This window comes from Pseudomonas sp. UBA6323 (assembly GCF_002439135.1).
In the GTDB taxonomy this organism is placed as follows: domain Bacteria; phylum Pseudomonadota; class Gammaproteobacteria; order Pseudomonadales; family Pseudomonadaceae; genus Aquipseudomonas.
The window spans coordinates 374-58,044 of the sequence record NZ_DJSX01000011.1; the positions used below are offsets into that span (position 1 = coordinate 374).

47 protein-coding genes (1 of these 47 cut by a window edge) are annotated in these 57,671 nt (G+C 63.3%); 28 read left to right on the top strand and 19 right to left on the bottom strand.

The genetic code is table 11. From position 1 onward, the window contains the following. Positions 1–360: 360 nt before the first annotated feature. The gene (locus B3P22_RS03190; RefSeq protein WP_296269832.1) at positions 361–1,221 is read right to left on the bottom strand and encodes a TIGR03915 family putative DNA repair protein; all 861 of its coding nucleotides are present in this window, start codon (positions 1,219–1,221) and stop codon (positions 361–363) included. Next, positions 1,221–2,432 (bottom strand): putative DNA modification/repair radical SAM protein, encoded by a 1,212-nt coding sequence (locus B3P22_RS03195; protein ID WP_275546882.1) that lies wholly within the window; start codon positions 2,430–2,432, stop codon positions 1,221–1,223. The genes B3P22_RS03190 and B3P22_RS03195 overlap by 1 nt, the downstream gene beginning before the upstream one ends. 148 nt (positions 2,433–2,580) lie before the next feature. Between B3P22_RS03195 and B3P22_RS03200 the strand changes: the two genes are divergently transcribed. Then, positions 2,581–2,979, top strand: coding sequence for a TM2 domain-containing protein (locus B3P22_RS03200; RefSeq protein WP_197856823.1), 399 nt, complete (start codon positions 2,581–2,583; stop codon positions 2,977–2,979). A 295-nt stretch (positions 2,980–3,274) separates the two neighbouring features. Here the strand turns inward: B3P22_RS03200 and ntrC are convergent, their stop codons facing one another. The 5 genes from ntrC to glnA all read right to left on the bottom strand — a co-directional run bounded on the left by ntrC (position 3,275) and on the right by glnA (position 8,843). Then, the gene (gene ntrC, locus B3P22_RS03205; protein WP_197856824.1) at positions 3,275–4,708 is read right to left on the bottom strand and encodes a nitrogen regulation protein NR(I); all 1,434 of its coding nucleotides are present in this window, start codon (positions 4,706–4,708) and stop codon (positions 3,275–3,277) included. Then, a complete protein-coding gene (gene glnL / locus B3P22_RS03210) occupies positions 4,705–5,793 on the bottom strand; it encodes a nitrogen regulation protein NR(II) (protein ID WP_275547515.1) in 1,089 nt (362 codons plus the stop codon). The genes ntrC and glnL overlap by 4 nt, the downstream gene beginning before the upstream one ends. Positions 5,794–5,982: 189 nt before the next feature. Beyond that, positions 5,983–6,597, bottom strand: a complete 615-nt coding sequence (locus B3P22_RS03215; protein WP_296269836.1) for a DUF4124 domain-containing protein — start codon at positions 6,595–6,597, stop codon at positions 5,983–5,985. A gap of 2 nt (positions 6,598–6,599) precedes the next feature. Beyond that, positions 6,600–7,160 (bottom strand): DUF4124 domain-containing protein, encoded by a 561-nt coding sequence (locus tag B3P22_RS03220; protein ID WP_296269838.1) that lies wholly within the window; start codon positions 7,158–7,160, stop codon positions 6,600–6,602. A 276-nt stretch (positions 7,161–7,436) separates the two neighbouring features. Beyond that, positions 7,437–8,843, bottom strand: coding sequence for a glutamate--ammonia ligase (gene glnA, locus B3P22_RS03225; RefSeq protein WP_013717510.1), 1,407 nt, complete (start codon positions 8,841–8,843; stop codon positions 7,437–7,439). A gap of 329 nt (positions 8,844–9,172) precedes the next feature. On the opposite strand from glnA, the gene thiI reads away from it, so the two are divergent. Then, entirely contained in the window at positions 9,173–10,627 is a 1,455-nt protein-coding gene (gene thiI, locus B3P22_RS03230; RefSeq protein ID WP_296269841.1) for a tRNA uracil 4-sulfurtransferase ThiI, read from the top strand. Between the two features lie 272 nt (positions 10,628–10,899). Next, on the top strand, positions 10,900–12,720 hold the full coding sequence (typA, locus tag B3P22_RS03235; RefSeq protein WP_197856829.1) for a translational GTPase TypA: 1,821 nt from the start codon (positions 10,900–10,902) through the stop codon (positions 12,718–12,720). A gap of 305 nt (positions 12,721–13,025) precedes the next feature. Here typA and gbcA read toward each other — a convergent pair whose 3' ends face one another. Beyond that, positions 13,026–14,318 carry a glycine-betaine demethylase subunit GbcA gene (gene gbcA / locus B3P22_RS03240; RefSeq protein ID WP_296269843.1) on the bottom strand — a complete coding sequence of 431 codons (1,293 nt, stop codon included), beginning with the start codon at positions 14,316–14,318 and terminating at the stop codon, positions 13,026–13,028. A gap of 313 nt (positions 14,319–14,631) precedes the next feature. Between gbcA and gbcB the strand changes: the two genes are divergently transcribed. Next, positions 14,632–15,735 carry a glycine-betaine demethylase subunit GbcB gene (gene gbcB, locus B3P22_RS03245; RefSeq protein WP_275547511.1) on the top strand — a complete coding sequence of 368 codons (1,104 nt, stop codon included), beginning with the start codon at positions 14,632–14,634 and terminating at the stop codon, positions 15,733–15,735. Positions 15,736–15,840: 105 nt separating this feature from the next. Here gbcB and B3P22_RS03250 read toward each other — a convergent pair whose 3' ends face one another. After that, entirely contained in the window at positions 15,841–16,881 is a 1,041-nt protein-coding gene (locus B3P22_RS03250) for a low specificity L-threonine aldolase (protein ID WP_296269845.1), read from the bottom strand. A 238-nt stretch (positions 16,882–17,119) separates the two neighbouring features. On the opposite strand from B3P22_RS03250, the gene B3P22_RS03255 reads away from it, so the two are divergent. The 8 genes from B3P22_RS03255 (at position 17,120) to fdhA (ending at position 27,257) form a co-directional block, all read left to right on the top strand. Beyond that, positions 17,120–17,419 (top strand): hypothetical protein, encoded by a 300-nt coding sequence (locus B3P22_RS03255; RefSeq protein WP_197856833.1) that lies wholly within the window; start codon positions 17,120–17,122, stop codon positions 17,417–17,419. A 695-nt stretch (positions 17,420–18,114) separates the two neighbouring features. After that, on the top strand, positions 18,115–19,368 hold the full coding sequence (glyA, locus tag B3P22_RS03260) for a serine hydroxymethyltransferase (protein WP_296269847.1): 1,254 nt from the start codon (positions 18,115–18,117) through the stop codon (positions 19,366–19,368). A 66-nt stretch (positions 19,369–19,434) separates the two neighbouring features. After that, the gene (locus B3P22_RS03265) at positions 19,435–20,685 is read left to right on the top strand and encodes a sarcosine oxidase subunit beta family protein (protein WP_061240240.1); all 1,251 of its coding nucleotides are present in this window, start codon (positions 19,435–19,437) and stop codon (positions 20,683–20,685) included. Between the two features lie 186 nt (positions 20,686–20,871). Beyond that, positions 20,872–21,198 carry a sarcosine oxidase subunit delta gene (locus B3P22_RS03270; RefSeq protein WP_013717494.1) on the top strand — a complete coding sequence of 109 codons (327 nt, stop codon included), beginning with the start codon at positions 20,872–20,874 and terminating at the stop codon, positions 21,196–21,198. Continuing rightward, on the top strand, positions 21,195–24,212 hold the full coding sequence (locus tag B3P22_RS03275) for a sarcosine oxidase subunit alpha (RefSeq protein ID WP_296269851.1): 3,018 nt from the start codon (positions 21,195–21,197) through the stop codon (positions 24,210–24,212). Before B3P22_RS03270 ends, B3P22_RS03275 begins: the two co-directional genes overlap by 4 nt. Then, positions 24,205–24,834: a sarcosine oxidase subunit gamma gene (locus B3P22_RS03280; protein WP_296269852.1), complete on the top strand. Its 630-nt coding sequence runs from the start codon at positions 24,205–24,207 to the stop codon at positions 24,832–24,834. The genes B3P22_RS03275 and B3P22_RS03280 overlap by 8 nt, the downstream gene beginning before the upstream one ends. A 163-nt stretch (positions 24,835–24,997) precedes the next feature. Beyond that, positions 24,998–25,855 carry a formyltetrahydrofolate deformylase gene (gene purU / locus B3P22_RS03285; RefSeq protein ID WP_197856837.1) on the top strand — a complete coding sequence of 286 codons (858 nt, stop codon included), beginning with the start codon at positions 24,998–25,000 and terminating at the stop codon, positions 25,853–25,855. Positions 25,856–26,057: 202 nt separating this feature from the next. Beyond that, complete coding sequence (gene fdhA, locus B3P22_RS03290; protein ID WP_197856838.1) at positions 26,058–27,257, top strand: formaldehyde dehydrogenase, glutathione-independent; 1,200 nt, start codon at positions 26,058–26,060, stop codon at positions 27,255–27,257. 231 nt (positions 27,258–27,488) lie between these two features. Here the strand turns inward: fdhA and B3P22_RS03295 are convergent, their stop codons facing one another. Then, the gene (locus B3P22_RS03295) at positions 27,489–28,382 is read right to left on the bottom strand and encodes an acyltransferase (RefSeq protein WP_296269853.1); all 894 of its coding nucleotides are present in this window, start codon (positions 28,380–28,382) and stop codon (positions 27,489–27,491) included. 192 nt (positions 28,383–28,574) lie between these two features. On the opposite strand from B3P22_RS03295, the gene B3P22_RS03300 reads away from it, so the two are divergent. The 5 genes from B3P22_RS03300 (at position 28,575) to creC (ending at position 33,360) form a co-directional block, all read left to right on the top strand. Continuing rightward, the gene (locus tag B3P22_RS03300; protein ID WP_296269854.1) at positions 28,575–29,816 is read left to right on the top strand and encodes an HD-GYP domain-containing protein; all 1,242 of its coding nucleotides are present in this window, start codon (positions 28,575–28,577) and stop codon (positions 29,814–29,816) included. An 81-nt stretch (positions 29,817–29,897) separates the two neighbouring features. Continuing rightward, a complete protein-coding gene (locus B3P22_RS03305) occupies positions 29,898–30,407 on the top strand; it encodes an ATP-dependent zinc protease (protein WP_296269855.1) in 510 nt (169 codons plus the stop codon). A gap of 141 nt (positions 30,408–30,548) precedes the next feature. Continuing rightward, positions 30,549–30,989, top strand: a complete 441-nt coding sequence (locus B3P22_RS03310; RefSeq protein ID WP_296269856.1) for a CBS domain-containing protein — start codon at positions 30,549–30,551, stop codon at positions 30,987–30,989. A gap of 265 nt (positions 30,990–31,254) precedes the next feature. Continuing rightward, positions 31,255–31,935 carry a two-component system response regulator CreB gene (gene creB, locus B3P22_RS03315; RefSeq protein WP_296269857.1) on the top strand — a complete coding sequence of 227 codons (681 nt, stop codon included), beginning with the start codon at positions 31,255–31,257 and terminating at the stop codon, positions 31,933–31,935. A 3-nt stretch (positions 31,936–31,938) separates the two neighbouring features. Beyond that, a complete protein-coding gene (gene creC, locus B3P22_RS03320; RefSeq protein WP_296269858.1) occupies positions 31,939–33,360 on the top strand; it encodes a two-component system sensor histidine kinase CreC in 1,422 nt (473 codons plus the stop codon). Between the two features lie 232 nt (positions 33,361–33,592). On the opposite strand, the gene B3P22_RS03325 is transcribed toward creC, so the two are convergent. Further along, a complete protein-coding gene (locus B3P22_RS03325) occupies positions 33,593–34,081 on the bottom strand; it encodes a DUF2569 domain-containing protein (protein ID WP_197856845.1) in 489 nt (162 codons plus the stop codon). Between the two features lie 111 nt (positions 34,082–34,192). Here B3P22_RS03325 and B3P22_RS03330 point away from each other — a divergent pair, with 111 nt between their 5' ends. Continuing rightward, the gene (locus tag B3P22_RS03330) at positions 34,193–34,495 is read left to right on the top strand and encodes a YciI family protein (protein WP_275547496.1); all 303 of its coding nucleotides are present in this window, start codon (positions 34,193–34,195) and stop codon (positions 34,493–34,495) included. Positions 34,496–34,548: 53 nt separating this feature from the next. On the opposite strand, the gene B3P22_RS03335 is transcribed toward B3P22_RS03330, so the two are convergent. Both B3P22_RS03335 and B3P22_RS03340 read right to left on the bottom strand, forming a co-directional pair. Further along, positions 34,549–36,849 (bottom strand): ATP-dependent DNA helicase, encoded by a 2,301-nt coding sequence (locus tag B3P22_RS03335; RefSeq protein WP_296269859.1) that lies wholly within the window; start codon positions 36,847–36,849, stop codon positions 34,549–34,551. Beyond that, positions 36,846–38,477, bottom strand: a complete 1,632-nt coding sequence (locus tag B3P22_RS03340) for a VRR-NUC domain-containing protein (RefSeq protein WP_296269954.1) — start codon at positions 38,475–38,477, stop codon at positions 36,846–36,848. The genes B3P22_RS03335 and B3P22_RS03340 overlap by 4 nt, the downstream gene beginning before the upstream one ends. 250 nt (positions 38,478–38,727) lie before the next feature. On the opposite strand from B3P22_RS03340, the gene B3P22_RS23790 reads away from it, so the two are divergent. The 4 genes from B3P22_RS23790 (at position 38,728) to B3P22_RS03360 (ending at position 41,949) form a co-directional block, all read left to right on the top strand. Beyond that, the gene (locus B3P22_RS23790) at positions 38,728–39,150 is read left to right on the top strand and encodes a phage infection protein (RefSeq protein ID WP_296269860.1); all 423 of its coding nucleotides are present in this window, start codon (positions 38,728–38,730) and stop codon (positions 39,148–39,150) included. A 179-nt stretch (positions 39,151–39,329) separates the two neighbouring features. Beyond that, complete coding sequence (creD, locus tag B3P22_RS03350) at positions 39,330–40,673, top strand: cell envelope integrity protein CreD (RefSeq protein WP_296269861.1); 1,344 nt, start codon at positions 39,330–39,332, stop codon at positions 40,671–40,673. A 52-nt stretch (positions 40,674–40,725) separates the two neighbouring features. After that, positions 40,726–41,028: a hypothetical protein gene (locus B3P22_RS03355; protein ID WP_296269862.1), complete on the top strand. Its 303-nt coding sequence runs from the start codon at positions 40,726–40,728 to the stop codon at positions 41,026–41,028. A 144-nt stretch (positions 41,029–41,172) separates the two neighbouring features. After that, the gene (locus B3P22_RS03360; protein ID WP_296269863.1) at positions 41,173–41,949 is read left to right on the top strand and encodes a hypothetical protein; all 777 of its coding nucleotides are present in this window, start codon (positions 41,173–41,175) and stop codon (positions 41,947–41,949) included. A gap of 199 nt (positions 41,950–42,148) precedes the next feature. On the opposite strand, the gene B3P22_RS03365 is transcribed toward B3P22_RS03360, so the two are convergent. Beyond that, the gene (locus B3P22_RS03365; protein WP_296269864.1) at positions 42,149–44,284 is read right to left on the bottom strand and encodes a TonB-dependent siderophore receptor; all 2,136 of its coding nucleotides are present in this window, start codon (positions 44,282–44,284) and stop codon (positions 42,149–42,151) included. Positions 44,285–44,531: 247 nt separating this feature from the next. On the opposite strand from B3P22_RS03365, the gene B3P22_RS03370 reads away from it, so the two are divergent. From B3P22_RS03370 to yegQ, 4 genes are all read left to right on the top strand, one after another. Continuing rightward, complete coding sequence (locus tag B3P22_RS03370; RefSeq protein WP_037003603.1) at positions 44,532–44,792, top strand: DUF4212 domain-containing protein; 261 nt, start codon at positions 44,532–44,534, stop codon at positions 44,790–44,792. Positions 44,793–44,798: 6 nt separating this feature from the next. Next, positions 44,799–46,568 (top strand): sodium:solute symporter family protein, encoded by a 1,770-nt coding sequence (locus B3P22_RS03375; RefSeq protein WP_197856852.1) that lies wholly within the window; start codon positions 44,799–44,801, stop codon positions 46,566–46,568. 91 nt (positions 46,569–46,659) lie between these two features. Further along, on the top strand, positions 46,660–47,166 hold the full coding sequence (locus tag B3P22_RS03380) for a hypothetical protein (protein ID WP_296269865.1): 507 nt from the start codon (positions 46,660–46,662) through the stop codon (positions 47,164–47,166). Positions 47,167–47,339: 173 nt separating this feature from the next. Continuing rightward, a complete protein-coding gene (gene yegQ, locus B3P22_RS03385) occupies positions 47,340–48,647 on the top strand; it encodes a tRNA 5-hydroxyuridine modification protein YegQ (protein WP_296269866.1) in 1,308 nt (435 codons plus the stop codon). 92 nt (positions 48,648–48,739) lie between these two features. Here yegQ and B3P22_RS03390 read toward each other — a convergent pair whose 3' ends face one another. The 3 genes from B3P22_RS03390 to B3P22_RS03400 form a co-directional block, all read right to left on the bottom strand. Further along, a complete protein-coding gene (locus tag B3P22_RS03390; RefSeq protein WP_296269867.1) occupies positions 48,740–49,441 on the bottom strand; it encodes a 3'-5' exonuclease in 702 nt (233 codons plus the stop codon). Beyond that, positions 49,438–51,369 (bottom strand): putative nucleotidyltransferase substrate binding domain-containing protein, encoded by a 1,932-nt coding sequence (locus B3P22_RS03395; protein ID WP_296269868.1) that lies wholly within the window; start codon positions 51,367–51,369, stop codon positions 49,438–49,440. The genes B3P22_RS03390 and B3P22_RS03395 overlap by 4 nt, the downstream gene beginning before the upstream one ends. A gap of 238 nt (positions 51,370–51,607) precedes the next feature. After that, on the bottom strand, positions 51,608–53,785 hold the full coding sequence (locus B3P22_RS03400) for a malate synthase G (RefSeq protein ID WP_296269869.1): 2,178 nt from the start codon (positions 53,783–53,785) through the stop codon (positions 51,608–51,610). 358 nt (positions 53,786–54,143) lie between these two features. Between B3P22_RS03400 and B3P22_RS03405 the strand changes: the two genes are divergently transcribed. Further along, entirely contained in the window at positions 54,144–54,593 is a 450-nt protein-coding gene (locus tag B3P22_RS03405; RefSeq protein ID WP_296269870.1) for a GNAT family N-acetyltransferase, read from the top strand. Between the two features lie 32 nt (positions 54,594–54,625). Continuing rightward, complete coding sequence (locus B3P22_RS03410; RefSeq protein ID WP_296269871.1) at positions 54,626–55,144, top strand: glycine cleavage system protein R; 519 nt, start codon at positions 54,626–54,628, stop codon at positions 55,142–55,144. Positions 55,145–55,414: 270 nt separating this feature from the next. Here B3P22_RS03410 and rarD read toward each other — a convergent pair whose 3' ends face one another. Next, entirely contained in the window at positions 55,415–56,314 is a 900-nt protein-coding gene (gene rarD, locus B3P22_RS03415) for an EamA family transporter RarD (protein ID WP_296269872.1), read from the bottom strand. Positions 56,315–56,752: 438 nt separating this feature from the next. Beyond that, positions 56,753–57,671, bottom strand: the 3' portion of a protein-coding gene (locus B3P22_RS03420) for a serine/threonine protein kinase (RefSeq protein ID WP_296269873.1). The gene runs 56 nt beyond the window's last position; the window shows 919 of its 975 coding nt (coding positions 57–975); its start codon lies off the right edge, out of view; it ends in the stop codon at positions 56,753–56,755.

The following is a 57,671-nucleotide window of genomic DNA, read 5'->3' on the forward strand; positions in this document are numbered from 1 at the left end:
TCCTACAAAAGCAGAGCAGCGAGCCTCCTTGTGGGAGCGGACTTGTCCGCGAGCTTTTCCTTGAGCCATCCATAACTTTCCCGCTGACCGAGCGGCGCTGAGGTTGCCAGCTAGGCGCTGCGTTGAAGCGGAAGCCCGTTTGCGGGTGATCCGCTAATCCACTTCGTGTCATGACATTCGCGGACAAGTCCGCTCCCACAAAGCAGAGCAGCGAGCCTCCTTGTGGGAGCGGACTTGTCCGCGAGCTGTTCCTTGCCATCACACTACCTTTCCCGGCTGACGAACCCTGCGCGCTGGAGCGGGCCGCTGCCGAGCCGCATGCTGGAAGACCTGTCGGCGCTCGTGAAGGGTGGCCACTGACTACGCCTGCTCTCCTGCCCCAATCCGCCCTGCGGTCGCCTCAGCCCCCATGGCGATGCGTTTGCCTTTCCTGCCGGCCAGCACCAGCGCCTGGCCATCTCGTTGTGCGCCTGCGCGCGCCTCGCTCATCAATTGCGGAATCAGAGGGCCTTCCGGCAGGTTCTTCCAGAATCTCAGCGGCAGATGCTGCTGCATCACCGTGCGGTTGAGACGCGCCGGGTTGAAGGTGCTGCCGTAATAAGCGCGCCACAGGGCCTGGCCGTCATCCTCGGGCTGCTGCGCCCAGGCTTGCCATTGCGCTGGGCAACGGCGTTCGTGCAGCAGGTGCTGGCCATCCCAGAACACACCGTCGCGCGGCGTTGCGATCAGCCAGCTGTGCTTGCCCAGGCGCTCGGCGAAATGGCCGCTGGCCGAGGCGAGGATGTCATGAGCCGGTTCGAACCAGGCGACGAAATCCGGCGCGCCGGCAGCCTTGCTCGGTTGAAAGCGCGCGAAGGCGTGCAGATGATGGGCTTCGCGGCGCACTGTCTTGAGTCGCCGATGCAGTTCGCTGCCGTCCGCGTCGCCGGCCAGCACGGCGCTGCGCTCGCCCTGCACGAAGCGCCAAAGCACGCGGTAGAGCAGACTCCAGCGTTCCTCGCCACGGTACTGCGCAGCGCTTTCCAGTAGCTCCAGCAGTTCGGGGGATACCCGCAGGCGACCGTTCGGCTCAGGTGCAGGTTCGGCGGGCTGATCGAACAGGCCGGGCGCCGCTTCTTCGTCGAGCCACTGCAGCTGATGCGGCGCCAGGCCCTGGAGCAAGGCGCGGCGTGCGGCCTGACGCCAGGTGGTGAAGGTGCCGTCGAAGCGCAGGCTGTGCATCACCACAACGCCATCTGCGCCGGGGTATCGCGCAGTTGCTGGCGCAGCACCACGGACTCGTGTTCGGCCCGCGGTGGCCGGTAATCCTGAGTGACGATGAAGGGCTTGGCCTTCTCCAGCACGCAGCGCAGGCGGGTCAGATCTTCATAGCGGATGCGCCGTTCACGCCGAAGTGCGCCCAGGCGCCGAGCGCTGAGCACGCCGATACCGGGCACGCGGGCGATCAGCGCTTCGTCGGCACGGTTCAGATCGACCGGGAACTGCTCGCGGTTGGCCAGTGCCCAGGCCAGCTTGGGGTCGATATCCAGCGCCAGGTTGCCGGGACCAGCGAGCAGTTCCGTGGCGCTGAAGCCATAGCCGCGCATGAGGAAATCTGCCTGGTACAGGCGATGCTCTCGCAGCAGTGGCGGCGCCTCGAAGGGCACGCTTTTCGGGCTTTGCGGAATCGGGCTGAAGGCCGAGTAGTAGACGCGGCGCAGGCGATAGTCGTGGTACAGGCTTTGGGCGTTATGCAGGATGGTGCTGTCGTCGGTGGCGTCGGCGCCGACGATCATCTGCGTGCTCTGCCCGGCCGGAGCGAAGCGCGGCGCGCGGCGTTCTTCCTGAGCCTCGCGCTCGCCCTGGTGGATGCTGTGCATGGCCTGGTGGATGCTGCCGACGTTCTTTTCCGGTGCCAGGCGTACCAGGCTTGTCTCGGTAGGCAGTTCGATATTGACGCTGAGGCGGTCGGCATACAGGCCGGCTTCGGCGATCAGCTCAGGGGCGGCATCGGGGATCGTCTTCAGGTGAATATAGCCGCGGAACTGATGCTCCTCGCGCAGCAGCTTGGCGACGCGGATCAACTGTTCCATGGTGTAGTCGGCCGAACGGATGATGCCGGAGCTGAGGAACAGTCCACTGATGCAGTTGCGTTTGTAGAAATCGAGGGTCAGGGTCACCACTTCCTCGGGTGAAAAACGCGCACGCGGCACGTCGCTGGAACGGCGGTTGATGCAGTACTGGCAGTCGTACAGGCAGAAGTTGGTCAGCAGGATCTTCAGCAGCGCCACGCAGCGTCCGTCCGGCGTGTAGCTGTGGCAGATGCCCATGCCGTTGGTCGAGCCGATGCCGTCCTTGCCCTTGGAGCTGCGCTTCGGCGCGCCGCTGCTGGCGCAGGAGGCGTCGTATTTGGCGGCATCGGCGAGGATGGTGAGTTTTTCGATCAGTTGCATGGCATGCCGTAGCTATACTGTTTTTATATACAGTATATGGGCATCGTACAGCTATCAAGCAGTTCGTGAAGTCGCACCGCCCAACGGCGCGTGAAACCTTATGTCGGCGCGCTGCGTCTTACCCGGTACCTCGTTCAAGGAGTACGTCATGCAACGACAGGACACACACAGCAAGCTGATCGGTTACCTGCTGTGGATCTTTGGTTTTCTCGGTTCGCACCGCTTCTATTACGGCAAGCCGGTGACCGGCACCATCTGGTTCTTCACCCTCGGTCTGCTGTTCATTGGCTGGATCATCGACCTGTTTCTGATCCCCTCGATGGATCGCGAGGCGGACCTGCGCTTCACCGCCGGCGATACCGACTACAACGTCGCCTGGATCCTGCTGACCTTCCTCGGCGTGTTCGGCGTGCACCGCATGTATCAGGGCAAGTGGATCACCGGGATCATCTACCTGTTCACTGGCGGCCTGTTCCTGATCGGCGTGCTCTACGACTTCTTGACGCTCAACACACAGATCTCGATCCGGAATGCGCAGCGCGGTTGAGTCAGAGGCAAGTGATTTGCACGATCTGCCCCCTCTTCCATTTATTGGGGGCACGCCTAGTGGAGAGGGCTGGGGAGAGGGTGGCTCAGGCGGTTCGGTGTTGCCGAATAGACCCTCTCCCCCGGCCCCTCGCAGAGCTCAGGGCGCTTGAGCGGGCGAAGCGATGCTTCGCTGTTTCCGCTCAAGCCCCGCAAGCGGGAGAGGGGAGACAGTCCCGTAGCCCGGATGCAATCCGGGGGCACCGAGAAATGAAAAGGGCATCCCGCGGGCTGCCCTTTTTTCGTAACGCTGAAGATCAGTCGTCGCTGTCGTCGTCGTCCGCGCCGTCGACTTTCATGCCCAGCTCCTTGATCTTGCGCGTCAGGGTGTTGCGGCCCCAGCCCAGCAGCAGCGCGGCGTCGCGGCGGCGGCCGGCGGTGTGCTTGAGCGCGGTCTCGATCATGATTCGTTCGAAAGCGGGCACGGCGGTGTCGAGCAGGCTGGACTGGCCGCGTGCCAGGGCCTGATCGGCCCATAGGCGCAAGGCCTGCTCCCAGTTGGTCACTGGCGCGGCGTCCTGCGGCTGGGTCAGCAACTCCGGCGGCAGGTCGTCGACATGCACTTCACGACCCGAGGCCATGACGGTGATCCAGCGGCAGGTGTTCTCCAGCTGGCGCACGTTGCCCGGCCAGGGTAGGTGCTTGAGGTAATCCTCGGTTTCGCTCTTCAGCAGTTTCGGCTCCACCGCCAGCTCCTGTGCCGCGCGGGCAAGGAAATGGTGGGCCAGGGTCGGGATGTCCTCGCGGCGGTCGGCCAGGCGCGGAATGTGGATGCGGATGACGTTGAGGCGGTGGAACAGGTCTTCACGGAATTTGCCGGCCTGCACCAGGGTTTCCAGGTTCTGGTGGGTGGCGGCGATGATGCGCACGTCCACCTTCACCGGGGTGTGACCACCGACGCGATAGAACTCGCCATCGGCCAGCACGCGCAGCAGGCGGGTCTGGGTGTCGGCCGGCATGTCGCCGATCTCGTCGAGAAACAGGGTGCCGCCGTCGGCCTGCTCGAAGCGCCCGCGACGCTGGTTGGCCGCGCCGGTGAAGGCGCCTTTCTCGTGGCCGAACAGCTCGGACTCCATCAGGTCCTTGGGAATTGCCGCCATGTTCAGGGCGATGAACGGAGCGGCGGCGCGCGGGCTGTGGCGGTGCAGGGCGTGTGCCACCAGCTCCTTGCCGGTGCCGGATTCGCCGTTGATCAGCACGGTGATATTGGAGTGGGACAGGCGGCCGATGGCGCGGAACACCTCCTGCATCGCCGGCGCCTCGCCGATGATTTCCGGGGTGCGTGCCTGCGCGGCGGGGGCGGCCAGGCTCTGCTGTTCCTGCGCATGCTGAAAGGCGCGCTTGACCAGCGAGACCGCCTCGTCGACGTCGAACGGCTTGGGCAGGTACTCGAACGCGCCGCCCTGGTAGCTGGCCACCGCGCTGTCCAGGTCCGAATGCGCGGTCATGATGATGACCGGCAGGCGCGGATACAGCTCGCGGATCCGTGCCAGCAGGTCGAGGCCGCTGGCGCCGGGCATACGAATATCGGAGATGATCACGTCCGGCTGCTGGCGGGTCAGGCGGGCGAGTACACCGTCGGCACTGTCGAAACTCTGAGTGGTCATGCCTTCCTGCTGCAGGGCCTTTTCCAGGACCCAGCGGATGGAACGATCGTCGTCGACAATCCAGACGGTTTCACTGCGGCTCATGGCGTGGGCGCTCCTTGTTCCAGCGGCAGGAAGATCGAGAATACGGTGTGGCCAGGGTGGCTCTCGCACTCGATCAGACCTTGGTGCTGACTGATGATGTTCTGGGTAATGGCCAGGCCCAGGCCGGTGCCGTCGGCACGCCCGCTGACCATGGGATAGAAGATGGTTTCCTGCAGTTCGGCCGGGATGCCGGGGCCGTTGTCGATGATCTCGACCTTGACCACCAGGCGGTGGCGTGTGTGGCCGATGGTGAACTGGCGCAGGGTGCGGGTGCGCAGGCTGATGCGGCCCAGGCCCATGTCGTGCTTCTGCCCGGCGATGGCCTGCATGGCGTTGCGCACGATGTTGAGCACGGCCTGGATCATCTGCTCGCGGTCGATCATCAGGTCCGGAATGCTCGGGTCGTAATCGCGCACCAGGGTGATGCCGCCCTGGCTTTCCGCCTCGATCAGGTTGGCGACGCGCTCGAGCACCTCGTGCACGTTGGTCATCGCCAGCGACGGCAGCTTGTTCGAGCCGAGCATGCGGTCGACCAGATTGCGCAGGCGGTCGGCCTCTTCGATGATGACGTTGGTGTAGTCCTTGAGGTCTTCGTTGGGCAGCTCGCGCGAGAGCAGTTGCGCGGCGCCGCGGATGCCGCCGAGCGGGTTCTTGATCTCGTGGGCCAGGCCGCGCACCAGCAGTTTGGTGGTCTCCTGCTTGGACAGCTGCGCCTCTTCCTTGGTGATGCGCAGCAAGCGATCGCGCGGATGCACCTCCAGCAGCAGTAGAGTTTCGCCCTTGCTGAACAGTGGCGTCACCGCATAGTCCACGGTCAGCGTCTGGCCGGTGACCGAGGTCAGCACGGCTTCACGCTTGTTGAACGGATGCGCCTGCTCCACCGCTTGGCGCAGCGACGAAAGCGCCTCGGGCGATTCGGTGAACAGGTCACTGATGAACTGTCCATGGCTGCGCTGGCCGCTGACGGCCAGGAGCATTTCCGCCGCCGGGTTCATGTACTCAAGGCACAGTTGGCTGTCGAGCAGCAGGGTGGCGGTGGTCAGGTTGTCGAGTAGCAGTCGGTGCAGCGCGTCGTTGATGGTCATAGGCAGTGCGTTCCGGCGATGGGCAGGAAAATGCAAGAAGCAAACCAAGGCCCCGAAAAGACGCATGATGTGTGCGGTCTGGCAGGTTTTAGGGGCGTAGCGGCGCAGTTGGGTAGGGAAAAGCGACCCAAAACAGGGAGAGCTTAGGAGATGGTGCGCCAGATTGCACCATTAAGGTGCAATCTGCTTTCAGAAGAAAGGAAGGATGCTGACTTCTTCCTTGGGTTTGTCTTTCAGCGGGCATTCGGGCCGCACGCCGTATTCATCCTTCTTGCACGGGTTGACCTTGCGCTTCTGCGCCAGGCTCATGCGGTGCATGTGGAAGGGCTGCGCCGGGGTGCGCTCGACGATGAGGCCCGCAGAGTCGATGATCTCTGCCACCAGTTGGTGCGTGCCGCGGTCGACGTGCCGCAGGGAAAACACCGGGCTGCGGCTGATTTCGCCCTGTGGCTCGCCGTCCAGCAGCACGCGGTAACTATGGCTGGACAGCAGACCCGGCTCGCTATTGAGGGTGACGATCATGTCCCCAGAACCGTTGTGGATCGAGGCGTCCGGCTCCGGCAGGAGGATGCGCAGCAACTGATAGTGCACGGTCGGCTTGGTGACGGCAGGCGGGGTCGCGCGCACCATGGGCGTGGGCTGGCTCAACTCCACGCGGTTGGAGGGCGCGAGCATCACCCGCTCGGCATTGCTGCTGCGCGGCTTGTCGGTGAATACGCGGTTACCTTCGGCGTCGATGTAGGTGTAGACCTGGCCAAACGCGAACGGCGCGACGAGCGCAAGCAGGATGAGCGGAAATCGCATGGTCAATTGACAGGCTTCGGTGTCGGACGGGATGGTGGTGTCTGGCGCGCCGGACTGTTCAGGCTGATGCGCTGCACGGTAAAGGTTTCGGTGGCGCTCTGCTGGACGATGCGCTCGCCATCCATCACGGCCACGGCCAGTGCGTGCTCGCCGCGGTCCAGGTTGGTCAATTGCAGGCTCGGCACGTTGCTGGCCTGACCATAGGGTTCGCCATCGAGGATCAGGCGCAGGCGGTGACCGGGTTGCAGGCGCGGCTGAATGTTCACCCCGACGATGAAGGTACCGTTGTTGGCGCGCATGGCCTCATCATCCGGAATGCCAGTCAGGCTCAGCTCGGCGTAGGGCGCTTCGCTCTGCGTCGGGGCGTCGTCTTCGGGCGCTGGCAGGCTGGGCGTGTGCATCTCCACCGTGTTGGTCGGCGGCAGTTCGACGCTCTCGGCGGCCGTGCCATCCGGCGGCTGATTGGTGAAGACCGTGTTGCCGTTGGCGTCGGTGTATTTGTAAATCTGCGCACTGACCGGCAGGGCCAGGGCAAGCAACAGGCAGGCGAGTAATGGGCGCATGGGCCGATCCCTCCTCGGGTGATGCGCTAAGCCTTGCACTGCAATCGGTTCCTGGCAAGCGCAGGGCGCCTTGGCTGTGATGTTCGGCTACAAAAAGTGGACTCGGATCTGCCGTAGGAGCGAGCTCTGCTCGCGAACCTGGCGACCTGGAGAGCTTCGCGAGCAGAGCTCGCTCCTACAGGGCATGGTGTTGCTGCGTGCCCATAAAAAAGCCCCGCCAGGCAGGGCCGGGCAGGGCTCTTGAAGCGCGCCGCACGAGGGCGGCGCGAGTCTGGCTTAGACGCTGTAGTACAGGTCGTATTCCAGCGGGTGTACGAAAGTACGTACCTTGATTTCTTCTTCCGATTTCAGCTCGATGTAGGCATCGATGAAATCGTCGGAGAACACGCCGCCCTTGGTCAGGAACGCGCGGCCCTTGTCCAGCTCTTCCAGGGCTTCTTTCAGGCTGCCGCAGACCTGCGGGATCAGCTTGCCTTCTTCCGGCGGCAGATCGTACAGGTTCTTGTCGGCGGCATCGCCCGGGTGGATCTTGTTCTGGATACCGTCCAGACCGGCCATCAGCAGTGCAGCGAAGCACAGGTACGGGTTGGCAGCCGGGTCCGGGAAGCGCGCTTCGATACGGCGGGCTTTCGGGCTGGAAACGTACGGGATACGGATCGAGGCGCTGCGGTTGCGAGCCGAGTAGGCCAGCATGACCGGAGCTTCGAAGCCCGGAACCAGACGCTTGTAGGAGTTGGTCGACGGGTTGGTGAAGCCGTTCAGGGCCTTACCATGCTTGATGATGCCGCCGATGAAGTACAGCGCGGTCTCGGATAGACCGGCATAGCCTTCGCCTGCGAAGGTATTCTTGCCGTCTTTGGAGATCGACATGTGCACGTGCATGCCCGAACCGTTGTCGCCGTACAGCGGCTTCGGCATGAAGGTAGCGGTCTTGCCATAGGCGTCGGCCACGTTGTGCACGCAGTACTTGAGGGTCTGAACTTCGTCAGCCTTGGCGACCAGGGTGTTGAACTTCACGCCGATTTCGTTCTGACCGGCAGTGGCCACTTCGTGGTGGTGCACTTCGACGACCAGGCCCATTTCTTCCATGGCGTTACACATGGCAGTACGGATTTCGTGGTCGTGGTCGCACGGCGGAACAGGGAAGTAACCGCCCTTGACGGCCGGACGGTGGCCCTTGTTGCCGCCTTCCACGTCCTGATCGGTCATCCAGGAGCCTTGCTCGGAGTAGATCTTGAACATCGAGCCGGAGATGTCGGACTTGAACTTCACTTCGTCGAAGATGAAGAACTCGGGCTCCGGGCCGACGAATACGGTGTCACCGATGCCGGTGGTTTTCAGGAACTCTTCGGCACGCTTGGCGATGGAGCGCGGGTCGCGATCGTAGCCCTGCATAGTGCTCGGCTCGATGATGTCGCAAACGATGATCAGGGTCGGCTCTTCGGTGAACGGGTCCAGCACGGAGGTTTCGTCGACCGGCATCAGGATCATGTCGGAGGCTTCGATGCCTTTCCAGCCATGGATGGACGAGCCATCGAACATCTTGCCGTGCTCGAAGAAGTCTTCGTCCAGGGCGTCACGGGCCGGCATGGTCACGTGGTGCTGCTTGCCCTTGGTGTCGGTGAAGCGCAGGTCTACCCACTTCACGTCATGTTCTTTGATCAGTTGAACAGCCTTAGACATGTTGTCCTCCAGATGGAAAAGGCTCGCTTAGTGGAGCCCCGATATGTGCGGTGAAGCCCGGCGGGATAGTCCTTCAGGGCAACCTGCCTCACAAGGGAGCAAATTGCATGCCAGTGCCCTTTATTGGGCAGAGGCCGCGAAACTCAGGCGCTGCGCCGCCTGCGCAGCAATTTCGCTTTGAGTTTTGCACCATTTGAGGGCTGCGATTTATTCAAAAGACCTATTTTGGTGCGCCATCTTGGTGCTGCAGTATTTTTGGTCAAAGCTTGAACAATTTCCGCTATAATCCGCGCCCCTGTTTTTTCGTCCCCCAAGTGGGCGGCCTATTCATGAAGCTGATCGTTAAAGTTTTCCCTGAAATCACCATCAAGAGTCGTCCGGTGCGCAAGCAGTTCATCCGCCAGTTGGGGAAGAACATCCGCGCCGTGCTGCGCGATCTTGACCCCGATCTGCGGGTCACCGGTGTGTGGGACAACCTGGAGGTCGAGACCGACCTGGACGACGCCAAGCTTCTGGCCGAGATGACCGAGCGCCTGCGCAACACGCCGGGTATCGGCCTGTTCCTCGAAGTTAATGAATACCCGCTGGGCGATCTGGATGAGATCACCGAGCACTGCAAGCGCCACTATGCCGACCAGCTGCCGGGCAAGATATTCGCCGTGCGTTGTAAGCGTGGCGGCAAGCACGCGTTCAGCTCCATCGACGTCGAGCGCCACGTCGGTTCGCGTCTGCGTCAGGAGTGCGGTGCAGCCGGCATCGATCTGAAGAAGCCGGAAGTCGAAGTGCGCATGGAGATTCGCGACCAGCGCCTGTTCGTGGTGCACAACCGTCACGAAGGCCTCGGCGGCTACCCGCTGGGTTCGCTGGAGCAGACTCTGGTGCTGATGAGCGGCGGCTTCGACTCCACCGTCGCGGCCTACCAGATGATGCGCCGCGGCCTGGTCAGCCACTTCTGCTTCTTCAATCTGGGGGGGCGTGCCCATGAACTGGGCGTGATGGAAGTGGCACACTACATCTGGCAAAAGTTCGGCCGCTCGCAGCGCGTGCTGTTCGTCAGCGTGCCGTTCGAGGCAGTGGTCGGCGAGATTCTCGGCAAGGTCGACAACAGCCAGATGGGCGTGATCCTCAAGCGCATGATGCTGCGCGCTGCCACCCGTGTTGCCGAAAAGTTGCAGATTGAGGCGCTGGTTACTGGCGAGGCGATCAGCCAGGTGTCGAGCCAGACCCTGACCAACCTGGCGGTGATCGATTCGGCCACCGACATGCTGGTGATGCGCCCGCTGATCGCCAGCCACAAGCAGGACATCATCGACACCGCCACGCAGATCGGCACCGCCGAGTTCGCCAAGAACATGCCCGAGTACTGTGGCGTGATCTCGGTCAACCCGACTACCAAGGCCCGTGGTTATCGCGTGGAGAAGGAGGAGGCGCAGTTCGACATGGCCATCCTCGACCGTGCCCTGGAGCGCGCGACCCAACTGCCCATCGACCGCGTGATCGACGAACTGGGCAAGGACGTGCAGGTCGAGGAGGTGCGTGAGGCGCTGGCCGGGCAAATCGTCATCGACATCCGCCATCCCGATGCTGCCGAAGACGAGCCGCTGGACGTGCCGGGCGTCGAGGTGCAGGCGCTGCCGTTTTATGCGCTGAACAACAAATTCAAGGAACTGGATGAGAACCGCCAGTACCTGCTGTACTGCGACAAGGGCGTCATGAGCCGCCTGCATGCCCATCATCTGCTGAGCGAGGGACACGCCAATGTGCGCGTTTATCGTCCGGCATAGGACGCCGGGGTTGAATGGCGGGAGTATCCGCCATCGCCCTCCCGACCTGGGGCACCTCTAAAAACTACCTGCGTTGTCATTGCTGCGTTAAAAACAAGCTCAAAATGCTCATTTACAACTTGTAAACTCCGCCTTTTCGCTTGTTTTTGCCTTGCACTGACTGCCTCGCCTACGTTTTTAGAGGTCCCCCGATCAGCTCGCTGATCCCCTTTTCTTCATATTCGTCGTCCAGGCTGGGCGACACACCGAATCCTCTGATCGAGATACACACAGTGATCGAAAATCTGCGCAACATCGCCATCATCGCCCACGTCGACCATGGCAAGACCACCCTCGTCGACAAACTGCTGCGTCTGTCCGGCACCCTCGACCGCAAAGAAGCGGAAAACGAGCGCGTCATGGACTCCAATGACCAGGAAAAAGAGCGCGGCATCACCATTCTGGCCAAGAACACTGCGCTGAAGTGGGGCGACTACAACATCAACATCGTCGACACCCCCGGGCACGCCGACTTCGGTGGTGAAGTAGAGCGCGTAATGTCGATGGTCGACTCCGTACTGCTGGTGGTCGACGCCCAGGACGGCCCGATGCCGCAAACCCGTTTCGTGACCCAGAAGGCGTTCAAGGCCGGCCTGCGTCCGATCGTCGTGGTCAACAAGATCGACCGTCCGGGCGCGCGTCCTGACTGGGTCATCGACCAGATCTTCGACCTGTTCGACAACCTCGGCGCCACCGACGAGCAGCTGGACTTCCCGATCGTCTACGCCTCGGCCCTGAACGGCATCGCCGGCATGGACCACGAGAAGATGGACGACAACATGGACGCGCTGTTCCAGGCCATCGTCGACCACGTCCCGGCTCCGGTCGTCGACGTTAACGGCCCGTTCCAGATGCAGATTTCGCAGCTGGACTACAACAGCTTCCTCGGCGTCATCGGTATCGGCCGCATCGCTCGCGGCACCGTCAAGGCCAACAGCCCGGTAACCGCCATCGGTGCCGACGGCAAGCGCCGCAACGGCCGTATCCTCAAGATCATGGGCCACTCCGGCCTGCAGCGCGTCGAAGTTCAGGAAGCCCAGGCTGGCGACATCGTCTGCGTATCGGGCATGGATGAGCTGTTCATCTCCGACACCCTGTGCGACCAGAACAACGTCGAAGCGCTGCCGCCGCTGACCGTCGACCAGCCGACCGTGAGCATGACCTTCCAGGTCAACGACTCGCCGTTCGCCGGCAAGGAAGGCAAGTTCGTCACCAGCCGCAACATCAAGGATCGTCTGGAGAAGGAACTGCTGCACAACGTCGCCCTGCGCGTCGAGCCGGGCGAGACCCCGGAGAAGTTCAAGGTCTCCGGTCGTGGTGAGCTGCACCTGTCGGTACTGATCGAAACCATGCGCCGCGAAGGCTTCGAACTGGCCGTAGGCCGTCCGGAAGTGGTGATCATCGAGAACGAGGCCGGCGAGAAGCAGGAGCCGTACGAGAACGTCACCATCGACATCGAAGAACAGCACCAGGGTTCGGTGATGGAGCAGATGGGCCTGCGCAAGGGCGATCTGACCAACATGGTTCCTGATGGCAAGGGTCGTATCCGCCTGGAGTACACCATCCCGGCGCGCGGCCTGATCGGCTTCCGTAACAACTTCCTGACCCTGACCTCGGGCAGCGGCATCCTGACCTCGACCTTCAGCCACTACGGCGCGATCAAGGCCGGCGAAGTGAGCAACCGTCAGAACGGCGTACTGGTCTCCATGGCCACCGGCACCGCGCTGACCTACTCGCTGGAAACCCTGCAGGCGCGCGGCAAGCTGTTCCTCGAGCCGGGCCAGGAAATCTACGAAGGTCAGCTGGCCGGTATCAACAGCCGTGACAACGACCTGGTGATCAACCCGACCAAGGGCAAGAAGCTCGACAACATGCGCGCCTCCGGCAAGGACGAAGTCATCGCCCTGGTACCGCCGATCAAGTTCACCCTCGAGCAGGCGCTGGAATTCATCGCCGACGACGAGCTGGTGGAAGTGACGCCGAAGTCGATCCGTCTGCGCAAGAAGTACCTGAACGAGAACGACCGCAAGCGCTTCGAGCGCGCCAAGGTCTAAGAGCGGCCGCAAGCCGCAAGCTTCAAGCTGCAGGTAAAAGCAAAGCCCCGCCAGAGCGATCTGGCGGGGCTTTTTTCATGGTCTGTCATACCTTGCGTGGAGCTCTTGGGTGTCGCACGGTGACGTCAGACATCGCTCCCAAGCATTTTCGGCTCCATGCCGCCTGAGCGGAGCAGGGCGGCAAAAGAAAACCCCGGCATCCTTGCGGAGTCGGGGTTTTCTTGATTTGCCTTAACCTGCGTTCGGTCGACAGGCCAGCAGCCCGTAGGCTGTGAGCCCGATCAACAGTAGCAGGCTGAGCGTCATCACTCGCCCGCAACCTGGCGCAGGGTTTGCGCCGGGGTGTCGTCGAGGTTGTTGAGCATGCGCTCGCTGTACCAGTCGAGGAAGTTGATCACGCCGAACTCGTAGGTCTTCGAGTACGGGCCAGGCTGGTAGGCGGTGGAGTTGATGCCGCGCTGGTTTTCTTCGCCCAGACGGCGGTCCTGATCGTTGGTGGCATCCCAGACTTCGCGCAGGCGCGCCACGTCGTAGTCGACGCCCTCGACCGCATCCTTGTGCACCAGCCACTTGGTGACGACGATCGATTCCTGGGCGCTGATCGGCCACACGGTGAAGTTGATCAGGTGATCGCCCATGCAGTGGTTCCACGAGTGCGGCAGGTGCAGGATGCGCATCGAGCCCAGATCCGGATCGGTAATGCGGCCCATCAGCTTCTTGCTGCCCTGCTTGCCGTCCATGGTCATGGACACGGTGCCCTTGAGCAGCGGCATGCGCACGATGCGGTTACGCAGGCCGAAGCTGGCGTGCGCGTAGGGAATGTTGTCCCTGTCCCAGCGGGTGGTGCACTCGGCAACCTGGTCCTTGAACGCCTGGCTGGCGCGCGGGTCGGTGACGTCGTCCCATTCCAGCAGGGTATTGAGCAACTCTGGGTGCGAACCGTTGCAGTGGTAGCACTCGCGGTTGTTCTCCAGCACCAGTTTCCAGTTGGCCTGCTCACGCATGGTGCTCTGCACCGCGACCTTGGTGTTCTCCATGTCGTAAGGCTCCATGTAGTGAGCCAGGGTCGTAAGGAATTCGTCGATGGCCGGCGGATTTTCCGCCAGGCTGATGAAGATGAAGCCGCCAGCGGTCTTGCACTGCACGGGTTTGAGGCTGTAGTCCTTGAGATCGAAGTCGGCGCCCATTTCGGTGCCGGCGAACAGCAGGCGGCCGTCCAGCTCGTAGGTCCACTGGTGGTACGGGCACACCAGCTTGGCGACCTTGCCCTTGTCGGAGACGCACAGACGCGAGCCGCGGTGACGGCAGACGTTGTGAAAGGCGTGGATCTGACCTTCGGCGCCGCGGATGACCAGGATCGGGTTGTCGCCGATCTGCACGGTGAGGAAGTTGCCCTTGGCAGGGATCTCGCAGGTCATGCCGGCGATCAGCCATTCCTTGTGGAAGATCTCCTGCATGTCGACCTGGAACAGGCGCTCGTCGTTATAGAAGGGCTGCGGCAGCGAGAAAGTGTGGTCGCGCTCGTGCAGCATCTGGGCGGTGGCCTTGCGGACGGGCTCCAGTGGGTCGCCCAGGCTCAGGTTTTGGGTGCAGTCCATGTTGGCTCCTCGGTGGCGGGCGCGGCGCGCCTGCCGAAAAAAGTGGCTGATACGGTATGTGCCGCAAGGTGTCGATCAATCGCTGCCGCCTGCAACGGGCGCGCATGCTTGGTGAGGCGGAGTGTGGATCCGGCCGATGGGCAATCCTTATCCATGGGCGACATGCCTGGATTTGTTTCCGACGCGTCAGGCCCCGTGCTATCAGGCAGGTCGCGATAAGCATGCGGATGTCGCTGGCAGATAAATGACGGTCGGCGGGCTTTCGCACAATCCGCGCCATATAGGCCGATATCCGGCCGCGTGGAGAGCTGTCATGACCACCAACTCCTTCCTTAACCCGGTTACCACCCAAACCTGGACCAACGGCCGCCATCTGGTGCGTTGCGTCAAGGTGATCCAGGAAACCTGGGATGTCCGTACCTTCTGCTTCATGGCCGACTTGCCGGTGCTGTTCTTCTTCAAGCCGGGTCAATTCGTCACCCTGGAGCTGGAGATCGACGGTCAGCCGATCATGCGCTCTTACACCATTTCCAGCTCGCCCTCGGTGCCCTACAGCTTCTCCATCACCATCAAACGGGTGCCGGGCGGCAAGGTGTCGAACTGGTTGCACGACAATCTCAAGGAAGGCGACGAGGTGCCGGTGCACGGCCCGGTCGGGCTGTTCAATGCGATAGATTTCCCCTCCGAAAAAGTGCTGTATCTATCCGGTGGCGTTGGCATCACCCCGGTGATGTCGATGGCGCGCTGGTTCTACGACACCAACGCCAACGTCGATATGGTGTTCGTGCACAGCGCCCGTTCGCCGAAGGACATCATCTACCAGCGCGAGCTGGAGCACATGGCCGCGCGCATCAATAACTTCAGCCTGCACGTGATCTGCGAGAAGCACGGCCTGGGCGAAGCCTGGGCTGGCTATCGGGGTTATCTGAACAAGACGATGCTGGAGCTGATCGCGCCGGATTACCTCGAGCGCGAGATTTTCTGCTGCGGCCCGACGCCCTACATGAGTGCGGTCAAGCGCCTGCTCGAAGCGTCCGGCTATGACATGAGTCGGTATCATGAAGAAGCCTTCGGCCCGACGCCGCCGGAGATTCGTGCCGAGGTCAAGGAGCTGGCAGCCGAAGCTGCCGACGCGCCGGAATTGCCGGTCGGCGAGCTTAATCAGGTGGAGTTCACCAGCACCGGCAAAAGCATTCGCGTCGCGCCCGGCGAGACCGTGCATGCCGCTGCCGCCAAGCTCGGCCTGCATATTCCCAAGGCCTGCGGCATGGGCATCTGCGGTACCTGCAAGGTCATGAAGACGGCGGGCGAAGTGGACATGGAGCACAACGGCGGCATTACCGACGAGGACGTGGCCGAAGGCTACATTCTGTCGTGCTGCAGCGTGCCGAAAGGGGACGTGGCGATCGATTATTGATCGCCATGAAGGTTTGTAGCCCGGATGAAATCCGGGGTGATTGACCTCCCCGGATTGCATCCGGACTACTTAGCGATAAGCCCCACTCGTGGGGCTTATCGCGTTTCAGGCGCTCATCACTTCACGAATATCCGCAGCCAGCTGACGCACTCGCGCTTCGTCGGTATCCCACGAGCACATGAAGCGCGCGCCGCCAGCACCGATGAAGGTATAGAAACGCCAGCCGCGTGCGGTCAGGGCGGCGATGGCCGGCTCGGACAGTTGCAGAAACACGCCGTTGGCTTCGACCGGGAACATCAGGCTGACGCCGGGCACGTCTTCGACCAGCGAGGCGAGCAGCTGAGCGCAGTGGTTGGCGTGGTTGGCGTAACGCAGCCAGGCGTCCTCCTGCAGGATGCCGACCCAGGGCGCCGACAGGTAGCGCATCTTCGAAGCCAGCTGGCCGGCCTGCTTGCAGCGATAGTCGAAGTCCTCGGCCAGCGCCTTGTTGAAGAAGATGATCGCCTCGCCCACTGCCATGCCGTTTTTGGTGCCGCCGAAGCACAGCACGTCGACGCCGGCCTTCCAGGTCAGCTCCGCCGGGCTGCAGCCCAGGAATGCGCAGGCATTGGAGAAGCGCGCGCCGTCCATGTGCAGGTTGAGGTTCAGCTCCTTGCAGACCTGGCTGATGGCGCGGACTTCTTCCGGGCGGTACACGGTGCCGACTTCGGTGGCCTGGGTGAGGGTGACCACACGTGGTTTCGGGTAGTGGATGTCCTGGCGCTTGAGGGCGATCTCACGGATCGCCTGTGGCGTCAGCTTGCCGTTATCAGTCTTGGCCAGCAGCAGTTTGGAGCCGTTGGAAAAGAACTCCGGCGCGCCGCATTCGTCGGTCTCGACGTGAGCGGTCTCCGAGCAGATCACGCTATGGAAGCTCTGGCACAGCGAGGCCAGGGCCAGCGAATTGGCGGCGGTGCCGTTGAAGGCGAAGAACACCTCGCAGTCGGTCTCGAACAGGCGGCGGAAGTGGTCGGCGGCGCGGGCGGTCCACTCGTCATCGCCGTAGGCGCGCTGGTGGCCCTGGTTGGCCTCGGCCATGGCGGCCCAGGCTTCGGGACAGATGCCGGAGTAGTTGTCGCTGGCGAATTGCTGGGCATTGTCGGGCATGGATGCGTTCCTTCTGAAAAGCCTGCCGGCAGGTCATCCGGCAAAGCGTGCACTTTACTCCAAGGGCCTGTGACCGAGGGTCCGTGGCGGCGACGAGTTGTTGCACTGATGCGTACTGCCTGGTCCGTTGGTGAACCGCCGTTCGGCTCCGCAATGGAACTTGAGGCTTTCTGCGGTGTTCACACCTACCAGAGGGCGGCACTCGACCCGCCCTTCGCAATCAGAGAAGGAGTTTCATATGACTTATCGTCACCTGCTCGCCCTTGCCCTGCCGCTGGCTGTGGCGCTGCCCGTTTCCGCTGCCGAGTGGTCGGATAGCGCGAAGAACGAGTTCGTTCAGCAGTGCATCGCTGGCGCGCCGGCGGGATATGAGGAGCCACAATTGCGAGCTTATTGCGACTGCGCCGCGACCAAGGTCAGTGAAGAGTTCAGTGAGGCCGAGCTGCACGAGATGACCCGTCAGTCCCCTCCCGACACTGCCATGCAGCAGCGCCTGGTGAATGCGTCCAGTAGCTGCAGCAGCAAGCTCAAGCCGTAATCATCCATCTGAGTAGTTAGTGCGCGGTCAGGCCAGGGCCTTGTGGGCTCTGGCCTGGCGACGCATTTCCACAGCCAGTGCACAACACAGTCCACAGTATTTGTGCACAAGCTAAACCTATCTTGTTGATCCTGCTCGATTTTTAGGCGATTTCCGGAAGGCCGCGGCGGCCCTGGCTTGGCGCCTGTGTCGAACAGACTATGCACACTTTCATCCACATCTTCTGTGCATATCCCCAACCGTCTTTCTTCTTTTCAGCGGTCGCTGGTGGATAAGCCATGCGGCCTGCTGCGCTGTGCAGATATCGACCTCACGCGCGGGGCTCAGAGCTGGTGAGCCCTGCACTCATCGATCGACAGCTTTTCCACAGGCTAATCCACGGCTTCTGTGCATGGCTCGCCTTGCTAACTAACTGATATCGATCAGGAAATGATCGTTCCTCGGCAGCCCTCGCAGGCGCTGGCGCAGCGCGCTGTATGCACGGTTTATCCACAGCTTGATCCCCGCCATTTGTGCGCAAAACAGCAGCCTCGTATCGACGCGCCTGATTGCGACACGCGGCATGTCGCAAACAAATGCTCTCGTGGCGTTGGCAGGCATCTGAGGGGGCAGGGCCGGCCCTACCATCGCTGCACAGGGCCTTGCCGGCCCGTCAGTCCAAGACCGCCGTATACAGGCGCTGCAGGAGAGTCGAGATGTTCAGCAAACAAGATCAGATTCAGGGTTACGACGACGAGTTGCTCGCGGCGATCAATCAGGAAGAACGCCGTCAGGAAGAGCACATCGAGCTGATCGCCTCGGAAAACTACTGCAGCCAGCGTGTGATGGAAGCGCAGGGCAGCGGCCTGACCAACAAGTACGCCGAAGGCTATCCGGGCAAGCGCTATTACGGTGGCTGCGAGTACGTCGACAAGGTCGAACAGCTCGCCATCGACCGCGCCAAGCAGCTGTTCGGTGCCGACTTCGCCAACGTCCAGCCGCACTCCGGCTCGTCCGCCAACGCCGCTGTCTACCTGGCGCTGCTCAATGCGGGTGATACCATTCTCGGCATGAGCCTGGCCCACGGCGGCCACCTGACCCACGGCGCCAAGGTGTCGTCCTCGGGCAAGCTGTACAACGCCGTGCAGTATGGTCTGAACCCGGCCACCGGCCTGATCGACTACGACGAGGTCGAGCGCCTGGCCGTGGAGCACAAGCCGAAGATGATCGTCGCCGGCTTCTCCGCCTATTCCAAGACCCTCGATTTCCCGCGCTTCCGTGCCATCGCCGACAAGGTCGGGGCGCTGCTGTTCGTCGACATGGCGCACGTGGCGGGTCTGGTCGCTGCCGGCCTGTACCCGAACCCGATCCCCTTCGCCGACGTGGTCACCACCACCACTCACAAGACCCTGCGCGGCCCGCGCGGCGGCCTGATCCTGGCCAAGGCCAACGAAGAGATCGAGAAGAAGCTCAACTCCGCCGTGTTCCCGGGTGCCCAGGGCGGCCCGCTGATGCACGTGATCGCGGCCAAGGCGGTGTGCTTCAAGGAAGCCATGGAGCCTGACTTCAAGGCTTACCAGCAGCAGGTCATCGACAACGCCCAGGCCATGGCCAAGGTCTTCGTCGAGCGCGGCTACGAGGTGGTTTCCGGCGGTACCGACAACCACCTGTTCCTGCTCAGCCTGATCAAGCAGGGCCTGACCGGTAAGGAAGCCGACGCCGCCCTGGGCCGTGCCGGCATCACCGTGAACAAGAACGCCGTGCCGAACGACCCGCAGTCGCCGTTCGTGACCTCCGGTATCCGCATCGGCACCCCGGCCGTGACCACCCGTGGTTTCAAGGTCGCCCAGTGCGAGGCGCTGGCTGGCTGGATCTGCGACATCCTCGACCACCTCGGCGATGCCGATGTCGAGGCGCAGGTGGCCAAGCTGGTGGCCGGGTTGTGCGCGGATTACCCGGTCTATCGCTAAGCCAACCCTCTCTCTCGGTCCCTCTCGCGCAGTCGCGAGAGGGCAGTAGAACCCTGGAGCATGCCCATGCAACGTTATTCCGGCTTCGGCCTGTTCAAGCACTCGTTCAGCCATCATGAGAACTGGCAGCGCATGTGGCGTAATCCAACGCCCAAGCCGGTTTACGACGTGGTCATCGTCGGCGGTGGCGGCCACGGCCTGGCCACGGCCTATTACCTGGCCAAGGAATTCGGCGTGAAGAACGTCGCCGTGGTGGAGAAGGGCTGGCTGGGCGGTGGCAACACCGCGCGCAACACCACCATCGTGCGTTCCAACTACCTGTGGGACGAGTCCGCGCACCTCTACGAGCACGCGATGAAGCTGTGGGAAGGCCTGTCCCAGGACCTGAACTACAACGTCATGTTCTCCCAGCGTGGCGTGTTCAACCTCGGCCACACTCTGCAGGACATGCGCGACATCGAGCGCCGCGTCAGCGCCAACCGCCTCAACGGTATCGATGGCGAGGTGGTGGACGCCAAGCAGGTAGCGGAGATGATCCCTTACCTGGATTGCTCGAAGAACACCCGTTACCCGATTCTCGGCGCCTCGCTGCAGCGCCGTGGCGGCGTGGCCCGTCACGATGCCGTGGCCTGGGGCTTCGCCCGCGCCGCCGACGCCCTGGGCGTCGACCTGATCCAGCAGACCGAAGTGATCGGTTTCCGCAAGGAAAACGGCGCGGTGATCGGTGTGGAAACCAGCAAGGGCTTCATCGGCGCCAAGCGCGTCGGCGTGGTCGCCGCCGGTAACTCCGGGCATCTGGCCAAGCTCGCCGGCTTCCGCCTGCCGCTGGAATCGCACCCGCTGCAGGCGCTGGTCTCCGAGCCGATCAAGCCGATCATCGACACCGTGATCATGTCCAACGCCGTACACGGCTACATCAGCCAGTCGGACAAGGGCGACCTGGTCATCGGTGCCGGCATCGACGGCTACAACGGCTACGGTCAGCGCGGTTCCTACCCGACCATCGAGCACACCCTGCAGGCCATCGTCGAGATGTTCCCGGTGCTCTCGCGTGTGCGCATGAACCGCCAGTGGGGTGGCATCGTCGACACCACCCCGGACGCCTGCCCGATCATCGCCAAGACGCCGGTGAAGAATCTGTTCTTCAACTGCGGTTGGGGCACCGGCGGCTTCAAGGCCACCCCGGGCTCGGGCAACGTGTTCGCGGCCAGCCTGGCCAAGGGCGAGATGCATCCGCTGGCCAAGGCCTTCTCCATCGAGCGCTTCCACAACGGTGCGCTGATCGACGAGCACGGCGCAGCCGGGGTTGCTCACTAAAAGGTCGCGCGTAGCGCGACGGCTGATGCCCCTCTCCTTCCGGGAGAGGGTGCCCGAAGGGCGGGAGAGGGTAGAGCGGGCGACACCGCACCCCTCACCCCCGCCCCTCTCCCAGGGGAGAGGGGAGACAAGCTTGCCCCGCGCGGTTTTCCGAGCGGGTCTGAAGATTTACCGGAGGTAGCGACCATGCTGCACATCTTCTGCCCTCACTGTGGCGAACTGCGTTCCGAAGAAGAATTCCACGCCGGCGGCCAGGCGCATATCGCCCGCCCGCTGGACCCGAACGCCTGCACCGACGCGGAGTGGGGCGAGTACCTGTTCTTCCGCGACAACCCGCGCGGTATCCATCACGAGCTGTGGATTCACGCAGCGGGCTGCCGTCAGTACTTCAATGTCACCCGTCACACGGTGAGCTACGAAATCCTCGAAACCTACAAGATCGGCGAGCGCCCCAGCGTCACTGAAGCTTCGCTCGCCGAGAAAAAGGCCGTCGACCAAGGAGTAACGGCATGAGCCAGGTCAATCGTCTTTCCCAGGGTGGCCGCATCGACCGCAGCCAGCCGCTGAGTTTCAGTTTCAACGGCCAGACCTACCAGGGTTACGCCGGTGACACCCTGGCCGCCGCGCTGCTGGCCAACGGCGTCGACGTGATCGGCCGCAGCTTCAAATATTCGCGTCCGCGCGGCATCGTCGCTGCCGGTGCCGAAGAGCCCAATGCCGTGCTGCAAATCGGCTCCAGCGAAGCGGCGCAGATCCCCAACGTGCGTGCCACCCAGCAGGCGCTGTACGCCAACCTGACCGCCACCAGCACCAATGGCTGGCCGAGCGTGAACACCGACCTGATGGGCATCCTCGGCAAGGTCGGCGGCGGCATGATGCCGCCCGGGTTCTACTACAAGACCTTCATGTATCCGCAGAATCTCTGGCTGACCTACGAGAAGTACATTCGTAAGGCCGCCGGTCTCGGTCGTTCGCCGAAGGAAAACGACCCGGACATCTACGATTACCTGAACCAGCACTGCGACGTGCTGGTGGTCGGTGCCGGCCCTGCAGGTCTGGCTGCGGCCCTGGCCGCCGGTCGTAGCGGCGCCCGAGTCATCCTCGCCGACGAACAGGAAGAGCTCGGTGGCAGCCTGCTGTCCACCCGCGAGATGCTCGATGACAAGCCGGCCGCCGACTGGGCCGCCAAGGCTATCGCCGAGCTGCAAAAGATGCCGGAAGTGACCCTGCTGCCGCGTGCCACGGTCAACGGTTACCACGACCACAACTTCCTCACCATCCACCAGCGCCTCACCGACCACTTGGGTGAAGTCGCGCCGATGGGCCAGCCGCGTCAGCGCCTGCACCGTGTGCGTGCCGGGCGCGTGGTGCTGGCCACCGGCGCCCACGAGCGGCCGCTGGTTTACGCCAACAACGACGTGCCCGGCAACATGCTGGCCGAGGCCGTGTCGACCTACGTACGCCGCTATGGCGTGGCGCCTGGCCAGAAGCTGGTGCTGTCGACCAACAACGATTACGCCTACCGCGTGGTGCTCGACTGGCTCGACGCCGGCCGCCAGGTGGTGGCCGTGGCCGACGCGCGTAGCAACCCGCGCGGCAGCTGGGTCGAAGAAGCGCGCCGACGTGGCGTGCGCGTACTCACCGGCAGTGCCGTGGTCGAAGCGCGTGGCAGTAAACGTGTGACTGGTGCGCGCATCTGCGCCATCGATCTGGCCAAGCACAAGGTCACCAGCCCGGGCGAGACCCTCGACTGCGACCTGATCGTCAGCTCCGGCGGCTACAGCCCGGTGGTGCATCTGGCGTCGCACCTGGGCGGTCGTCCGGTATGGCGTGAAGACATCCTCGCCTTCGTGCCGGGTGAAGGCTTCCAGAAGCGTCATTGCGCCGGTGCGGTCAACGGCGTGTTCAGCCTGGGCGACAGCCTCGCCGATGGCTTCGAGGCCGGTGCCAAGGCGGCCGCCGATGTAGGCTTCCAGGCCGTGACCGGCACTCTGCCGAAGGCCGAGAAGCGCATCGAGGAGGCGTCGGTTGCACTGTTCCAGGTGCCCCACGACAAGAACACCGCCCGTGCGCCGAAACAGTTCGTCGACCAGCAGAACGACGTCACCGCCGCCGGCATCGAGCTGGCCACCCGCGAGGGCTTCGAGTCGGTCGAGCACGTCAAGCGCTACACCGCGCTGGGCTTCGGCACCGACCAGGGCAAGCTGGGCAACATCAACGGCCTGGCCATCGCTGCCCGCTCACTGGGCATCAGCATCAGTGAAATGGGCACCACCATGTTCCGCCCGAACTACACCCCGGTGACCTTCGGCGCCATCGCCGGCCGTCATTGCGGCGAGCTGTTCGAGCCCAAGCGCTACACCGCGCTGCAGAAATGGCACCTGGAGCAGGGCGCCGAGTTCGAGGATGTCGGCCAGTGGAAGCGCCCCTGGTACTTCCCGAAGAACGGTGAAGACATGCACGCCGCCGTGGCCCGCGAATGCCTGGCCGTGCGTAACGCGGTGGGCATTCTCGATGCCTCGACCCTGGGCAAGATCGACATCCAGGGCCCGGATGCGCGCGAGTTCCTCAACCGCGTCTACACCAACGCCTGGACCAAGCTGGACGTGGGCAAGGCCCGCTACGGCCTGATGTGCAAGGAAGACGGCATGGTCTTCGACGACGGCGTGACCGCCTGCCTGGCCGACAACCATTTCGTCATGACCACCACCACCGGCGGTGCCGGGCGCGTGCTGGAGTGGCTGGAGATCTACCACCAGACCGAATGGCCGGAACTGAAGGTTTACTTCACCTCGGTCACCGATCACTGGGCGACCATGACCCTGTCCGGCCCCAACAGCCGCAAGCTGCTGGCCGAGGTCACCGACATCGACCTGGACAAGGACGCCTTTCCGTTCATGACCTGGAAGGAAGGCAAGGTCGGCGGCGTACCGGCGCGCGTGTTCCGCATCTCCTTCACCGGTGAGCTGAGCTACGAAGTCAACGTACAGGCCGACTACGCCCTGGGCGTGTTGGAGAAGATCGCCGAGGCCGGCAAGAAGCACGGCCTGACCCCATATGGTACAGAGACCATGCACGTGCTGCGTGCCGAGAAGGGCTTCATCATCGTCGGCCAGGACACCGACGGCTCGGTCACCCCGGACGACCTGGGCATGGACTGGTGCGTTGGCCGCACCAAGCCGTTCTCCTGGATCGGCTGGCGCGGCATGAACCGCGAGGACTGCCTGAAGGAGAACCGCAAGCAGCTGATCGGCCTCAAGCCGGTGGACCCGAACAAGGTGCTGCCCGAAGGTGCGCAACTGGTGTTCGATCCCAAGCAGCCGATTCCGATGACCATGGTCGGCCACGTCACCTCCAGCTACATGAGCGCCGCAATGGGTCACTCCTTCGCCATGGCCCTGGTTCGTGGCGGCCTCAAGCGCATCGGCGAGCGCGTCTTCGCGCCGTTGGTCGATGGCAGTGTGATCGAAGCCGAAATCGTCAGCCCCGTGTTCTATGACCCGAAAGGGGATCGCCAGAATGTCTAACGTCAACGTCTACAAACAACGCCCTGCCGACATCGCCGGGCAATCGCCGCTGCACCACGCCGGCCTGCACGAACTGGCCGGCAAGGGCCGCAAGGGCGCCGGGGTGACCTTGCGTGAGAAGAAGCTGCTGGGCCATCTGGTGCTGCGTGGCGACGCCGACGATGCCGAGTTCGCCGGTGGCGTGCACAAAGCCCTGGGCCTGGAGCTGCCGGTGGCGTTGACCCTGGTGGCCAACGGCGACACCTCGCTGCAATGGCTGGGCCCGGATGAGTGGCTGCTGATCGTCCCCGGCGGCAGCGAGCTCGAGGTCGAGCGCAAGCTGCGCGAGGCCCTGGACGGCCAGCACATTTCGGTGGTCAACGTCAGCGGTGGGCAGACCCTGCTCGAGCTGCGCGGCCCCAAGGTGCGTGAACTACTGATGAAATCCAGCAGCTACGACGTGCATCCGAACAACTTCCCGGTGGGCAAGGCGGTCGGCACGGTGTTCGCCAAGTCGCAACTGGTGATTCGCCACACCGGCGAGGACACCTGGGAGCTGCTGATCCGCCGCAGCTTCGCCGATTACTTCTGGCTGTGGCTGCAGGATGCCAGTGCGGAATATGGGTTGGCGGTCGAAGCCTGACGGCAGAACCAGAAGCTGATACGAACAGCTCCCTCTCCCTTTGGGAGAGGGGTGGGGTGAGGGGAAAGGTGAACCGCGTTGTGTCGGATAGCCCTCTCCCCCGGCCCCTCTCCCATAAATGGGAGAGGGGTGAACAGCAACGGAGTTTGTCTCGGAGTCCACTATGAGCCGCACCCCCGATACCTGGATTCTCACCGCCCACTGCCCGAGCCTGCTCGGTACGGTCGACGTGGTGACCCGCTACCTGTTCGAACAGGGCTGCTACGTCACCGAGCACCACAGCTTCGATGACCGACTGGCCAGTCGCTTCTTCATCCGCGTGGAATTCCGCACCCAGGCCGATTTCGACGAGGCGACCTTCCTCGCCGGCCTCAACGAACGCACCGCGCCGTTCGATATGTGCACCGAGCTGACCCCGCCTGGCTATCGCGCCAAGGTGGTGATCATGGTCTCCAAGGCCGATCACTGCCTCAACGACCTGCTCTACCGCCAGCGTACCGGCCAGCTACCGATGGACATCACCGCCATCATCTCCAACCACCCGGATCTCAAGCCGCTCGCCGACTGGCACGGCATTCCCTATCACCATTTTCCCCTCGACCCCAACGACAAGCCCGCCCAGGAGCGTCGCGTGATGCAGGTGGTCGAGGATACCGGCGCCGAGCTGGTGGTGCTTGCCCGCTACATGCAGGTGCTGTCCGCCGACCTGTGCCGCAAACTCGATGGCCGTGCGATCAACATCCATCACTCGCTGCTGCCCGGCTTCAAGGGCGCCAAGCCCTACCACCAGGCGTACCAGAAGGGCGTGAAACTGGTCGGCGCCACAGCGCACTTCATCAACAACGACCTGGACGAAGGCCCGATCATCACTCAGGGGGTGGAAAGCGTCGACCATGCGCACTATCCCGAGGATCTTGTGGCAAAGGGACGCGATATCGAATGCCTGACCCTGGCCCGCGCAGTCGGCTACTTCCTCGAACGCCGGGTGTTCCTCAACGCCAACCGTACCGTAGTCCTTTAACCAGAGACCTTGCCGCACAGAGAACGGCGGCTGTCGGTTTTGCATCCGCGGCCGCGTCGCACGCTAGCTAGTCTGGCTAGACCATCGACACCCGTCCTGCCCAATAACGGCGGGTGCCGATAAAGACGCTCATTACTCCGCTACAAGGCCCGCGTGACTTGACGTCGCGCCTTTGTATCCACAAGAAGAAAGGAGATTTCATATGTCTGATAATCGCGGTGTGGTTTACCTCGGCGCAGGCAAGGTCGAAGTACAGAAGATTGACTACCCGAAAATGCAGGATCCGCGCGGCAAGAAGATCGAGCACGGGGTCATCCTCAAGGTCGTTTCCACCAACATCTGCGGCTCCGACCAGCACATGGTGCGCGGTCGTACCACCGCTCAGGTCGGCCTGGTGCTGGGTCACGAGATCACCGGCGAGGTGATCGAGAAGGGCCGCGACGTCGAGCGTCTGCAGATCGGTGACCTGGTTTCCGTGCCCTTCAACGTCGCCTGTGGTCGCTGCCGCAGCTGCAAGGAACAGCACACCGGCGTCTGCCTGACCGTCAACCCGGCGCGTGCCGGCGGCGCCTACGGCTACGTCGACATGGGCGACTGGACCGGTGGCCAGGCCGAATACGTGCTGGTGCCCTACGCCGACTTCAACCTGCTCAAACTGCCGGATCGCGACAAGGCCATGGAGAAGATCCGTGACCTGACCTGCCTGTCCGACATCCTGCCGACCGGCTACCACGGCGCCGTTACCGCTGGCGTCGGCCCAGGCTCCACCGTATACGTCGCTGGCGCCGGTCCGGTCGGTCTGGCCGCTGCTGCCTCGGCTCGCCTGCTCGGCGCTGCCGTGGTCATCGTTGGTGACCTCAACCCGGCACGTCTGGCGCACGCCAAGGCGCAGGGCTTCGAGATCGCCGACCTGTCGCTGGACACCCCGCTGCACGAGCAGGTCGCCGCGCTGCTGGGTGAACCGGAAGTGGACTGCGCCATCGACTGCGTGGGCTTCGAGGCCCGTGGTCATGGCCACGAAGGCGTCAAGCACGAGGCTCCGGCCACGGTGCTCAACTCGCTGATGCAGATCACCCGCGTCGCGGGCAAGATCGGTATCCCCGGCCTGTACGTGACCGAAGACCCGGGTGCGGTCGATGCCGCTGCCAAGATGGGCGCGCTGAGCATTCGCTTCGGTCTGGGCTGGGCCAAGTCGCACAGCTTCCACACCGGTCAGACTCCGACCATGAAGTACAACCGTCAGTTGATGCAGGCCATCATGTGGGACCGCATCAACATCGCCGAAGTGGTCGGCGTGCAAGTGATCAGCCTGGACGACGCACCGCGCGGTTACGGCGAGTTCGACGCAGGCGTGCCGAAGAAATTCGTCATCGATCCGCACAAGATGTTCAGCGCGGCGTAATGCCCAGCTGCGTGGCCCGGCGCTGTCGCGGGCCACGCGTGTTTGCGTTGGCGGCGCGCTGCGCGCGTCGCGGATAGGTTTACGGCCAGGCGCATTGGTCCGCGCCTTCTTCTTCGGGAGCCTTCGGGCTCCCTTTTTTGTTGTGGGCGGCAATCTGCTGCGGACCTTGTCGCCGCTCGCCCGACTATCGAGCCGTGGCGCATTCGACGATCCGAACGCGTCCGCTATCAGTCAGCCAGGGTTTTCGCCGCGCAGCTGTTCGATGCGTTTGTCCTTGGCCAGCCAGAGGTCCGAAACCCAGTCCTGCACCCGCAGGCGGAAGGCCGGATCATTCTCGTAATCACCCAGGTACAGCGCCGGATCGAGTTCCAGGGTCTGGATATCGATGATCACCTTCGGCCCCTGGCCGCTGAGCAGCGCCCAGAAGCCTGGTACCTGCCTGGCGGGGTACACCAGCGTCACGTCCAGCACGGCATCGATCTGCTCGCCCAGCGCGGCGAGCACGAAGGCCACGCCGCCGGCCTTGGGCTTGAGCAGGTAGCGGTAGGGTGACTGCTGCTGGGCCTGCTTGGCCGGGGTGAAGCGGGTGCCTTCCAGGTAGTTGACCACGGTCACCGGCAGACGCTTGAACTTCTCGCAGGCGGCCTTGGTGATCTCCAGGTCCTTGCCCTTCATATGCGGGTTTTTCTGCAGGAAGGCCTTGGAGTAGCGCTTCATGAAGGGGTAGTCGAGCGCCCAGAAGGCCAGACCGAGAAAGGGCACCCAGATCAGCTGCTGCTTGAGGAAAAACTTGAAATAGGGCGTCTTGCGGTTGAACGCCTGCACCAGCGCCGGGATGTCGACCCAGGATTGATGATTGCTGATCACCAGGTAGGAGCGGTCGGGGCGTAGTGCGGCATTGCCACGGATGTCCCAATGCGTCGGGGTCAGCAGGGCGAAGATGCGTTTGCAGTTCTCCGCCCAGAACTCGGCGACCCACATTACCCCGCGTGAGCAGGTATCGCGCGCCGCCTGGCCCGGCAGCACGAACTTGGCCAGGGCGATCAGCAGCAGGGGGCCGATCAGCAACAGGGTATTGCTCAGCAGCAGGACTATATTGAGTAGGCCGGTCAGCAGGGGACGCATATCAACTCCTTGGCGGGCGCGAAGGGGCCATCATAAGCAACTGAAGAATCTGGCTCAAAATTGCGACTAGTGGCATATGGCCATTTATTGCGAAAAGCGTGATGCTGATCGGTGTGGAACTTAAGGGGATTGCTCGTCGATTCCAAGGTGACGCGCTCGAGCGCTCCCACCAACTTGCTCTGGATTATCTCGATGTTGAAACGCATTGCGGTAGCCGATCTGCGCATCGGCATGTATGTCCAGGAATTTTGCGGGTCATGGATGGACCATCCATTCTGGAAGTCGAAATTTCTTCTCAATTCACCACAGGATCTGCAGCGTATCCGCGCCAGCAGCATCGGTGAGTTGTGGATCGACGTCAGCAAGGGCCTGGATGTCGAGGCCGGTGCCGTTGTCAGCACCGAGGCAGAGGCGCAGAAGGAGGTCGAGGCGACGCTGATGGCAGCGGTGCAGCCCCGTAGTACCGCGCTGAGTGCATCGATGGATACCGAACTGGAGCGCGCCGCCAAGCTCTGCGCCCGTTCCAAGCAGGCGGTGCTGAGCATGTTCGGCGATGCACGCATGGGCAGGGCGCTGAATTTCGAGCAAGCCGAGTCGCTGGTGGAGGAAATCTCCGAGTCGGTGATGCGCCACCCCAATGCCCTGATCAGCCTGGCGCGACTCAAGCATGCCGACGAATACACCTATATGCACTCGGTGGCGGTCTGCGCACTGATGATCGCCCTCGCGCGGCAGCTTGGTCTGGGCGAGGGGGCGGTACGCGAGGCCGGCCTGGCCGGCCTGCTGCATGACGTAGGCAAGATGGCCATCGATCAGGAGGTGCTGAACAAGCCCGGCAAGCTTAGCGACGCAGAGTTCGCGGCGGTGCGCCGTCACCCCGAGGCCGGCGGCGAGATCCTCCTGGCCGGCAAGCATGTCAGCGCCCTGGTGCTGGATGTCTGCCTGCATCACCACGAAAAGATCGATGGCAGTGGTTATCCGTATGGCCTGCAGGGTGAGCAGATCAGTCTGTTCGCTAGAATGGGCGCGGTCTGCGACGTGTACGACGCCATCACCTCCAACCGGCCCTACAAGCCGGGCTGGGACCCGGCCGAGTCGATCCGCAAGATGGCCGAGTGGAAGGGGCATTTCGACGAGGCGGTATTCCAGGCCTTCGTCAAGACGGTCGGCATCTATCCGGTGGGGGCGCTGGTGCGTCTGGAAAGCGGCCGGCTTGCGGTCGTGCTGGAGCAGAATGCCAAGTCGCTGCTGGTGCCCAAGGTCAAGGCGTTCTTCCTGGCCAAGTCGAAAGTGCAGATTCCGCCGGTGGTGATCGACCTGAGCAAAGCGAACGCACAGGATCGCATCGTCGGGCGCGAGTCGGCAGCGGCCTGGGGCTTCGAACATCTGGACGAACTCTGGAGCGGCATGCCTGTGCAGCGAGCCCGGCCGTAACGCTTTGTCATCCTTGCCGGGGAACACCGCAGGACAGGGGCAGTCGGATAACGGGACTTCCATTGCACAGGAGTGCCGACCTTGAAATACGCCCTCTTTCTGCTGGCTGCTGCGATCAGCCTGCCGGCCATGGCCGATGAACAACCAGACCTTTACGGCCGCTACGAGCTGATCAAACTCCCCGCCCTCGGCCAGACCCTCAAGGCCAAGATGGATACCGGTGCCATGACCGCCTCGTTGTCGGCCAAGGACATACAGCCGTTCGAGCGCGATGGTGAGGACTGGGTGCGCTTCCGCCTGGCCGTCGACGGTGCCGAAGATACGATCTACGAACATCCGCTGGTGCGCATCGCCGAGATCAAGAAGCGCGCCGAAGAGAGCGATGCCGAAACCAAGGAAGTCGCCTACTCGCAACGTCCGGTGATCGAAATGCCGATTTGCCTGGGCGAGGAGGAGCGCACCATCGAGGTCAACCTGACCGATCGCAGCACCTTCAGCTATCCGCTGCTGATCGGTGCTAGTGCCATGCGCGATCTTGGCGTGGCCGTGGACCCGGCGGAGCGTTACACCCGCGAACGTCCGCAATGCTGAGCTAAGCGGCGTATCTCGCGAGGGACCATTGCTCAAGCCGGACGAGGGCTTACGCACGATACTGGGCGATTGGGCCTTGAACGAGGCTGACCGCGGCGGCCAACTCTGCTAAAAACGGATAACAACGAAAGGAGCCGCCGCATGAAAACCGTCGCAGAGGTCATTCGCAATAAAGCCAACGCCTATGTCTACAGCGTCGACAGTGAGGATTCGCTGCTGGACGGGCTGCGCATCCTCGCCGAGCAAAAGATCGGTGCACTGCTGGTGCTCTCCGGCGGGCGTCTGGTCGGCATCGTCAGCGAGCGCGACTACGTGAGAAAGGTGGCGCTGGCCGAACGCTCGCTGCTCAACACCAGGATCAGCGAAATCATGACCCGCGATGTGGTCAGCGTCGGCCCGCGTGACAGCGTGCAGTACTGCATGGAACTGATGACCGAGCGTCGCCTGCGTCACCTGCCGGTACTGGCCGAAGGCGAGCTGATCGGCCTGTTGTCGATCGGTGACCTGGTCAAGGAAACCATCGCCGAACAGGCCGACCTGATCCGTCAGCTGGAGCAGTACATCCGCGGCGAGATTCCATAAGCGCGTAGCCCGGATGCAACCCGGGGAACGAGTGGCACGATTTCCCGGATTCCATCCGGGCTACGAAAACCTCACGGGAGGCGCTTTCGACTCTGGCATCCTGCTTCGTTCTACCTCCTGCATCCATGCAGTCGCAGCGGCGCTTGTCGTGTAGGGCGGGTGCAACCCGCCAACTTCCCCCTGGCAGGCTACCTAATGCCTCGCTTGACGCCCGCCGCGGCCCCCGGCAGTCTGCCGCCGTCGCCCCACAGGTGCAGGACGCCCGATGCCGCAGATACTCATAGTCGAAGACGAAGCCGCGATTGCCGACACGCTGGTCTATGCCCTGCAGGCCGAAGGCTTCGCCACCCATTGGTCGAGTCTCGGCGGCGAGGCGCTGACGCTGCTGGAGAACGGCACCTTCGACCTGGCCATTCTCGATGTTGGTCTGCCCGATATCAGCGGCTTCGAAGTGTGCAAGCGCCTGCGCCGTTTCTCTGAAGTACCGGTGATCTTCCTCACCGCGCGCAGCGAGGAAATCGACCGTGTGGTGGGCCTGGAAATCGGCGCCGACGACTACGTGGTCAAGCCCTTCAGCCCGCGTGAAGTGGCGGCGCGGGTCAAGGCCATCCTCAAGCGCGTAGCGCCGCGTGAGATGCCGACAGCCAGCGCGCCCAGCGTCTTTCAGATCGACGATGCCGCCTTTCGCATTCACTACCACGGCCAGGCCCTGAGCCTGACCCGCCACGAATTTCGCCTGCTGCGCACGCTGCTTGGCCAGCCGCGCCGGGTCTATTCACGCGAGCAACTGCTCGATGCCCTCGGCGTCGCCAGCGAAGCCGGCTACGAGCGCAACATCGACAGCCATATCAAGAGCCTGCGCGCCAAGCTGCGCGCCATCGCCGCAGCCGAGGAGCCGATCCAGACCCATCGCGGCCTGGGCTACAGCTACGAGCCGGAGCTCTGAATCATGCCTCTGGGCGTACGCATCTTCCTCGTCTACTTCCTCTTCGTCGGGCTGGCCGGCTGGTTCGTGCTGAGCACGGTGATGGACGAGATTCGCCCCGGCGTGCGCCAGAGCACCGAGGAAACCCTGGTCGACACCGCCAACCTGCTGGCCGAGATCCTGCGCGACGACCTCAAGTCCGGCACCCTCGGCCAGGGCCGCCTGCACGAGGCACTTGAAGCCTATGGCCGGCGTCAGCCGCAGGCGAGCATCTGGGGCGTGACCAAGGCCGAGGTCAACCACCGCATCTACGTTACCGACGCCCAGGGTATCGTCCTGCTCGACTCGTCTGGTGTGGCGGTGGGCCAGGATTATTCGCGCTGGAATGACGTACTGCTGACCCTGCGCGGCCAGTATGGCGCGCGCTCGACCCGTGAAGACCCGGACGACCCGGATTCCTCGGTGATGTACGTGGCGGCGCCGATCAGGGATGGCGAGCGCATCATCGGCGTGGTTTCGGTGGCCAAACCCAACCGCACCCTGCTGCCCTATATCGAACGCTCGCAAAACCGTCTGAGCTGGCTCGGCGCCGGGCTGATCGGCCTTGGCCTGCTGATCGGCGCGGCGCTGTCCTGGTGGCTCAGCGCCGCGCTGGGCAAACTCACCCGCTACGCCCAGGCGGTCAGCGAAGGCCAGCGCGCCGAGGCGCCGAAGGTACGTGGCGGCGAACTCGCACAACTGGCCCAGGCGGTCGAGCGCATGCGCACCGAGCTGGAAGGCAAGGCCTACGTCGAGCGTTACGTACATACCCTGACCCACGAACTGAAAAGCCCGCTGGCGGCCATCCGTGGCGCCGCCGAACTGCTCGACGGCGACATGCCCACCGAACAGCGCCAGCGCTTCGTGGCCAATATCCAGCAGGAAAGCGCGCGCCTGCAGAACCTGATCGAACGCCTGCTGCACCTGGCCCAGGTGGAGCAACGCCAGGGTCTGGAAGAGCGCGTGGCGGTACCGCTGGCGCCGCTGGTGGAGGAACTGTTGCAGGCGCAGCAGGCGCGCATCACAGCTACCAATTTGCAGATCGAACACTCGCTGCCAGCCGGCCTCAGTCTGCGTGGCGAACGCTTTCTGCTACGCCAGTCGTTGGCCAATCTGCTGGACAACGCCCTGGATTTCACGCCGCCCGGAGGGCTTATCCGCATCTGCGCCGAACCGCAGGGCGAGCGCATCGTTCTGCGTCTGCTCAACCAGGGTGAGGCCATCCCCGACTACGCCCTGGCCCGCCTGACCGAGCGCTTCTATTCCCTGCCGCGCCCCAACGGCGGGCGCAAGAGCACCGGGCTTGGCCTCAACTTCGTGCAGGAAGTGGCCGAGCTGCATGGAGGTGAATTGCATATCGGCAATGTCGAAGGTGGCGTTGAAGTGAGCCTGACGCTGCCCATCTAGGGCACGCTGGCGCTGCTGTGGGGTAGGCTTTGCCGCGACCGATGCATAAACCTGTCGCTGCTAAAGCGCCTCCCACGAGGGCTGCCCAGCGCAGAAATTAGATAGCGCCCACGCTCCAGCGTGAGAGCCGTCTCACGACTCTCTGCATCGCTCACTCGTTCGGAGATGCAGCTGCCTGCTGGTCAGTGCTGTAGCGTCGAGGTCTTCGTTCCCACCCAGCCGTGAGAGCGATCTATTCGGGAATGTCCTTCACGAACGTGGCTTCGACTCGTCTCGATACGAGCATGTAAGGCACCCAGATAACGGCGCTGAACAAGGTGCGTGCAAATTCCTTGGTCGTGTCCGGATCGAATACAGGTTCGTCGGTAAAGATGAGCGAGCCTAACCAGGCATCAAAGGGAATGAAGACTAGGGAAATCAGGATCGTGGCAATAAAGACCTTTGGGAAGAGATAGTGTTTTGTGAAGAACAGGTAAAGCAGAAGTGCGCACGCAATCAGCATGCATGAATTGAAGATGGCTTCGAAGACCAGCAGGGGCGCCCACAGCCAGTGATAGTACTCGGTGCCGGGAGTGGTCAGCGTTTCGAAGGTTCCGTCAGTGAATACTGAATAGAACATCGGCCCGTAGGTGATGGATATGCGCAGGGGCGTGATGATCAGGCCGAGCCCGACCAGAATCAACCAGCCACCCAATCCCTTTAATTTTGCGTTATCGCTCATGTTTACATCCTTGTGATGCATGTCTGACTATGAATGGACACCCGCTCTGCTGGTGCCTGGGTTCGCTGTGCTCGACCTAGGATACCTGCTGACGTAAACCAAGGAGAACGCATGCAATATGTAGTGACGGCATTCGATTTTACCGACCCGGATGCATTGTCTCGTCGTCTGGAGCACCGAGAAGCTCACCTGGACGGGTTAAAGAAAATGACGGCGGCCGGTACGTTTCTCAGCGGTGGGGCGATTCTTGATGCAGAGGGCCGTATGGTGGGCTCTTCTGCCCATGTCGAGTTTGGCAGCAGAGATGCACTTGAACATTGGCTTGATCATGATCCCTATACGCTGGGGAAAGTCTGGGAAAAAGTAGAGGTGCGGGAGATCAAGCTCTTTCCTGTCGCGCAGTTTGCCCGCTAGCTCAGCATCACCAACGCTAGGACTTGCCGCACTGATCGCGGATAAATCCGCTCCTACAGGAGAGGTTGTGGTTCGGGTGTGGGGGCTTTGAGCGGTAAGCGCAGCAGCTCCACCTGCCACCAGGTTGGGAGCAGGCGGCGGACTTCGGGGCGGGCGAAGCGGTCGTCGATCAGATAGAGCACGCCCTGGTCTTCCGGCGTGCGGATCACCCGGCCGGCGGCTTGCACGACCTTTTGCAGGCCGGGGTAGAGGTAGGTGTAGTCGTAGCCATTGCCGAACAGGGCGTCCATGCGCTGGCGGATTTCTTCGTTGATTGGGTTGAGTTGGGCCAGGCCGAGGGTGGCGACGAAGGCGCCTATCAGGCGTTCGCCGGGCAGGTCGACACCTTCGCCAAAAACGCCGCCGAGCACGGCGAAGCCGATGCCGCGGCCGCCGATCTGGAAGCGTTCGATAAAGCCCTGGCGCGCCGCTTCGTCCATCTGTCGCGATTGCGTCCACACCGGGATGTGCGGGTGATCGCGGCGCAGCTCCTGAAGCACCTGTTCCAGGTACTGATAGCTGCTGAAAAAGGCCAGGTAGTTGCCGGGGCGTTCGGCGTACTGGCGCGCCATCAATTGGCAGATCGGCGCCAGGGAGGCGTCGCGGTGCTGGTAGCGGGTCGATAGGTTGCGCACCACCTGCACATGCAGTTGTTCGGCACTGAAGGGTGAGGCCACGTCCAGGCACTGCGTCTCTTCCGGCAGGCCGAGCAGGTCGAGGTAGTAGTGGCTGGGGCTGAGGGTGGCGGAAAACAGCGTGGCGCTGTGGGCATCTTCGAAGCGTGGGCCGAGGAAGGGCGCCGGCAGGATATTGCGGATGCACAGGGTCGAATAGCTGCGCCCGTTGACGGCCTCATCGCGGTTGATGTCGAACAACGAGTGCGGGCCGAAGCTTTCCGCCAGGCGGCAGAACAGCATGGCGTCCAGATAAAAGCTGAGCAGCTCGCCGCCATTGCCTTCGGGCTGGTCGGTCAGTAGGTCGGTGATGGCGCTGACCGCCTTGCCCAGAGCGGCCAGTAGCAGGTCCGGCGCCAGCGGGTAGACCTGATAGGGCACCTCTTGCTCGCGGTGCAGCTGATCCCAGTGGCGGTCGATCCGGTCCAGCACGCTCTTCAGGCGTTTCGGCGCGTCACGGCACATGGCCTTGAAGCGCGCCTGATCCAGCTCGGCGCTGTACATGCCGCGCCCGCGCTCCACCAGGTTGTGTGCTTCGTCCACCAACAGGCAGACGCGCCACTGGTTGATCAGGGTGAGGCTGTGCAGCAGCGCGCCGAGGTCGAAGTAGTAGTTGTAGTCGCCCACCACCACGTCGCTCCAGCGGCATAGCTCCTGGCTCAGGTAGTAGGGGCACACGCCATGGGCGATGGCGATATTGCGCACGGCCTGCTGATCCAGCCAGCGTTCCTTGAGCGCCGCGCTGCGTGCAGTCGGCAGGCGGTCGTAGAAGCCTTTGGCGAGTGGGCAGGAGTCGCCATGGCAGGCCTTGCTCGGGTGTTCGCAGGCCTTGTCTCGGGCCACGTGCTCCAGCACGCGCAACGGTGTGTCGGGTTCGCGCAGGCGTTGCAGCGCATCGAGTGCCAGGCGCCGGCCGGGCGTCTTGGCGCTCAAGAAGAACAGGCGGTCGAGCTGCTGGCCGGGCATGGCCTTGAGCTGCGGGAACAGGGTGCCGAGGGTCTTGCCGATGCCGGTGGTGGCCTGCGCCAGCAGGTAGTGGCCGTCGCGCGCGGCGCGGTACACCGCTTCGGCCAGTTGCCGCTGGCCATGACGAAACTCGCCGTAGGGAAATTTCAGATTCTCCAGCGCCTCATTGCGTGCCTGCTGGTGCGCCTGTTCCTGTCGCGCCCAATCGATATAGCGGCGGCAGTGCAGGGCGAAGAACTCACCTAGCGATTCGGCGCTGTGGCGCTCACGGAACACCGTTTCCTGCTGGGTGATCACGTTGAAGTAGACCACCGCCAGGTCCAGCTCATCGAGTTCCAGCTCCTGGCACAGCAGCCAGCCGTAGACCTTGACCTGCGCCCAGTGCAGCAGGCGGTGGTTAGCCGGGATGCGCGAGATGTCGCCGCGGTGGGTCTTGATCTCTTCCAGCAGACGAAACTCGGGGTCGAAGCCATCGGCGCGGCCGCTGACCGTCAGCCCCTCGAATTCGCCAATCAGCGGCAGCTCGGAGACGTAATCCGGGCCGCGCCTCGCAACCACCGTGGCGTGCCCGGCCATGCCTTCGGCGGCGGTGGGTGATGGGGTGAAGCGTAGGTCGAGATCACCCTCCTTGGCGGTGAACTCGCACAGCTCGCGCACGGCGACGCGCAGGCTCACTCGGCCCACTCCACATAGCAGACGCTGACCGGCATGCCGTGCTCGGCACAGAAGGCCAGCCAGCGTTTCTGGTTGTTCTGCAGGCGGTCGCCGGGGCCTTTCACCTCGATCATCCGGTAGCGCCCCTCGGCCGGCCAGAACTGGATCAGATCGGGCATGCCCGCGCGGTTCTCGCGGATGTCTGCCAGCAGGCGACGAAACCAGGCGCCCAGGTGCAGCGGCGGCAGGCAGGCCAGTGCCTGTTCCAGGCGCTCGGCGTCGAGCAGCTCCCAGAACACGAAGGGCGACTGGATGCCGAACTTCTCGGAGTGGGTACGGCGCATGGCCTCGAGGTAGCTGCCGTCGTCCAGGCGTGCCAGACAGGTGGCGAACAGTGGAGCGCGCCGCGCATGGAAGTCGGCGCGGTGCAGATCCACCGGGCCGGTGTGGAAGGGGTGGAAGAAGGCACCCGGCAGGGGAGCGAAGATCGCTTCCCAGCAGAGCAGACCGAACAGCCCGCAAATCAGCGTGTTTTCCACGTAATGCACGGGCGCATCGGGTTCGGCCAGGTGCAGGGCCACTGCCAGTTCGACGCTGGCGGCGCGCGGCAGGCACAGATCGAGACGATTCTCGCTGAGCTTCGCCGCCCTGGCCGCTGGCGCCAGGCCGAGGCGTTTGCGCAGGCGGGTGCGCCCCCGCTCGGCCAGTTGCGCTTCTTCGGCGTTGTGTGGCGCCTCGATCACCTGTTCGGCTAGGGTCAGCGCCTCGGCATCGCTGCCCAGGCGCTCGAGCACGCGAATCTGCCGCTGCCGCGAGCCGACCGCGCGGGTATCACGGTACAGCGTCAGCGCCGATTCCAGCTCGCCGGCGCGTTCCAGTTGTTGCGCCATTTTCAGCAGCAGGCGTTGGTAGCGCTCGCCGATATGCGGGTTGTCGCTGGCAAAATCCCCGAGCTGCTGCAGCACCTCGGCTACAGGCAGGCCGGCTTCGAAGGCCTCGCGGCAGGCGCGCAGATGCAGGTAGTCATCCACATCCCGGCGGTTGCGGAAGCCGCGCGAGCCCGGCGTGATCGGCACCTGCTCGTAGCGGAAGATGCCCAAATCGGCCAGCACGAACTCCGACCAGTTCTGCGCCAGGTTGCCGAAGAACATCAGGCGCAGGCGGTCGCACAGCGGACCGATGGCCAGGCTCAGCAGGCGCTCGTCCAGTTGCGGACACCAGTCGGCCAGGCTGCGCGGTTCGACATGCAGCTCGCGCAGGTGGTCGAGCGCCTCGCTTTTCTTCAACGCTCCGCGTGGCAGGTTGGCGGCGAAATGCGTGGCCAGTTCGTCCTTGAGCAGCAGGGCGCCCAGCTCGTCGAAACTCAGAGCCGCGCAGTCGATCAGCCAGCCCAGCACCAGCAGTGGTGCAGCCGCATTCTGGATTTCGCCGATCTCCGCATAGCGCAGCTTGCTGACGCGAAAGTGCACGCCCTTGCGCATCACCAGGCGCACCAGCAGCGCCTGGGCGGGCAATGGCAGCTGGAGAAATTCCACGATGAAGGCGCGCTCGGCATCGTCCATCAGGTCACGGTGATGGGCGTCGAGCCAGTCGAGAGCCTTGCGAAAATTGGCCAGGTAATAGAGTTCGGGGGCGTCGAGGGCGAGCATGCTGCGAAGTTTCACTGGTTTTTTATACAGATGCCAGTGCCTTTCGCCCGCGAAGCTGCCGAGCAGACGGAAGGCGAGGGTGATGCCGCCTGGTCTTTTTCTGATGGCTATCTGGCTGATCGATAAACGCTTTTTTCGGGTATCGACGGCGTCGATGGTCACTATCCCGAGATGTGCCTTTTGCCGTTCTGGGGCGTGCGTAACATGACAACCGTAGCCAGTTACTTGCCCCCTCTTAAGGAGAACGATCATGAAAAAGCAAATCCTCGCCAGCCTCGTTATCGCCACCCTGTCGGCCAGTGTATTCGCTCTGCCACAGATCTCCGCGCAACAGTCCGCCGCTCCGGTCGTGGCCGAAGATGGTGCTGATCGCGTAGGCATCAATCGTGTCGCCGAAGGCGGTGCCGAGCGTACTCTGGAGCGTTTCCGCGTAGCCGAAGATGGCGCAGATCGCGTTGGTCTGAACCGTATCGCCGAAGGTGGCGCAGATCGTGTTGGTCCGAACCGCGTAGCCGAAGGTGGTGCTGACCGTGTGGGTCTTAACCGCGTAGCCGCAGACGGTGCTGATCGCGTTGGCCTGAACCGCGTAGCCGCAGATGGCGCTGACCGCGTTGGTCTGAACCGCGTTGCCGCAGATGGCGCCGACCGCGTAGGTGCCAGCCGTATCGGCTGATCCGGTCATCCATCACGCGGGAGCAGTCGTATGCCGCATAGCAGTTAGGAAGGGCGCCCCGAATCGGCGCCCTTTCTTTTTCACCCATTCTCCACACAATCTCCACGCTCGCCCCATACGCCACCCACCGCCGCTACCCAGACTCTGCCGTACCTTCACTCGCTACGGAGAGCCGTACCATGAGCCGTTCCCTGGGCTTCAAGCTGGGCGCCATCGCCCTGCTGATTCTGCTGCTGATGATTCCCCTGCTGATGATCGATGGCCTGGTCGACGAACGTCAGGGCCTACGCCATGAGGTGCTGCAGGACATCGCTCGCAGTTCCAGCTACCGCCAGCAGATCACCGGGCCGATCCTGGTGCTGCCGTATATCAAGACCACGCATGAGTGGAAGACCAACGAAAAGACCGGCGAGCGCTACAGCGAGGAGCGTCAGCGTCGCGGCCGCCTGTATTTCCTGCCGGAGCGCTTCGTGCTCGAAGGAACGGTCGGCACCGAGCTGCGAGCGCGCGGCATTTACGAAGCGCGCCTGTACCGCAGCGACAGCCAGGTCAGCGGTCAATTCCGCCTGCCGGCACGCCTCGGACTGGGCGACGACCTGGGTTTCTACCGCTTCGATAAACCCTTCCTCTCGGTCGGCATCAGCGATATCCGTGGTATCAGCAACGACCTGCAACTGCGCCTGAACGGCCAGACCCTGAGTTTCGCACCGGGCAGCGGGGACGATAACTTCGGCGCCGGCGTGCATGCACCGCTCCCTGCTCTGGATGCGCAGGGTGGGCAGACGCTCGAGTTCGCCTTTGATCTGAAACTGCAGGGCACCGAGCAGCTCTCGATAGTGCCGGTCGGGCGTGACAGCCGGGTCAAGCTGAACTCCGACTGGCCGCACCCGAGCTTCGTCGGCGAATACCTGCCGAGTAGCCGTGAGATCAGCGCTGCGGGTTTCACGGCCGAGTGGCAGACCAGCTTCTTCGCCACCAATCTGGAGGAGGCTTTGCGTGACTGCGTGGGCAGCGAGCGTTGCCAGGGGCTGTTTGGCCGCAACTTCGGGGTGAGCTTCGTCGACCCGGTCGACCAGTACCTGAAGACCGACCGCGCGATCAAGTATGCGCTGCTGTTCATCGCCCTGACCTTCGCCACCTTCTTCCTCTTCGAGGTGCTCAAGCGCCTGGCCGTACACCCGGTGCAGTACGCCCTGGTCGGCCTGTCGCTGGCGCTGTTCTACCTGCTGCTGTTGTCGCTCTCCGAACATCTGGATTTCGCCCTGGCCTACGGTCTGTCTGCCAGCGCCTGCGTCGCTCTGATCGGGTTCTACGTCAGTTTCGTGCTGCACAGTTGGCGGCGCGGGTTGGGCTTCGGCAGCCTGCTGGCCGCGCTGTACGCCATGCTCTACGGCCTGCTCAACGCCGAGGACTACGCCCTGCTGATGGGCTCGCTGCTGGTGTTCGGCGTGCTCGGCAGCGTGATGGTGCTGACCCGCAAACTGGACTGGTACGGCGTCGGCCGCAGCGCTGCGCAGGCCTGAATCTGAATGGCGCGGTCACTACAAGCCGCGCCTCTTGTCGGAGGTGATCCCCATGCGTCTTCTCATGCAATTTTCCGCCTGCCTTGGGCTCGGTCTGGTGGTGGCGGTGATGATCCTCATCGGCCTGATGTTCTGCGGCTGGTTCAATCTGATCGACGGCCTGTTGCTGACCGGCAAGCCGCTCGCAAGCCTAAGCCTGATGGTGCTGCCGGAGGGTTGCTGGAGTGCCCTGACCGGCATCCAGAACGCTGAGAGCAACGGTACGCTGCGTTCCTTTCTGTCGCTGTGCGCGGCGTTGGGCCAGGTCGGCCTGCTGCTGGCGCTGGGCTTCATGCGCCTGTGGTATCGGGTATGAGCGGGCATATCGGTTTGCGCGAGGATACGCGTGCCGGGCATCTGCTGGCGCTGCGCATTGCCTGGCTGTTTCGCGATGGCCGTCATGGGCAGTGGGCAGTTAGCGGCGTAGACTCGCGCCGGGATGAACCGGAGGCTCTCAAGGATGAAAACTTTATTTGCCGCAGCCCTGGGCTGCTTGCTGCTGAGCGGCGCCGTACTGGCTGACGATTGCCGCCAGCGCCTGCCGGCCTGGATCGAGATGGCCCATCCGGGCCATGCGCTGGAAGACCAGCGCGGGCGCTATCGTGTGGACGCCGAGCGCAGCATCTGCAAGGTCTGGCCGGCGCGGCCTCAACTGACCCTGCTTGCGATGCCGCTGGTGCGCGCCGAACACGATGGCTACGGGGAAACGGACCTGGAATTGCTGGTGTTCGATAGCGCCAGGCAGCGTTTCCTGGTGCGCCTGGTCGAGCCCAATCGGCTGGATTGGGATGCGGTTTTTATCGAGGATTTGAGGTTCGATACCGCGCCTTATCGCCTGCGCGCAGACGATATTGCATTCGGTGTGCGGATATCGCGGCGCGGCAGTTCGCGGCCCAATCCGTTCTATGAAACCCGGCTCGATCTTTACCAGCTGGACACCGATAGCCTGCGCCCATTGTTGAGCGAGTTACCGGTGAGAACGGCTGGAGGCGAGTGGGATACCAACTGCAGCGGAGCGTTCAGCGAAACCAAGGGCGTGCTCATCATCACCGACCGGGTTGGGCACGGCGGGTATCGCGATCTGCTGCTGAAGAACACGCGTGTCGAGCGGCGTATGGCGCTGATCGACGGCGAATGCCAGACCGTCGAGGAAAACTCCCATCGCTATCAGTTGCCCATCGAGTTTGCTGAGGACCGCTATCTGCTGCCGATCGAACTGGTCTCCGATCCGCTCTGAAGGCATGTATTCGCCGCTCTTGCCATCCCTTTACGGCAAAACCTTATCCGCCTGGTCTGCGCCTGAAGGCAGATAGCGTCGTAGGTGACGGTATGTAGCCCGGATTTGATCCGGGAATGGTGTGCCGAGCCATCCCCGGATGGCATCCGGGCTACGAGGTGACAAGCCAGGGTGAACCGCGTTCCCCTGGCGCTCGGCTTTACAGACTGACCGAAATTCCCGCCTGCAGCGTGCGCGGTTCGCCCGGGTAGGACCAGACGTTCCAGGCGCGCTCTTCATAGTGCTTGTCGAACACATTGTTCAGGTTGAGGTTCAGGCGCACGTTCTCGGTCAGCGGGTAGTAGGCCAGCAGGTCGACCAGGCCGTAGCCGTCCATATCGAAGGTGTCGTTGCTGGTCTGCCCCTGACGTTCGCTGACGTACTTCAGGCCGATGCCCAGGCCCAGGCCGGCCAGCGGGCCGCCATCGAACTCGTAGGTGTCGAGCAGGTTGAAGCTGTGCCGTGGCACGTTGGCCAGGCGCGAGCCCACCGGCATGGTGGCGCTGGTGCTTTCGGTGACTTCGGCGTCGACATAGGCATAGCCGCCGATCACCCGCCATTGCGGAGTGATGTTGCCGGCCAGGTTGATATCGAAGCCGCGGCTGCGCACTTCGCCAGCGGCGATTTTGCGAGAGGTATCCACCGGATCGTCGGTCAGCACGTTTTCCTTGACGATATGGAACGCCGCCGCGGTCAGGCTCAGGTCGCGGTCGGCCATGTCGTACTTGATACCGACTTCATGAGCGACGCCTTCTTCCGGATCGAAGGCATTGCCCAGGCGATCTGCGCCACGGTTGGGTTTGAACGAGCGCGAGGTGTTGGCGAATACCGCCAGCTCGTCGGTGAGGTCGTAGATCAGGCCGAAGCGCGGCGAGACTGCATTGTGCGCCTGATCCCAGCTGCCGCTGCGGTTGAGCTTGTTCACATAACTCTGCTCGAAGCGCTCGATGCGCGCGCCTACCTGCGCCTTGAGGCGTTCGGTCAGGGCGATCTGGTCCTGCAGATAGAAGGCGTAAGACTTCAGCGTCTCGGCATCGTGAGTGGTCGGAGGAGAGACTAAACCGGGCAGCGGCTGGCCATGTACCGGGTTGTACAGGTCGATGGGGTAAGCGTTGCCGCCTGGCGAGCGGATGATCAGCGAGTTGTAGTTGAACTTGTCGTATTCCACACCCACCAGCAGGGTGTGGGCGAAGCCGCCAAGGTCGAAGTTGCCTTCGGCGTTGGCCTGGGCATTGACGTCGTTCCAGTTCAGCCAGCGCTCGTTGTAGTTGCGCCCGACCACGCTGCTGCCAGCGGCCAGGCCGCGGTAGGCGTTGCTGTTGTTCTCCACGGCGCCGCCGGACAGCTCGCCATCCAGGTACTGCACGCCGCCGCGCAGCGTCCAGCTGTCGTTGAGCAGGTGTTCGATGCGCAGCTGGGTGGTGGCATTGGCGTTGGTCAGCTTGCCGGCGGCTTCCTCGCCGAGGAAGCGATCGCGCGGCAGCTTGCCCTGCTGGTTGGCGTAGCGGGTGACGCCACGGTCGAGCGGATGGCGGTTGTGCAGGTAGTCGCCTTCGAGGGTGACGGCGGTGTCCTCGTTGAGCTGCCAGTGCAGCACCGGGGCGACGTTGTAGCGCTCGCTCTCGACGTCATCGCGGAAGCTGTCGCCGCCCTCGGCCACCAGGTTCAGTCGATAGGTGAAGGCGGCCTGTTCGTCCAGCGCACCGGTGGTGTCCAGCGTGCCGCGGCGCAAGCCCTCGCTGTTGACCTGGCTGCCCAGTACGGTGCGGCGCTTGGCCTGCGGCTGCTTGCTGACGATGTTGAAGGTGCCGCCTGGATCGCTGCGACCGTAGAGCATGGCCGCCGGGCCGCGCAGCACTTCGATGCGCTCGATGGTGCTGGCGTCGGGCATGTTCGGGTAGCCGCGGTTGACGGCGAAACCGTTGCGGTAGAACTCCTGGCTGTTGAAGCCGCGAATCAGAAATTCGGTCAGACCCTGGCCACCGAAGTTGTTGCCGCGCTCCACGCCGCCGGCGTAGTCGAGCGCATCCTCCAGACGCACTGCGCCGATGTCCTGCACCACTTGCGCCGGTACCACGCTGATCGACTGGGGAATCTCGTGAATCGGCGTATCGGTACGGGTGGCACTGGCCGAGCGGCTGGCCCGGTAGCCATCCACCGGGCCGTCGGCCTGCTCGCTGGGGGCGGTGATCTGCATTTCTTGCAGAGCCAGCGGCGTGTCGTTTTCAGTGCTGGCGAAGGCGGTGTGACTGGCGAGAGCGGGTAGGGCGAGAAGCGGTACGACCAGGCGTCGCATGGTTTGAATCCTTGGGGCGTAGGGGTAGGTGAGGGCCCGGGATTCTAGTGTTTTAGAGAATCGCTATCAAATGAGTTTTTATCTTATTCGTAAACTTTTCAGCCGCCATTTCTCTTCTACGGTTTTGCTGTTCGAGATCAGTGTTGGAAACGTCGTGATGCGGCTACTACCAATGTCTATCTGTCGGACGGTGCTGGCCTGCTGCTAGCTTGAAGCTGCATCAGAATAACAATAACCGGAGGCGTCTATGACTTCTGAACAAGCAAATGCCGCGGCCTACTGGAAGGCCAACGTGCGGCTCATCACCTGGAGCCTGATCGTCTGGGCGCTGGTTTCCTACGGATTCGCCATGATCCTGCGCCCGATGGTCGCGGGAATCTCCGTTGGCGGTTCCGACCTCGGATTCTGGTTCGCGCAGCAAGGCTCCATCCTCTTCTTCATCGGGCTCATTTTTCACTACGCGTGGAGACTGAACAAACTCGATAAAGAATTTGGCGTCGAGGAGTAAGCGGTCATGAGCCAATTCGTAATCAACATGTTGTTCGTAGGCGCGTCCTTCGCGCTCTACATCGGCATCGCCATCTGGGCGCGTGCCGGCTCCACCAAAGAGTTCTACGTCGCCGGCGGTGGTGTGCATCCGGTCACCAACGGCATGGCGACTGCCGCTGACTGGATGTCCGCTGCATCCTTCATCTCCATGGCGGGCCTGATTGCCGCCGGCGGTTATGCCAACTCCACATTCCTCATGGGCTGGACCGGCGGCTACGTGCTGCTGGCGATGCTGCTGGCACCCTACCTGCGCAAGTTCGGCAAGTTCACCGTGCCGGATTTCATCGGTGATCGCTTCTACAGTCGTGGCGCGCGCCTGACTGCGGTGATCTGCCTGGTGATCATCTCCGTGACCTACGTGATCGGCCAGATGGCCGGTGCCGGTGTTGCCTTCTCGCGCTTCCTCGAAGTGAGCAACTCCACCGGTATCTGGATCGCCGCGGCCGTGGTATTCGCCTACGCCGTATTCGGTGGCATGAAGGGCATCACCTACACCCAGGTCGCTCAGTACGTGGTACTGATCGTGGCCTACACCATCCCGGCGATCTTCATCTCCCTGCAGCTGACCGGTAACCCGATCCCGCCGCTGGGCCTGTTCGGTGACCACGTCGAATCCGGCGTGCCGCTGCTGCAGAAGCTCGATGAAGTGGTACGTGAGCTGGGCTTCGCTGCCTACACCGCGGATGTCGACAACAAGCTGAACATGGTGCTGTTCACCATGTCGCTGATGATCGGTACCGCCGGTCTGCCGCACGTGATCATCCGCTTCTTCACCGTACCGCGCGTGGCCGATGCCCGTTGGTCCGCCGGCTGGACCCTGATCTTCATCGCCCTGCTGTACCTCACCGCTCCGGCCGTTGCCTCCATGGCGCGTCTGAACCTGGTGACCACCATCTATCCGGAAGGCACTTCTGCCCCGGCCCTGTCCTACGAAGAGCGTCCTGAGTGGGTCAAGACCTGGGAAACCACCGGCCTGATCAAGTGGGAAGACAAGAACGGCGACGGCCGCATCCAGATGTACAACGATGCCGCACCGGCCTTCACCGCGACCGCTCAGGAGCGTGGCTGGAACGGTAACGAGCTGACCGTGAACAACGACATCCTGGTTCTGGCCAACCCGGAGATCGCCAACCTGCCTGGCTGGGTAGTCGGTCTGATCGCGGCGGGCGCCATTGCCGCGGCATTGTCGACGGCGGCTGGCTTGTTGCTGGCGATTTCTTCGGCGATCAGTCATGACCTGATCAAGACGCTGATCAATCCGAAGATCAGCGAGAAGAACGAGATGATGGCGGCGCGGATATCGATGGCCTGCGCAATCTTGCTGGCGACCTATCTGGGCTTGAATCCACCCGGGTTCGCCGCGCAGGTGGTGGCGTTGGCCTTCGGTATCGCTGCGGCAACCCTGTTCCCGGTACTGATGATGGGGATCTTCTCCAAGCGCATGAACGACAAGGGCGCGATCTGCGGTATGGTCGCCGGCCTGGTAGTGACGCTGCTGTACATCTTCACCTACCTGGGCTGGTTCTTCATTCCGGAAACCAACATGCTGCCCAATACCCCGGACCAGTGGTTCATGGGTATCTCCCCGGCTTCCTTCGGTTCCGTCGGCGCCCTGATCAACTTCGCCGTTGCCTACGGCGTATCGATGGTCACCGCCGAGCCGCCGCAGGAAATCCAGGATCTGGTGGAAAGCGTGCGTACCCCCAAAGGTGCTGGTGCCGCTCTGAACCACTAAGCATAATCCTGGCCTGACGCCATCTGTCGATGGTCCAGGGTCTGACAGACGGGCCTCCACTGGAGGCCCGTCTTTTTTCGGGAACAGTCATATGTTGTGGACTTTGCTTGCCATCGTGGTGGCGGGGCTCGGCGCTGCCGGTATCGCTCTGCTGCTGCGCAAACTGACGCGTAACAAGCTGCCGAGGTGGATCGTGCCACTGTTCGGTGGCCTGGGAATGCTGAGTTACCAGGTGTTCTACGAGTACTCCTGGTTCGAGCACCAGCAGGCGCGTCAGCCCGCGGAGTCGGTCGTCGTTGCGACCGAAGCGGGTCACGTGTTCTGGCGCCCGTGGAGCTACTTCGTGCCGATGGTCACCGCCTTCACCGTGCTCGACAGCAAGAGCGTGGTGCGCGAGCAGGTGGCGGATGCGCAAGTGGCCGAGTTCATGCTCTACCGTTTCGAGAAACAGCACATCGATCACGTGTCGCACCAGGCGCATCTGCTCAACTGCACGACAGCCGAACTGTTGCCGCTGGACGATAAGCAGCAGCCTAAGGTCGCTCAACTCAAGCGTGTCGACAAGGACGAGGTGCTGTACCAGCGCGTCTGCATGTAGAGCGAATTCATTCGCGATGATTTGCCTCGGTGAAGGCCATGGTCGCGAATGATTGGCTCCCACCCTAATCGGCAAAGGCCGGGCGCAACGCCTGGCCTTTCATAGATGCAGATCAATGTTCGTCTGCGCAGCCTGCCTAGAATCGCCTGCTTTGCCTTGCATGCAGGTGTTTCATGTCGTTTTCCCCCGAACTGCTGTCGCCGGCCGGCACGTTGAAGAACATGCGCTACGCCTTCGCCTACGGCGCCGATGCGGTGTATGCCGGGCAGCCGCGCTACAGCCTGCGCGTGCGCAACAACGAGTTCGACCATGCCAACCTTGCGCTCGGCATCGATGAGGCGCATGCGCAGGGCAAGCAGTTCTACGTGGTGGTCAACATCGCCCCGCACAACGCCAAGCTCAGGACCTTCCTCAAGGACCTGGCGCCGGTGATCGAGATGCGCCCCGATGCGCTGATCATGTCCGACCCCGGCCTGATCATGCTGGTGCGTCAGCACTATCCGCAGATGCCGATTCACCTCTCGGTGCAGGCCAATGCGGTGAACTGGGCCAGCGTGGAGTTCTGGCGCCAGCAGGGGCTGACGCGGGTGATCCTCTCGCGCGAGCTGTCGCTGGAGGAAATCGAGGAGATCCGCAGCGAGGTGCCGGGCATGGAGCTGGAGGTGTTCGTCCACGGCGCACTGTGCATGGCCTATTCCGGGCGCTGCCTGCTGTCGGGCTACATCAATCGCCGCGATCCCAACCAGGGCACATGCACCAACGCCTGCCGCTGGCAGTACCAGGCCACGCCGGCGAGCGAGAACGAGCTGGGCGAAATCGTCCGCGTGGTCGAGCCGACCCTGGGCCAGGGCGCGCCGACCACCCAGGCATTCGTGCTGCAGGAGGCAGGGCGGCCGGACGATGAAATGACCGCCTTCGAAGACGAGCACGGCACCTACATCATGAACTCCAAGGACCTGCGCGCGGTGCAGCACGTCGAGCGCCTGGTGCGCATGGGCGTGCATTCGCTGAAGATCGAAGGGCGCACCAAGAGCCATTTCTACGTGGCGCGCACCGCGCAGGTCTACCGCCGCGCCATCGACGATGCGCTGGCCGGCAAGCCGTTCGACCCGAGCCTGTTGGGCAGCCTGGAGTCACTCGCGCATCGGGGTTACACCGAGGGTTTCCTGCGTCGCCACGTGCATGACGAATACCAGAACTACCAGCGCGGCAGCTCGGTGTCGGAGCATCAGCAGTTCGTCGGCGAACTGACCGGCGAACGCCGTGGCGAGCTGGCCGAAGTGCGGGTGAAGAACCGCTTCGCCGTCGGCGACGGCCTGGAGCTGATGACGCCGCAGGGCAACCTTCGTTTCGGCCTGGAGCACCTGCAGAATGCTCAAGGGCAGGCGCAGCCGGTGGCGCCTGGCGATGGCCACGTCCTGTATCTGCCGCTGCCGGCGGATGTGCAGCTGGAATTCGGGCTGCTGATGCGCGATCTCTAGGTTTTCGTAGGGTGGATGACGCTCCTTTCACCCACCATGAGGGCAACAACCTTGGTGGATGGGTGAAGCGTCATCCACCCTACAAGCACCTATTACATCGCGTGCTGGCGGCGTCGCCGGCTGGCCAATTGACGCTCCAATTCGCAGAGGCTGTCGATGCCTTGGCGGCGCGCCTTGCTGAACAGCATCAGCGCCAGTTCGGCGGTAACCAGCGCATCGGCGCTGGCGTTGTGGCGTTGGTGCACCTGCAGACCAAATTCGGCAACCCACTCGTCCAGCCCGCCCTGGCGGATGCGTGCCTGCGGACACAGCAGCGGGGCAATTTCGGCAACATCGAAGAAATTGTGCTGCAGGCGATAACCCAGGCTCTGGCGCAATGCCCGGGCCAGCATGCGCTGGTCGAAGCCCGCGTGGAAGGCCAGCAGCGGGCTGCTGCCGACGAACTCCATGAAGTCCAGCAGCGCCTCGGCGGGGTCGACGCCGCGGGCCACTTCACTGGGGGCGATGCCGTGGATCAGGGTGCTGGCGCTGGCCTGATGATCGGGCTGGTGCAGGGTGCATTCGAACTGTTCGGCGAAGTCGATGGCGCCGTTGTCGATCACCACCGCGCCGATGGCCAGCACCTGATCACGGCGCATGTTCAAACCGCTGGTTTCCAGATCGAGCACGACAAAGCGCTGCTCATGCAGGGGGCGTTCGTCGAATGCTGCCGGTGCGCTCAAGGTCTGGCGACGTTGCAATTGCTGCTGGGTCAGGGCCGGACCGCGGCCGGTGAACCAGGTGAACCTGCTCATAGCTGATACCTCATGGCCAGGCTGCTCTGCAGGCGCTGCGCCTGGCGGAACGACTCGCGCAGAATACGCCGGTCCAGGTGGTTGAGGTGGTCGGGATCGACCCGATTGGAATAGGGCAGCTCGTCGCGCGCCTGCAATTGGTGCTGCTGCATGCGCGTCTGCTGAATGAAATGGTAGGCCTCTTCATAGGCGGCGCCATCCAGCGCATCGATCACCCCCTTGGCGATCAGCGCGCGCAGGCGTTCCATGGTGCCGACCGCGCCGATGCCATTGGCCAGCGCCAGCAGGCGTGCCCCGTCGACGAAAGGCGTCAGGCCCTGCACCTTGAGGTCGAGGGTGTCCTTGTCGGCGCCGGAACGGGCCACCACGAAATCACGGAAGCGCCCGACCGGCGGGCGCTGACGCAGGGCATTCTCGGCCAGCATCTTCTGGAACAGGCTGTTGCTGGCGACGCGGCCGAGCAGCTCGCTGCGCAGTTGCTCGCAGCCTTCGTCCGGGCCCCAGATGGTGCGCAGGTCGAAGTAGATCGACGAGCCCAGCAGGTTCTCCGGCGTGGCTTCGAGGACGAAGCCGGCGAAGCGCCGTGACCATTCCTGGCGCGACAGGCACAGCTCGGGATTGCCGGCCATGATGTTGCCCTTGCACAGGGTGAAACCGCACTGTGCCAGGCGCTGGTTGATCTCGCGCGCGATCGGCAGCAGGCGCTCACGAATCGCGGCAGCCTCGGCGGCATCGCTGGCCTCGAAAAGAATGCCGTTGTCCTGGTCGGTGTGCAGGGTCTGTTCGCGGCGGCCTTCGCTGCCGAAGCACAGCCAGGTGAAGGGGATGCCGGGATCGCCCATTTCCTCGAGGGTCAGCTCGATCACCCGGCATACGGTGTGGTCGTTGAGCAGGGTAACGATATGGGTGATCTGCGTCGAGCTGGCGCCGTGGGCGAGCATGCGATCGACCAGCAGGCGGATGTCGCTGCGCAGCCCGGCCAGGGTCTCGACCTTGCCGGCATGGCGAATGGTGCGCGCCAGATGCACCAGGTCGACACGCTGCAGGCTGAACAGATCGCGCTCGGAAATCACCCCGCGGAGTTTCTCATGCTCCACCAGGCAGACGTGGGCGATATGCCGCTCGGTCATGGCGATGGCGGCATCGAAGGCGCTGGCATCCGGCGCCAGATGGAAGGGGTTGGGCGTCATCAGATTGCCGATCGGCTGGGCCAGGTCGACGCCGTCCGCGACTACCCGGCGCAGGTCGCGCAGGGTGAAAATGCCCAGCGGCCTGTCGGCCGGATCGAGCACCACGATGCTGCCCACGTGCTGTTCGTGCATCAGTCGCACGGCATCGCGCAGCGGCGTGTCGGGCGCGCAGCCGATGGGTTGGCGCATGGCCAGTTCGCCCAGGCGGGTGTCCAGCGAATATTGCGCGCCGAGGGTTTCGACGGCGCGCAATTGCGCCTGCTGGTTGACCTGGTCGAGCAGGCTGCTGACCCCGCGCAGGGCGAAGTCGCGCAGCGGGTTGGAGACGGCGAATAGTTTGACGAAGGCGACCTTGGCCAGCAGCAGGCAGAAGGTGTCTTCGGCGGCCAGATGCTCGGTGCGCGTGGCACGCTCGCCGATCAGCGCGGCCAGGGGAAAGCACTCGCCGGCGGTGATCTCGAAGGTGGTCTCGGTGCCGCGACGGGCGCTGTGCGGGCGCTCGCCATGCACGCGGCCCTGTTTGACGATGTAGAAGTGTTCGACCGGGCCGTCGCTGGGCTTGATGATCGAGTCGCCCTCGGCATAGAAGCGCAGCTGGCAATGCTCGACCAGAAACGCCAGGTGAGCGGTGTCCATCTGGTTGAAAGGCGGGAACTTCTGCAGGAACTCCATGGTGCCGTGGATGTTCTGCAGCACCGCTGTCTTGCCCGCATCGGCCATCGCGTCGGCCTTGCTCATGGGCTTGCGCCTCGCAGTTTCGGGATGTTGTCAGTGTGGTGCGGTCTCGGCGCTTTGCCCATTGCACCTAAGTAGGGGGCGCAGCTCCCGCCGAGAAGGCAGCCCTGTGGGAGCGGCCTTGGCTGCGAAGCTTTTGTGCAAATATCGTTCGCGGACGAGTCCGCTCCCACACAAGCCTGCTCCCGGCCAGGCGGATACGAAAAAGCCGCCCGGAGGCGGCTCGTTCACTGCGCAGCGATCAGAGGCCGTTCTTGGCCTTGAACTCGCGACGACGGCGATGCAGCACCGGCTCGGTGTAGCCGTTGGGCTGCTTGGTGCCTTCGACCACCAGCTCCAGCGCGGCCTGGAAGGCGACGTTGTTGTCGAAGTCCGGGGCCATCGGGCGATACAGCGGGTCAGCCGCGTTCTGACGATCGACCACCGGCGCCATGCGCTTGAGGCTTTCGACCACCTGCGCTTCGGTAACGATGCCGTGGCGCAGCCAGTTGGCCAGCAGCTGGCTGGAAATGCGCAGGGTGGCGCGGTCTTCCATCAGGCCGACGTCGTTGATGTCCGGTACCTTGGAGCAGCCGACGCCCTGGTCGATCCAGCGCACCACGTAGCCGAGAATGCCTTGCGAGTTGTTGTCCAGCTCGTTGCGGATTTCTTCTGCTGACCAATTGGTGTCCTTGGCCAGTGGGATGCTCAGGATGTCGTCCACCGAAGCCGGGGTGCGCTTGGCCAGTTCGGCCTGACGGGCGAATACGTCGACCTTGTGGTAGTGCAAGGCGTGTAGGGTGGCGGCGGTCGGCGACGGGACCCAGGCGGTGTTGGCGCCGGACAGCGGATGCGCGACTTTCTGCTCGAGCATGGCGGCCATCAGGTCCGGCATGGCCCACATACCCTTGCCGATCTGCGCGCGGCCCTGCAGGCCGGTGGCCAGGCCAACGTCGACGTTGTTGTTCTCGTAGGCACCGATCCAGGTCTCGCTCTTCATCGCGGCCTTGCGCACCACGGCGCCGGCTTCCATGGAGGTGTGGATTTCGTCACCGGTGCGGTCGAGGAAACCGGTGTTGATGAACACCACGCGCTCGCTGGCGGCCTTGATGCAGGCTTTCAGGTTGACGGTGGTGCGGCGCTCTTCGTCCATGATGCCGACTTTCAGGGTGTTGCGGGCCAGGCCCAGCACATCCTCGACGCGGGCGAAGATCTCGCTGGTGAAGGCGACTTCTTCCGGGCCGTGCATCTTCGGCTTGACGATGTACACGCTGCCGGTACGGGTGTTCTTGCGCGTGGTGTTGCCGATCAGGTTGTGCACCGCGATCAGGCTGGTGAACAGCGCGTCCTGGATGCCTTCCGGAATCTCGTTGCCTTCGGCGTCGAGGATGGCCGGGTTGGTCATCAGGTGGCCGACGTTGCGCACGAACAGCAGCGAGCGGCCATGCAGGGTCAGCTCCGAGCCGTCCGGCTTGGTGTAGACGCGATCCGGGTTCATGGTGCGGGTGAAGGTGCTGCCGCCCTTGGACACTTCCTCGGCCAGGTCGCCCTTCATCAGGCCCAGCCAGTTGCGGTAGACCACCACCTTGTCGTCGGCATCGACGGCGGCGACGGAATCTTCGCAGTCCATGATGGTGGTCAGCGCCGCTTCCATCAGCACGTCTTTCACGCCGGCGGCGTCGGTGCTGCCGATGGGGCTGGAGGCGTCGATCTGGATTTCGAAGTGCAGGCCGTTGTGCTTGAGCAGCACGGCGATCGGCGCGCTGGCCTCGCCCTGGAAGCCGACCAGTTGCGCGTCGTCACGCAGGCCGCTGTTGCTGCCACCCTTGAGGGCAACGACCAGCTTGCCGTCGACTATGGCATAGCCGGTGGAGTCGACGTGCGAGCCGGCAGTCAGCGGCGCGGCTTCGTCGAGGAAAGCGCGGGCGAAGGCGATGACCTTGTCGCCACGTACCTTGTTGTAGCCCTTGCCTTTCTCGGCGCCGCCTTCCTCGCTGATTACGTCGGTGCCGTACAGTGCGTCGTACAGCGAGCCCCAGCGGGCGTTGGAGGCGTTAAGGGCGAAGCGCGCGTTCATCACCGGCACCACCAGCTGCGGGCCGGCCAGGCGGGCGATTTCTTCGTCGACGTTGCCGGTGGTGGCCTGGAAGTCTTCCGGCTCCGGCAGCAGGTAGCCGATTTCCTGGAGGAAGGCCTTGTAGGCGGCGGCGTCGTGGGCCTGACCCTTGCGCGCCTGGTGCCAGGCGTCGATCTGCGCCTGCAGCTCGTCGCGCTTGGCCAGCAGGGCGCGGTTCTTCGGCGCCAGGTCCTTGATGACCGCGGCGGCACCGGCCCAGAACTGGTCGGCAGCGATGCCGGTACCGGGAATGGCTTCGTTGTTCACGAAGTCGTACAGGGCTTTGGCGACCTGCAGGCCACCGACTTGAACGCGTTCAGTCATCACTTGCCTCACTCTCTGAGCTTTACTCAATCGCCGCTTCGGGCACCTCTGAAAACGACCTGCGGATCAGCGCCTGCGCTTTCAGAGAGGCTCGTCGGAGACGGGCTGGCCGTCTTGTAGTCCGTGGCGCGGCATACTACATCAAGATTCCGGGGAAATGCAGTGGTTGCGCGTCAGACTGCGACCAAAAGACTAATTCGGGTCATGCTGAATACGCTCTGTGTGCAAAAAGCGGCGCTATTGTTCCATAAAATAATTAAAAACGTACACGATTAATTGATCCCGCTACTGACAACGGCATCAATATGGCCTACGCGTCCCTCGCCTATACTGCCCGACACGCCTTCTGGAGCCTGTCATGACGGTTTCCGCTGCTTCTGCTGCCGATCTTGTCGATCTCATCCGGCTCTTTGCCGGCTACCTGCGTTTCTATCAGGTGTCACGGGCCGATGCGGACATCGCCGCCTTCCTCGGCTCGCGGCTGGAGCGCGGAGATTCGTGTTTGTTCATCGCCCGTGACGGACAGGGCGCCGCGCAGGGGTTCGTGCAGCTATATCCCTTTCTGTCCTCGCTGGCGCTGGAACCGGCCTGGCTGCTCAGCGATCTGTATGTCGACGAAAGCGCGCGCCGCTGCGGCGTTGGCGAGGCGCTGATGAATGCTGCCCGCGCCCATGCCGAGGCAACCGGGGCCTGCGGTCTGCAACTGGAGACGGCGAAGACCAACCTGGCCGGTCAGCGCCTTTACGAGCGGCTCGGTTATGTGCGCGACGAACAGTTCTTCACCTACTGGTTGTCGCTGCGCGACTGACTTTCCCATCCTGTGAACGAGTGAGGTAGTACATGGATCATCTGGTACTGACGGTGATTGCCGAGGACCAACCCGGCCTGGTCGAGCGTCTGGCCGGCTGCGTGGCCAATCATGGCGGCAACTGGCTGGAGAGCCGGATGGCGCGCATGGCCGGGCAGTTCGCCGGGATCGTGCGGGTGGATGTGCCGGCCGAGGCTCATGGCGGCCTGATCAAGGAACTCGAGGGGTTGAGTGCGCAGGGCATCCGTGTGCAGCTGGCGGCCAGCGGTAGTGAACCAGGCGGGCGTTTCGCCGCGATTCGCCTGGAGCTGGTGGGTAACGACCGTCCCGGTATCGTGCGCGACATCACCCGCGTATTGGCCGAGCAGGGCGTCAACCTGGAGAGCTTGCTCACCGAGGTGGCACCAGCACCGATGAGCGGCGAGCTGTTGTTCACCGCCGAGGCGCTGCTTGCCGTTCCGGAGACCCTGGCTCTGGAGCAATTGCAGGCGCGCCTGGAGACCCTGGCCGACGATTTGATGGTAGAGCTGAATCTGCGCGCCGAGGAGTGATATCCACGGCAGGCGTGGATCAGCCTGTGGATAAACTGGGGAGCCCCGGCGCACTGCCTAGTGTCCCGGGGCTTTTCATTGGCTGGCTAAAAATCCAGCAAGATCAAAGGCTTGTGCACAAACGCCGGGGATGGAGCTGTGGATAAGCCGGGGACGAAACGGGCCGCGCCAGAGTTGGCGCGGTTTGGGCAGAGTTGGTTGTTTTCTGCGCATGTGCACCACGGCCCGGGCGGCGCCGACACCAGCGGTGGACGCTAGCCGGTTACGGCGTCAGGTTCTCGCAGAAGGGCGTTTGCGCAGGTTGAGCCAGATATCCAGGCTGTATACAAACAGGCCGGCCCAGATGCAGGCGAAGGCCAGCAAGGTGCTGGGCGCGAAATGTTCATCGAACAGCAGGATGGCCTGCAGCAGCACCAGCGTCGGCGCCAGGTACTGCAAAAAGCCCAGCGTGGTGTAGGGCAGGTGCCGGGCTGCGGCGTTGAAGCACACTAGCGGCACCAGGGTGATCGGCCCGGCGGCTGCCAGCCAGAGTGCTTCGCTGCTGGTCCAGAAGCTCGCCTGGCTACTCATCGCCGCAGGGTGCAGCACCAGCCAGGCCAGCGCCACGGGGACCAGCAACCAGGTTTCCACCACCAGGCCGGGCAGCGCGGCCACCGGCGCCTGCTTGCGGATCAGCCCGTAGAAACCGAAGGTCAGCGCCAGTACCAGCGACACCCAGGGCAGGCTGCCGACCTGCCAAAGCTGCTGCAGCACGCCCAGCGCAGCCAGGCCGACCGCCAACCACTGCAGGCGGCGCAGGCGTTCACCGAGAATCAGCAGGCCGAGCAAAACGTTGATCAGCGGGTTGATGTAGTAGCCCAGGCTGGCCTCGATCATGCGCTCGTTATTCACCGCCCACACGTACACCAGCCAGTTGGTCGCGATCAGCAGGCCGCAGCCGGCCAGCACCGCCAGGCGCTTGGGGTTGTCACGCAGCTCGCGCCACCAGCCTGGGTGTTTCCACACCAGCAGCAGCAAGCCGCCGAACAGCGCCGACCACAGCACGCGGTGCACGATGATTTCCATCGCCGGTACGCTTTGCAGGGCCTTGAAGTAGAGCGGGAACAAGCCCCAGATGATGTAGGCGGTAAGGCCCAGAATGTACCCGCGTTGCGGGTTGGCGGTGGCCATCGAGAATCCTTGGTTAGGCAGCTAACGGTTGCCGCGAAATTCTAGCGCTCTGGCCACAGGGCTGTCTGTTCGTTCAGCTTTTTCTGTATACCGAAGCGCCGGCAAAGTCGTAAGGCAAACTTTACGCGGCGTGCGCAACTGTATCGGTATGCAGGGGCTCGCTGGGTAGTCCAAATGCCGTCCCAGGTCCTTGGCATCGGACAAAAAGCATCGCGGCTGACGCGGAATGCCGCCCAGCCGTTCCTACAGATGTCCACCTGCCCGCTAGGAGCGGCTTCAGCCGCGAAGGCTTCTGCTCTCGATAGCCGCGATGATCCTGTAGCCCGGATGCAATCCGGATTGCACTCCCGGATTGCATCCGGGCTACGCCTCAGAACAGTCGCGTAGCCCGGATGAAATCCGGGGGAATACGGCGCCGGACCTTATCCAGGCTGCGCTTCAGAACAATCGCAGCGGCTCCTCATCCAGCGCCGCCAGTTGTTCGCGCAGGGCGAGAATCTGATCGCCCCAATAGCGTTCGCCAGCGAACCAGGGAAAGGCCAGAGGAAAGGCCGGGTCGTCCCAGCGCTTGGCGATCCAGGCGCTGTGATGCATCAGGCGCAGGGCGCGCAGGCCTTCGATCAGCGGCAGCTCGCGTGTGGCGAAGTCGTGGAATTCCTGATAGCCATCGACCAGTTCGGCGAGCTGACCGAGGCGCTCGTGACGCTCGCCGGCCAGCATCATCCACAGGTCCTGCACGGCCGGGCCCATGCGGCAGTCGTCGAGGTCGACCATATGGAAGGCGTCGTCGCGGCACAGCAGGTTGCCGGGGTGACAGTCGCCATGCACGCGTATCGGCTGGTAGCGCACGCGGGCGAACAGTTCGTCGAGGCGGGCGAGTAGATCGCGCGCCACCGACTCGTAAGCCGGCAGCAGGCTGCGCGGCACGAAGCCACCGTCGAGCAGCGAGGCAAGGGCGGCGTGGCCGAAGTTGTCCACGGCCAGGGTTTCACGGTAGACGAAGGGGCGGCTTGCGCCGATCGCATGCATGCGCCCGAGCAACTGGCCGAGGCGATACAGCTGGTCGAGGTTGCCCGGTTCCGGCGCGCGCCCGCCGCGCCGCGGGAACAGGGCGAAACGGAAACCACCGTGCTCGAACAGCGTCTCGCCATCGCGCGCCAATGGCGCTACCACCGGCACCTCATGCTCGGCCAGTTCGAAGCTGAAGCCATGTTCCTCACGGATCGCCGCATCGCTCCAGCGGTCCGGGCGATAGAACTTGGCGATCAGCGGCGTCTCGCCCTCGATACCCACCTGATAGACACGGTTCTCGTAGCTGTTGAGCGCGAGTACCCGGGCGTCGCTGAGGTAGCCAAGG

Coding starts and splice junctions, on each gene's coding strand:
- B3P22_RS03190 (WP_296269832.1), bottom strand. CDS start 1,221: ATGCACAGCCTGCGCTTCGACGGCACCTTCACCACCTGGCGTCAGGCC.
- B3P22_RS03195 (WP_275546882.1), bottom strand. CDS start 2,432: ATGCAACTGATCGAAAAACTCACCATCCTCGCCGATGCCGCCAAATAC.
- B3P22_RS03200 (WP_197856823.1), top strand. CDS start 2,581: ATGCAACGACAGGACACACACAGCAAGCTGATCGGTTACCTGCTGTGG.
- ntrC (WP_197856824.1), bottom strand. CDS start 4,708: ATGAGCCGCAGTGAAACCGTCTGGATTGTCGACGACGATCGTTCCATC.
- glnL (WP_275547515.1), bottom strand. CDS start 5,793: ATGACCATCAACGACGCGCTGCACCGACTGCTACTCGACAACCTGACC.
- B3P22_RS03215 (WP_296269836.1), bottom strand. CDS start 6,597: ATGCGATTTCCGCTCATCCTGCTTGCGCTCGTCGCGCCGTTCGCGTTT.
- B3P22_RS03220 (WP_296269838.1), bottom strand. CDS start 7,160: ATGCGCCCATTACTCGCCTGCCTGTTGCTTGCCCTGGCCCTGCCGGTC.
- glnA (WP_013717510.1), bottom strand. CDS start 8,843: ATGTCTAAGGCTGTTCAACTGATCAAAGAACATGACGTGAAGTGGGTA.
- thiI (WP_296269841.1), top strand. CDS start 9,173: ATGAAGCTGATCGTTAAAGTTTTCCCTGAAATCACCATCAAGAGTCGT.
- gbcA (WP_296269843.1), bottom strand. CDS start 14,318: ATGGACTGCACCCAAAACCTGAGCCTGGGCGACCCACTGGAGCCCGTC.
- gbcB (WP_275547511.1), top strand. CDS start 14,632: ATGACCACCAACTCCTTCCTTAACCCGGTTACCACCCAAACCTGGACC.
- B3P22_RS03250 (WP_296269845.1), bottom strand. CDS start 16,881: ATGCCCGACAATGCCCAGCAATTCGCCAGCGACAACTACTCCGGCATC.
- B3P22_RS03255 (WP_197856833.1), top strand. CDS start 17,120: ATGACTTATCGTCACCTGCTCGCCCTTGCCCTGCCGCTGGCTGTGGCG.
- glyA (WP_296269847.1), top strand. CDS start 18,115: ATGTTCAGCAAACAAGATCAGATTCAGGGTTACGACGACGAGTTGCTC.
- B3P22_RS03265 (WP_061240240.1), top strand. CDS start 19,435: ATGCAACGTTATTCCGGCTTCGGCCTGTTCAAGCACTCGTTCAGCCAT.
- B3P22_RS03270 (WP_013717494.1), top strand. CDS start 20,872: ATGCTGCACATCTTCTGCCCTCACTGTGGCGAACTGCGTTCCGAAGAA.
- B3P22_RS03275 (WP_296269851.1), top strand. CDS start 21,195: ATGAGCCAGGTCAATCGTCTTTCCCAGGGTGGCCGCATCGACCGCAGC.
- B3P22_RS03280 (WP_296269852.1), top strand. CDS start 24,205: ATGTCTAACGTCAACGTCTACAAACAACGCCCTGCCGACATCGCCGGG.
- purU (WP_197856837.1), top strand. CDS start 24,998: ATGAGCCGCACCCCCGATACCTGGATTCTCACCGCCCACTGCCCGAGC.
- fdhA (WP_197856838.1), top strand. CDS start 26,058: ATGTCTGATAATCGCGGTGTGGTTTACCTCGGCGCAGGCAAGGTCGAA.
- B3P22_RS03295 (WP_296269853.1), bottom strand. CDS start 28,382: ATGCGTCCCCTGCTGACCGGCCTACTCAATATAGTCCTGCTGCTGAGC.
- B3P22_RS03300 (WP_296269854.1), top strand. CDS start 28,575: ATGTTGAAACGCATTGCGGTAGCCGATCTGCGCATCGGCATGTATGTC.
- B3P22_RS03310 (WP_296269856.1), top strand. CDS start 30,549: ATGAAAACCGTCGCAGAGGTCATTCGCAATAAAGCCAACGCCTATGTC.
- creB (WP_296269857.1), top strand. CDS start 31,255: ATGCCGCAGATACTCATAGTCGAAGACGAAGCCGCGATTGCCGACACG.
- creC (WP_296269858.1), top strand. CDS start 31,939: ATGCCTCTGGGCGTACGCATCTTCCTCGTCTACTTCCTCTTCGTCGGG.
- B3P22_RS03325 (WP_197856845.1), bottom strand. CDS start 34,081: ATGAGCGATAACGCAAAATTAAAGGGATTGGGTGGCTGGTTGATTCTG.
- B3P22_RS03330 (WP_275547496.1), top strand. CDS start 34,193: ATGCAATATGTAGTGACGGCATTCGATTTTACCGACCCGGATGCATTG.
- B3P22_RS03340 (WP_296269954.1), bottom strand. CDS start 38,477: ATGCTCGCCCTCGACGCCCCCGAACTCTATTACCTGGCCAATTTTCGC.
- B3P22_RS23790 (WP_296269860.1), top strand. CDS start 38,728: ATGAAAAAGCAAATCCTCGCCAGCCTCGTTATCGCCACCCTGTCGGCC.
- creD (WP_296269861.1), top strand. CDS start 39,330: ATGAGCCGTTCCCTGGGCTTCAAGCTGGGCGCCATCGCCCTGCTGATT.
- B3P22_RS03355 (WP_296269862.1), top strand. CDS start 40,726: ATGCGTCTTCTCATGCAATTTTCCGCCTGCCTTGGGCTCGGTCTGGTG.
- B3P22_RS03360 (WP_296269863.1), top strand. CDS start 41,173: ATGAAAACTTTATTTGCCGCAGCCCTGGGCTGCTTGCTGCTGAGCGGC.
- B3P22_RS03365 (WP_296269864.1), bottom strand. CDS start 44,284: ATGCGACGCCTGGTCGTACCGCTTCTCGCCCTACCCGCTCTCGCCAGT.
- B3P22_RS03370 (WP_037003603.1), top strand. CDS start 44,532: ATGACTTCTGAACAAGCAAATGCCGCGGCCTACTGGAAGGCCAACGTG.
- B3P22_RS03375 (WP_197856852.1), top strand. CDS start 44,799: ATGAGCCAATTCGTAATCAACATGTTGTTCGTAGGCGCGTCCTTCGCG.
- B3P22_RS03380 (WP_296269865.1), top strand. CDS start 46,660: ATGTTGTGGACTTTGCTTGCCATCGTGGTGGCGGGGCTCGGCGCTGCC.
- yegQ (WP_296269866.1), top strand. CDS start 47,340: ATGTCGTTTTCCCCCGAACTGCTGTCGCCGGCCGGCACGTTGAAGAAC.
- B3P22_RS03390 (WP_296269867.1), bottom strand. CDS start 49,441: ATGAGCAGGTTCACCTGGTTCACCGGCCGCGGTCCGGCCCTGACCCAG.
- B3P22_RS03395 (WP_296269868.1), bottom strand. CDS start 51,369: ATGAGCAAGGCCGACGCGATGGCCGATGCGGGCAAGACAGCGGTGCTG.
- B3P22_RS03400 (WP_296269869.1), bottom strand. CDS start 53,785: ATGACTGAACGCGTTCAAGTCGGTGGCCTGCAGGTCGCCAAAGCCCTG.
- B3P22_RS03405 (WP_296269870.1), top strand. CDS start 54,144: ATGACGGTTTCCGCTGCTTCTGCTGCCGATCTTGTCGATCTCATCCGG.
- B3P22_RS03410 (WP_296269871.1), top strand. CDS start 54,626: ATGGATCATCTGGTACTGACGGTGATTGCCGAGGACCAACCCGGCCTG.
- rarD (WP_296269872.1), bottom strand. CDS start 56,314: ATGGCCACCGCCAACCCGCAACGCGGGTACATTCTGGGCCTTACCGCC.